Annotated in this window: 47 protein-coding genes (1 of these 47 only partly in view); 26 read left to right on the forward strand and 21 right to left on the reverse strand. The window is 69.4% G+C overall.

From position 1 onward, the window contains the following. Together ACTWQD_RS15240 and nboR are read left to right on the forward strand one after the other, a co-directional pair. On the forward strand, positions 1–1,802 hold a 1,802-nt coding region (locus ACTWQD_RS15240; protein WP_443196971.1), incomplete at its 5' end, for a transketolase-like TK C-terminal-containing protein. 80 nt (positions 1,803–1,882) lie between these two features. After that, positions 1,883–2,485, forward strand: a complete 603-nt coding sequence (nboR, locus tag ACTWQD_RS15245) for a nicotine blue oxidoreductase (RefSeq protein ID WP_443196972.1) — start codon at positions 1,883–1,885, stop codon at positions 2,483–2,485. A gap of 905 nt (positions 2,486–3,390) precedes the next feature. On the opposite strand, the gene ACTWQD_RS15250 is transcribed toward nboR, so the two are convergent. Continuing rightward, positions 3,391–4,041: a uracil-DNA glycosylase gene (locus ACTWQD_RS15250; protein ID WP_443196973.1), complete on the reverse strand. Its 651-nt coding sequence runs from the start codon at positions 4,039–4,041 to the stop codon at positions 3,391–3,393. Between the two features lie 101 nt (positions 4,042–4,142). On the opposite strand from ACTWQD_RS15250, the gene ACTWQD_RS15255 reads away from it, so the two are divergent. Continuing rightward, on the forward strand, positions 4,143–4,667 hold the full coding sequence (locus tag ACTWQD_RS15255) for a DUF488 domain-containing protein (protein ID WP_443196974.1): 525 nt from the start codon (positions 4,143–4,145) through the stop codon (positions 4,665–4,667). A gap of 7 nt (positions 4,668–4,674) precedes the next feature. Here the strand turns inward: ACTWQD_RS15255 and ACTWQD_RS15260 are convergent, their stop codons facing one another. The 6 genes from ACTWQD_RS15260 to ACTWQD_RS15285 all read right to left on the reverse strand — a co-directional run bounded on the left by ACTWQD_RS15260 (position 4,675) and on the right by ACTWQD_RS15285 (position 13,084). Next, positions 4,675–5,658: an aldo/keto reductase gene (locus ACTWQD_RS15260; RefSeq protein ID WP_443197132.1), complete on the reverse strand. Its 984-nt coding sequence runs from the start codon at positions 5,656–5,658 to the stop codon at positions 4,675–4,677. Between the two features lie 89 nt (positions 5,659–5,747). Further along, positions 5,748–8,585, reverse strand: coding sequence for a molybdopterin-dependent oxidoreductase (locus ACTWQD_RS15265; RefSeq protein ID WP_443196975.1), 2,838 nt, complete (start codon positions 8,583–8,585; stop codon positions 5,748–5,750). 2 nt (positions 8,586–8,587) lie between these two features. After that, on the reverse strand, positions 8,588–9,550 hold the full coding sequence (locus ACTWQD_RS15270) for an FAD binding domain-containing protein (RefSeq protein WP_443196976.1): 963 nt from the start codon (positions 9,548–9,550) through the stop codon (positions 8,588–8,590). Next, complete coding sequence (locus tag ACTWQD_RS15275; RefSeq protein ID WP_443196977.1) at positions 9,541–10,989, reverse strand: XdhC family protein; 1,449 nt, start codon at positions 10,987–10,989, stop codon at positions 9,541–9,543. Before ACTWQD_RS15275 ends, ACTWQD_RS15270 begins: the two co-directional genes overlap by 10 nt. A gap of 89 nt (positions 10,990–11,078) precedes the next feature. Then, on the reverse strand, positions 11,079–12,575 hold the full coding sequence (locus tag ACTWQD_RS15280) for an NCS2 family permease (RefSeq protein ID WP_443196978.1): 1,497 nt from the start codon (positions 12,573–12,575) through the stop codon (positions 11,079–11,081). Between the two features lie 14 nt (positions 12,576–12,589). Continuing rightward, a complete protein-coding gene (locus ACTWQD_RS15285; protein WP_443196979.1) occupies positions 12,590–13,084 on the reverse strand; it encodes a nucleoside deaminase in 495 nt (164 codons plus the stop codon). Between the two features lie 374 nt (positions 13,085–13,458). Here ACTWQD_RS15285 and ACTWQD_RS15290 point away from each other — a divergent pair, with 374 nt between their 5' ends. The 3 genes from ACTWQD_RS15290 (at position 13,459) to ACTWQD_RS15300 (ending at position 17,927) form a co-directional block, all read left to right on the forward strand. Further along, positions 13,459–14,823, forward strand: a complete 1,365-nt coding sequence (locus ACTWQD_RS15290) for an 8-oxoguanine deaminase (protein WP_443197133.1) — start codon at positions 13,459–13,461, stop codon at positions 14,821–14,823. A gap of 513 nt (positions 14,824–15,336) precedes the next feature. Then, the gene (gene pucL / locus ACTWQD_RS15295; RefSeq protein WP_443196980.1) at positions 15,337–16,245 is read left to right on the forward strand and encodes a factor-independent urate hydroxylase; all 909 of its coding nucleotides are present in this window, start codon (positions 15,337–15,339) and stop codon (positions 16,243–16,245) included. A gap of 176 nt (positions 16,246–16,421) precedes the next feature. After that, positions 16,422–17,927 carry a nucleobase:cation symporter-2 family protein gene (locus ACTWQD_RS15300; RefSeq protein ID WP_443196981.1) on the forward strand — a complete coding sequence of 502 codons (1,506 nt, stop codon included), beginning with the start codon at positions 16,422–16,424 and terminating at the stop codon, positions 17,925–17,927. 86 nt (positions 17,928–18,013) lie between these two features. Here ACTWQD_RS15300 and ACTWQD_RS15305 read toward each other — a convergent pair whose 3' ends face one another. Beyond that, a complete protein-coding gene (locus tag ACTWQD_RS15305) occupies positions 18,014–18,769 on the reverse strand; it encodes an IclR family transcriptional regulator (RefSeq protein WP_443196982.1) in 756 nt (251 codons plus the stop codon). 219 nt (positions 18,770–18,988) lie between these two features. On the opposite strand from ACTWQD_RS15305, the gene ACTWQD_RS15310 reads away from it, so the two are divergent. The 12 genes from ACTWQD_RS15310 to bcp all read left to right on the forward strand — a co-directional run bounded on the left by ACTWQD_RS15310 (position 18,989) and on the right by bcp (position 32,115). Continuing rightward, a complete protein-coding gene (locus tag ACTWQD_RS15310) occupies positions 18,989–20,395 on the forward strand; it encodes an NAD-dependent malic enzyme (protein ID WP_443196983.1) in 1,407 nt (468 codons plus the stop codon). A gap of 36 nt (positions 20,396–20,431) precedes the next feature. After that, positions 20,432–22,030, forward strand: coding sequence for a malate synthase A (gene aceB, locus ACTWQD_RS15315; RefSeq protein WP_443196984.1), 1,599 nt, complete (start codon positions 20,432–20,434; stop codon positions 22,028–22,030). 3 nt (positions 22,031–22,033) lie between these two features. Beyond that, positions 22,034–23,317, forward strand: coding sequence for a DUF6986 family protein (locus ACTWQD_RS15320; protein ID WP_443196985.1), 1,284 nt, complete (start codon positions 22,034–22,036; stop codon positions 23,315–23,317). Positions 23,318–23,326: 9 nt separating this feature from the next. Further along, positions 23,327–24,139, forward strand: a complete 813-nt coding sequence (locus tag ACTWQD_RS15325) for a bifunctional allantoicase/(S)-ureidoglycine aminohydrolase (RefSeq protein ID WP_309815580.1) — start codon at positions 23,327–23,329, stop codon at positions 24,137–24,139. Between the two features lie 111 nt (positions 24,140–24,250). Beyond that, on the forward strand, positions 24,251–24,412 hold the full coding sequence (locus ACTWQD_RS15330; RefSeq protein ID WP_186329146.1) for a hypothetical protein: 162 nt from the start codon (positions 24,251–24,253) through the stop codon (positions 24,410–24,412). Between the two features lie 193 nt (positions 24,413–24,605). Continuing rightward, positions 24,606–25,409 carry a hydroxypyruvate isomerase family protein gene (locus ACTWQD_RS15335; protein WP_443196986.1) on the forward strand — a complete coding sequence of 268 codons (804 nt, stop codon included), beginning with the start codon at positions 24,606–24,608 and terminating at the stop codon, positions 25,407–25,409. A gap of 33 nt (positions 25,410–25,442) precedes the next feature. Next, positions 25,443–26,321, forward strand: a complete 879-nt coding sequence (locus ACTWQD_RS15340; protein ID WP_443196987.1) for a 2-hydroxy-3-oxopropionate reductase — start codon at positions 25,443–25,445, stop codon at positions 26,319–26,321. A 167-nt stretch (positions 26,322–26,488) separates the two neighbouring features. Next, entirely contained in the window at positions 26,489–28,279 is a 1,791-nt protein-coding gene (gcl, locus tag ACTWQD_RS15345) for a glyoxylate carboligase (protein WP_443196988.1), read from the forward strand. Position 28,280: 1 nt separating this feature from the next. Beyond that, positions 28,281–29,516, forward strand: coding sequence for a glycerate kinase (locus ACTWQD_RS15350; RefSeq protein ID WP_443196989.1), 1,236 nt, complete (start codon positions 28,281–28,283; stop codon positions 29,514–29,516). After that, positions 29,509–30,852 (forward strand): allantoinase AllB, encoded by a 1,344-nt coding sequence (gene allB / locus ACTWQD_RS15355; protein ID WP_443196990.1) that lies wholly within the window; start codon positions 29,509–29,511, stop codon positions 30,850–30,852. The genes ACTWQD_RS15350 and allB overlap by 8 nt, the downstream gene beginning before the upstream one ends. Positions 30,853–30,860: 8 nt before the next feature. Next, positions 30,861–31,565, forward strand: a complete 705-nt coding sequence (locus ACTWQD_RS15360) for a winged helix-turn-helix domain-containing protein (protein ID WP_443196991.1) — start codon at positions 30,861–30,863, stop codon at positions 31,563–31,565. A gap of 70 nt (positions 31,566–31,635) precedes the next feature. Continuing rightward, positions 31,636–32,115, forward strand: coding sequence for a thioredoxin-dependent thiol peroxidase (gene bcp, locus ACTWQD_RS15365; protein WP_443196992.1), 480 nt, complete (start codon positions 31,636–31,638; stop codon positions 32,113–32,115). A gap of 49 nt (positions 32,116–32,164) precedes the next feature. On the opposite strand, the gene ACTWQD_RS15370 is transcribed toward bcp, so the two are convergent. Beyond that, complete coding sequence (locus ACTWQD_RS15370) at positions 32,165–33,025, reverse strand: class I SAM-dependent methyltransferase (RefSeq protein ID WP_443196993.1); 861 nt, start codon at positions 33,023–33,025, stop codon at positions 32,165–32,167. A gap of 95 nt (positions 33,026–33,120) precedes the next feature. On the opposite strand from ACTWQD_RS15370, the gene ACTWQD_RS15375 reads away from it, so the two are divergent. From ACTWQD_RS15375 to purM, 3 genes are all read left to right on the forward strand, one after another. After that, positions 33,121–33,465, forward strand: coding sequence for a hypothetical protein (locus tag ACTWQD_RS15375; protein WP_443196994.1), 345 nt, complete (start codon positions 33,121–33,123; stop codon positions 33,463–33,465). 77 nt (positions 33,466–33,542) lie between these two features. Continuing rightward, entirely contained in the window at positions 33,543–35,255 is a 1,713-nt protein-coding gene (purF, locus tag ACTWQD_RS15380; protein ID WP_443196995.1) for an amidophosphoribosyltransferase, read from the forward strand. Continuing rightward, positions 35,252–36,424, forward strand: coding sequence for a phosphoribosylformylglycinamidine cyclo-ligase (gene purM / locus ACTWQD_RS15385; protein WP_443196996.1), 1,173 nt, complete (start codon positions 35,252–35,254; stop codon positions 36,422–36,424). The genes purF and purM overlap by 4 nt, the downstream gene beginning before the upstream one ends. Before the next feature lie 147 nt (positions 36,425–36,571). On the opposite strand, the gene ACTWQD_RS15390 is transcribed toward purM, so the two are convergent. Next, positions 36,572–37,354 (reverse strand): VOC family protein, encoded by a 783-nt coding sequence (locus ACTWQD_RS15390; protein WP_443196997.1) that lies wholly within the window; start codon positions 37,352–37,354, stop codon positions 36,572–36,574. Positions 37,355–37,521: 167 nt separating this feature from the next. Then, positions 37,522–37,752 (reverse strand): DUF3073 domain-containing protein, encoded by a 231-nt coding sequence (locus tag ACTWQD_RS15395; RefSeq protein WP_066439621.1) that lies wholly within the window; start codon positions 37,750–37,752, stop codon positions 37,522–37,524. 288 nt (positions 37,753–38,040) lie between these two features. On the opposite strand from ACTWQD_RS15395, the gene ACTWQD_RS15400 reads away from it, so the two are divergent. Then, positions 38,041–38,973: a septum formation family protein gene (locus ACTWQD_RS15400; protein ID WP_443196998.1), complete on the forward strand. Its 933-nt coding sequence runs from the start codon at positions 38,041–38,043 to the stop codon at positions 38,971–38,973. Between the two features lie 139 nt (positions 38,974–39,112). On the opposite strand, the gene clpB is transcribed toward ACTWQD_RS15400, so the two are convergent. The 4 genes from clpB to betT all read right to left on the reverse strand — a co-directional run bounded on the left by clpB (position 39,113) and on the right by betT (position 47,246). Further along, entirely contained in the window at positions 39,113–41,776 is a 2,664-nt protein-coding gene (clpB, locus tag ACTWQD_RS15405) for an ATP-dependent chaperone ClpB (RefSeq protein WP_443196999.1), read from the reverse strand. Between the two features lie 244 nt (positions 41,777–42,020). Then, positions 42,021–43,598: a GMC family oxidoreductase gene (locus ACTWQD_RS15410; protein WP_443197000.1), complete on the reverse strand. Its 1,578-nt coding sequence runs from the start codon at positions 43,596–43,598 to the stop codon at positions 42,021–42,023. Positions 43,599–43,602: 4 nt separating this feature from the next. Then, on the reverse strand, positions 43,603–45,099 hold the full coding sequence (locus tag ACTWQD_RS15415; protein WP_443197001.1) for an aldehyde dehydrogenase family protein: 1,497 nt from the start codon (positions 45,097–45,099) through the stop codon (positions 43,603–43,605). Then, positions 45,096–47,246 carry a choline BCCT transporter BetT gene (gene betT / locus ACTWQD_RS15420; protein WP_443197002.1) on the reverse strand — a complete coding sequence of 717 codons (2,151 nt, stop codon included), beginning with the start codon at positions 47,244–47,246 and terminating at the stop codon, positions 45,096–45,098. The genes ACTWQD_RS15415 and betT overlap by 4 nt, the downstream gene beginning before the upstream one ends. A gap of 391 nt (positions 47,247–47,637) precedes the next feature. On the opposite strand from betT, the gene ACTWQD_RS15425 reads away from it, so the two are divergent. Next, positions 47,638–48,168, forward strand: coding sequence for a carboxymuconolactone decarboxylase family protein (locus ACTWQD_RS15425; protein ID WP_443197003.1), 531 nt, complete (start codon positions 47,638–47,640; stop codon positions 48,166–48,168). Between the two features lie 27 nt (positions 48,169–48,195). On the opposite strand, the gene ACTWQD_RS15430 is transcribed toward ACTWQD_RS15425, so the two are convergent. The 5 genes from ACTWQD_RS15430 to ACTWQD_RS15450 all read right to left on the reverse strand — a co-directional run bounded on the left by ACTWQD_RS15430 (position 48,196) and on the right by ACTWQD_RS15450 (position 52,426). Further along, entirely contained in the window at positions 48,196–49,281 is a 1,086-nt protein-coding gene (locus ACTWQD_RS15430; RefSeq protein ID WP_443197004.1) for an SDR family oxidoreductase, read from the reverse strand. Positions 49,282–49,344: 63 nt separating this feature from the next. Further along, on the reverse strand, positions 49,345–50,394 hold the full coding sequence (locus tag ACTWQD_RS15435; RefSeq protein ID WP_443197005.1) for a sulfate/molybdate ABC transporter ATP-binding protein: 1,050 nt from the start codon (positions 50,392–50,394) through the stop codon (positions 49,345–49,347). Next, positions 50,391–51,221 carry an ABC transporter permease gene (locus tag ACTWQD_RS15440; protein ID WP_443197006.1) on the reverse strand — a complete coding sequence of 277 codons (831 nt, stop codon included), beginning with the start codon at positions 51,219–51,221 and terminating at the stop codon, positions 50,391–50,393. Before ACTWQD_RS15440 ends, ACTWQD_RS15435 begins: the two co-directional genes overlap by 4 nt. A 21-nt stretch (positions 51,222–51,242) precedes the next feature. Beyond that, the gene (modA, locus tag ACTWQD_RS15445; RefSeq protein ID WP_443197007.1) at positions 51,243–52,019 is read right to left on the reverse strand and encodes a molybdate ABC transporter substrate-binding protein; all 777 of its coding nucleotides are present in this window, start codon (positions 52,017–52,019) and stop codon (positions 51,243–51,245) included. Further along, positions 52,016–52,426, reverse strand: a complete 411-nt coding sequence (locus ACTWQD_RS15450; protein ID WP_443197008.1) for a TOBE domain-containing protein — start codon at positions 52,424–52,426, stop codon at positions 52,016–52,018. Before ACTWQD_RS15450 ends, modA begins: the two co-directional genes overlap by 4 nt. Before the next feature lie 172 nt (positions 52,427–52,598). Here ACTWQD_RS15450 and ACTWQD_RS15455 point away from each other — a divergent pair, with 172 nt between their 5' ends. The 3 genes from ACTWQD_RS15455 to ACTWQD_RS15465 all read left to right on the forward strand — a co-directional run bounded on the left by ACTWQD_RS15455 (position 52,599) and on the right by ACTWQD_RS15465 (position 56,108). Beyond that, positions 52,599–53,930 (forward strand): FAD-binding oxidoreductase, encoded by a 1,332-nt coding sequence (locus ACTWQD_RS15455; RefSeq protein WP_443197009.1) that lies wholly within the window; start codon positions 52,599–52,601, stop codon positions 53,928–53,930. An 89-nt stretch (positions 53,931–54,019) separates the two neighbouring features. Beyond that, positions 54,020–55,213, forward strand: a complete 1,194-nt coding sequence (locus ACTWQD_RS15460; protein ID WP_443197010.1) for an AI-2E family transporter — start codon at positions 54,020–54,022, stop codon at positions 55,211–55,213. Between the two features lie 25 nt (positions 55,214–55,238). After that, positions 55,239–56,108, forward strand: coding sequence for a DUF4031 domain-containing protein (locus ACTWQD_RS15465; protein WP_443197011.1), 870 nt, complete (start codon positions 55,239–55,241; stop codon positions 56,106–56,108). A 114-nt stretch (positions 56,109–56,222) separates the two neighbouring features. Here the strand turns inward: ACTWQD_RS15465 and ACTWQD_RS15470 are convergent, their stop codons facing one another. After that, positions 56,223–56,664, reverse strand: the 3' portion of a protein-coding gene (locus tag ACTWQD_RS15470; RefSeq protein ID WP_443197012.1) for an SRPBCC family protein. Its footprint extends 62 nt past the window's final position; the window shows 442 of its 504 coding nt (coding positions 63–504); the start codon falls outside the window, past its right edge; its stop codon occupies positions 56,223–56,225.

Below are 56,664 nucleotides of genomic sequence, written 5' to 3' on the forward strand. Positions count from 1 at the left end.
ACCTGCTCGCCAAGGACCAGGACGGGTCCCTCGTGAAGATCATGAACGAGACCGTCGACGGGGACTACCAGACCTACAAGGCCGAGTCCGGCGCGTTCGTCCGCGAGCACTTCTTCGGGCAGACCCCGCAGACCAAGGAACTGGTCCAGGACCTCACCGATGACCAGATCTGGAACCTCAAGCGCGGCGGCCACGACTACAACAAGGTCTACGCCGCGTACAAGGCCGCAACCGAGTTCAAGGGCAAACCCACCGTCATCCTGGCCCACACGGTCAAGGGCTACGGCCTGGGCACCCACTTCGAGGGCCGCAACGCGACCCACCAGATGAAGAAACTCACCCTCGCGGACCTCAAAGCCTTCCGCGACCACCTCCGCATCCCCATCACCGATGACCAGCTCGAAGCGGACCTCTACCGTCCCCCGTACTACCACCCCGGCCCCGACGCCCCCGAAATCCAGTACCTCATGGAACGCCGCAAAGCCCTCGGCGGCTTCGTCCCCGAACGCCGGGCGGCCCACGCCCCCGTGGAGCTGCCTGACCCGAAAACCTTTGAGGTGGCCCGCCGCGGCTCCGGAAAGCAGAAGGCCGCCACGACCATGGCGTTTGTACGCCTGCTGAAAGACCTGCTCCGGGACAAGAAGTTCGGACACCGCATTGTCCCGATCGTGCCGGATGAATCGCGCACGTTCGGCATGGACGCGTTCTTCCCGACGGCGAAGATCTACAACCCGGACGGCCAGGGCTATCTTTCGGTGGACCGGGACCTGGTGCTCGCCTACAAGGAATCCGCCCAGGGCCAACTGATCCACCCGGGCATCAACGAGGCCGGCGCCGTGGCAGCCTTCACCGCGGCGGGCACGTCCTACGCCACCCACGGCGAACCGCTGATCCCGATCTACGTCTTCTACTCGATGTTCGGCTTCCAGCGCACCGGCGACTCCTTCTGGGCCGCCGCGGACCAGATGACCCGCGGGTTCATCATCGGCGCCACCGCCGGCCGCACCACCCTCACCGGTGAAGGCCTGCAGCACGCCGACGGCCACTCCCCCATCCTGGCCGCCACCAACCCCGCCGTCGTCACCTACGACCCCGCCTACGGCTACGAAATGGGCCACATCATCCGGGACGGACTGGAGCGGATGTACGGTCCGGGCCCGCAAGACCGCAACCTGATGTATTACCTCACGGTCTACAACGAGCCCATCCTCCAGCCCGCCGAACCCGAGAACCTCGACGTCAACGGTGTGCTGAAGGGCATCTACCGGGTGTCGGCGTCGGAGCTGGAGGGTCCCAAGAGCCAGATCCTGGCCTCCGGGGTCTCCGTCCCCTGGGCCCTCGAAGCCCAGCGGATCCTGGCCGAGGACTGGGGCGTTTGCGCCGACGTCTGGTCCGTGACGTCCTGGAATGAGCTCCGCCGGGACGGGCTGGCCGCCGAGGAGGAAGCCTTCCTCAACCCCGGCCAGCCCGCCCGCGTCCCGTTTGTCGCCCAGCAGCTGGCTGGCGCCACCGGCCCGATCGTGGCCGTCACGGACTACATGAAGGCCGTCCCGGACCAGATCCGCCAGTTCCTGCCGAACGAGTTCGCCTCGCTCGGCGCGGACGGGTTCGGGTTCTCCGACACCCGCGCCGCAGCCCGCCGCTTCTTCAAAAACGACACCCACTCGATTGTGGTGAAGACGCTGCAGCTGCTCGCGGCGAGGGGCGAGGTGGAGGAGGGCGCGCCGTCGTACGCAATGGACCGCTACAAGCTCCTGGACGTCACGGCCGGCACCACCGGAGGCGCGGGCGGCGACGCCTGAGCCCGTCGGGTGCGCAGTTCGCGGCAGTGTTCAGGCCCGGGACTGCCGTGAACTGCCAACTCGGTGCATAGGCTGGGGCCATGACGGACTCACAACCGACGACGGCGGTGCTGCTCGCCGCGGGCGCCGGGACGCGGCTGGGGCTCGGGCCCAAGGCGCTGCTCCCGTTCCGCGGTCGCGCGCTCGTTGAGGTCCTGGCGGACGTGCTGCTCGACGGCGGCTGCCGGGAGGTGGTGGCGGTGCTCGGCGCGGGCGCGGCGGCCGTCCGCGCCGCTGCGGACCTTAGCCGGTGCCGGGTGGTCGAGAACCCGGACTGGGCCGGCGGCATGGGCGGCTCGTTCCGGGCGGGGCTGGCCGCGGCCGCCCCGGGGCACCATGTGCTCATGGCCCTGGTGGACCAGCCCGGCCTGCGCCCCGAGACGGTCTCGCGGCTGCTCGCATCGCACCGGCCCGGCCGGGTGACAGCCGCCGCCTACCGCGGCCCGGACGGGACGCTGAAGCGCGGCCACCCCCTGGTGCTGGACGCCAGCCTCCGCGCGGAGGCCGCTGAAACGGCAGCGGGCGACGCCGGCGCCCGGCACTTCCTGCAGGCCCACCCGGACCTCATCGACCTGGTGGACTGCAGCGACCTCTCCGACGGCGAAGACGTGGACACCAAGGACCAGCTGCACCTGCTGGACTGACGCCAGCCCTCAACCAAACTTGCTGGGTGTGCACCTTTCCCGGCCCGGATGGATCAGCTCACAGTTACTCCCGAGCCTGCGGCTCCACGGGGTCAGAGCCCCCTTCCGGAGTGCCCATGTCCGGGTCAATCGAGTTGGCTATGCCCGCAAGGTAAGAGTCCCTGGCAGAGACGTCGTCGGTCTGTCCCTCGATGTGTTCGCCACCGTGAACATGCCGCGCGTCTGGCACCGGCTTCCCTGCTTTTTCTCCGTCACCCATATTGACCTTCCTCCTTGAAAAAATTTGAATCACTGATCGGTGGAACCCGCTCCGGCACTTCAGCCATGAGCCTAGCGTGATATCGGGGGGCCCCGCCCTCACCCCCGCAGGCCTCGGCGCAAATCCGGCGATGCTCATGCATTCGGCGTGCTGTTCGCATTCGTCCCCGCACGCAACTGGGGTAGTGGCTACCTGATCGGAGGGTGCATGACGACCTGCCGCGACGTCCGCCGGCGCCGCAGTTTAAGTCTCCTCGGGGTTCCGGTCCCATGCCTCCGCCCGATAACATGCGAACCCGTACGGGGGGCTCTCAAGCCTGCGCGGCGTTCAGAGCGAGCGAGATGGGCAAGCATGCCGCAGATAAACGTCATCCAAAGCACCGCAGTGAGAAGGACGACACCAATCAGGGTCAAAGAATCCATCTGAGACCTCCCGCGGTGGGCCGGCTGGAACGCCGCCGGCCCGTTCGTTTCCGTCACTCATTCAAGGAGACCTCCTTGAATGATCGCAGGTTTAGCCTTCCTCGGGAAGCATCTCGAGCCCGGAATGGGTGCTGATGTACCGGCTCGGACTGAGCCGGAAACGCATCGCTGAGCTCGTACGCGCCGAGCAGGCCGCCGCCTGCTCCCCGAAAACCGTGCCGGTACTATCGGGCAGCGGGGTGTCCAGTCAGCAGCTCGGCCAGGCCCTGCTTAAAGCCGGACCGGCCGCCGTGCGCGGGGTGCCGGATTTTCGGCGCGTCCAGGCCGCTGCGCTGCAGGCTGCGGTGCGCCACGTTCCCCACGGCCACCACCGTCTCGATGGGGAACATGCCCGCGAGCGCCTGCCAGAACGGGGTTCCCAGGGCGGCTTCGGCGGCGTTGGGTGTGCGGTTGGACAGCGGCCGCCCGGGCTGGTGGGTGTGCCACGGGCAGGCACTCCAGAGCAGCGGCAGGACGTCCAGTTCGGCGAGGACCTGCCACATCACCGTGGCGGTGGGCTCGGCCGCCACCCCGGCCGCCTCCGCCGGCAGCACGTAGCCCTTGCCGGGCCCGAACAAACCCAGCTGGTTCGCCGGGCCCCCGAACATGGTGCGGTTGGTGAAGGGCACCCCGGTGATCCGCATGCCCCGGAAGCCCGGAGCCTCCCCCACCAGCAGGACCGTCGGGGCGCGCTCCTGCATCTCGCCGAGGTAAATCGCCAGGTTCCGCCGGCGCAGCGCGTTGTCCGGGACGGAGTGGTCGAAGAAGTTGTTGCACGCCGGCCCCGTGTCCACGGCAGCCAGCCGGTCCACAAACGCGTCGATGGATGACGTCACTGCGTTTCCTTCCCCTTCACCGCCCGCCGGTGCACCAGACTACCCGGGCTACCCGGGCCCCCGGTGGCCCGGCGGTCCTCCGCCCGGCCTAGCATGGGGGCATGACGGACATGACCATCTTCACGGTGGGCCACTCCACTCATCCCATCGACGAGTTCATCGGCATCCTGGAGGCCCACGGCCTCAAGAGGCTGATTGACGTGCGCACGGTGCCGAAGTCACGGCACAACCCGCAGTTCAACACGGACGCCCTGGCCGCGAGCGTGCGCACCCGCGGCATCACCTACCGGCGGATGGCGGCCCTCGGCGGGCTGCGGCATGCCCGGAAGGACAGCCCCAACGGCGCCTGGCGGAACGCGTCCTTCCGGGGATACGCGGACTACATGCAGACTGAAGACTTCAGCGCCGCCGTCGAGCAGCTGATGGACCGCGGGCGGGCAGGCAACGCGGCCATCATGTGCGCCGAAGCCGTCCCCTGGCGCTGCCACCGCTCGCTGATCGGCGACGCGCTGCTGGTCCGGAACGTGGAGGTCCTGGACATCATGACTGCAACGTCCGCCAAGCCCCACACCCTGACCTCGTTCGCCCGCGTCGAGGGCACGCGGGTCTGGTATCCGCCGGACTGACCGCCGGCTACCAGCGCGGGTGGATGGACGCGCGGAAGTATTTGTCGTAGATTTCCCGGACCCCGACGTCGAACGTCGCGTCAATCCCGCGCACCCCGGCTGCCTCGGCGTTGGCGCGGGCCTGGTCCACGCTCCGCGCCCCCGGGATCACCGTGCTGACGCCGTCCTGCGCCGCGATCCAGGCGATGGCCGCCTGGGCGGTGCTGACGCCGTCGGGCACCAGCTCCTCGAACTCCGCCACCGCTGCCAGGCCCTGTTTGAAGTCCACCCCGGAGAAGGTTTCCCCGACGTCGAACGCCGAGCCGGTGCGGTTGTAGTTCCGGTGGTCGTCCGCCGCGAAGGACGTCTCCGCGGTGTACTTTCCGGAGAGCAGGCCCGAGGCGAGCGGCACCCGGGCGATGATGCCGACGCCGGCGGCCTGGGCCGCGGGCAGCACCTCGTCCAGCGGCTTGAGCCGGAAGGCGTTGAGGATGATCTGCACGGTGGCGGTGCCGGGGTGCCGCATGGCTTCGAGGGCCTCGTCGGTCCGCTCCACGCTGACGCCGTAGTTCCGGATGGCTCCCTCCGCCACGAGGGTGTCCAGCGCGTCGTAGACTTCGGCGTTGCTGTAGACGGCGGTGGGCGGGCAGTGCAGCTGGACCAGGTCCAGCCGCTCCACGCCCAGGTTGCGCCGTGACCGGTCCGTCCATTCGCGGAAGTTGGCCAGGGTGTAGTTCTCCGGCCGCTGCTCCGCCCGCCGGCCCATCTTGGTGGCCACGGTGAGGTCCAGGCCCGGGTTGTCGGCCAGGAACGCGCCGATGGTCTGCTCGCTGCGGCCGTCGCCGTACACGTCTGCAGTGTCGAAGAAGGTGACACCGGCGTCCACGGAGGCGGCCAGGACGGCCCGCGCCTGCGCCGGGTCCACCTTCCCCCAGTCCGCGCCAAGCTGCCAGGTCCCCAGTCCGACGACGGAGACGCTCCGTCCGGTCTTGCCCAAGATTCGCTGTTCCATCATCCGACTATAGGCCGGTACTCCAACGCGGGGTCAGATGCGGTCCATAGAGCCCCCTCACTTGGGCCGGATCTGACCCCGCGTTGGTCTCAGCGGACCGCGGCCAGACCGGCTTCCTTCAGGCCCAGATAGATCTTGTCGCGGGCGATGGGCAGGTCCGCGAACCGGATTCCCGTGGCGTTGCGGATGGCGTTGGCCAGCGCCGGCGCCACCGGGTTGAACGGGCTCTCGCTCATGGATTTCGCGCCCAGCGGGCCCAGTTTGTCGTTGGTGTCGGCGAAGTACACCTCGCTGCGGGGCACGTCCGCGAAGGACGGGATGTGGTACTGCCGGAGGATGTCCGTGGTGACCCGGCCGGCGTCGTCCACCCTGACCTCCTCATACAGGGCCGCGCCGAGCGCCTGCGCGATGCCGCCCTCGATCTGCCCGCGGCACTGCCGCGGGTTGACCACCACGCCGGCGTCGGCGGCCTGGACGCTTTGGAGGATCCGCAGTTCTCCGGTTCCGGTGTTCACCGCCACCCGGAAGCCGTGGACGTTGAACGCCACGGACCGCGGCGTCCCGCCCCAGTGCCCCTCGGCGGAAAGGTCGACGCCGGCCGCCTCGGCGGCGCTGTGAAGTTCCGCCAGCGGCACCCGGGTTCCCTCGCAGATGACCGCGTCATCCTCCAGCACGCACCCGGAGGCCTGGACCTGCCGGAGCCCGGCGGCGAACGCGCGGATCCGCACCGCCAGGTCCTCGGCCGCTGCCAGCGTGGCCTTCCCGGCCACCACCGTCCCGGCCGAGCCGAACGCCCCGGAATCGTGGTCCACCAGGTCCGTGTCCGACTGCCGCACCGTGATCCGGCGCGCGGTGGTGGACAGGGCGGTCGCGGCCAGCTGGGCGTGCACCGTGGTGGTGCCGTTGCCGAACTCCGCGGTGCCCACATCCGCCCGGTAGGTCCCGTCCGGCAGGAGCCGGAGCCTTGAATGCGCGAAGTGGCCGCGCGGCGGGACGGTGTCGATCATGGACAGCGCCGAGCCTTCCCCGGTGACCCAGTCCGGGCCGAGGTCCGCCAGCCCAGCGTTCCGGTAGCGTTCCGCGCCGCGTTTCAGCGCGTCCTGGACCAGCCGGGTGCACTGGTCCAGTCCGTAGCTGCCGTAGAGGACGTCCTCCTCCGGGTCGGGGTGGGTGGAGAGCATGTCGTCGCCCTCGCGGACCATGTTCCGGCGGCGGAACTCCATCGGGTCCATGCCGATCCCGGCGGCGAGCTCGTCCACGGCGGACTCGATCGCGAAAATCATCTGGCTGAGCCCGTACCCGCGGAACGCGCCGGACGGCACCGTGTTGGTGTACACGGCGTGCGCGTCCACTTTTTTGTTGGCGCAGTTGTAGACGGCCAGGGACTCGCCGCAGCCGTGGAACATGACACCCACGGAATGGTTGCCGTAGGCGCCGGCGTTGGTCAGCACCTCCAGCTGCAGCGCCGTCAGCTTCCCGTCGCTGCTGGCGGCGGCCTTGAGGTGGATGGTGAACGGGTGCCGGGTGGTGGAGGCGGTGAGCTGCTCGGTGCGGGTGAATTCGAGCTGCACGGGCCGCCGCAGTTTCAGCGCGGCCAGGGCAACGATGTCCTCGGTGAGGACTTCCTGCTTGCCGCCGAAGCCGCCGCCCACCCGCCCGGCGACCACCCGGATGCTGTCCTCGGGCAGGTCGAAGAGCCGGCCCAGGGTGCGCCGGACCAGGAAGGGCACCTGGCTGGACGTACGCACCTGGAGCCGGCCGTCGTCGTCCATCGAGGCGATCGCGGCGTGCGTCTCCAGTGCCGTGTGCTGCACCCGCTGGGTGCGGTAGGTCTGCTCGTGGACGAAGTCGGCTGCCGCGAAGGCCGCTGCGACGTCGCCCAGCTCGGAGTGCAGCTCGGCCACGACGTTCTGCTCCGGCCGGCCGATGCGGGCCGTGGCGGCGTCCTTGTCGCCGTGCAGGGCCGGGGCGCCGGGCAGCATGGCCTCCTGCGGGGTGAAGACGGCGTCCAGCACCTGGTACTCCACCTTCAGCGCCCGCACCCCGGCTTCCGCTGCGGCCTCGGAGCCGGCGACGACGGCGGCCACCCGCTGCCCGATGAACCGGACCACGTCATCCAGCACCCGGGTGTCATCCGGATCGTCGGTGTAGAGCTCGTGCTGTGCCGTGGAGAACAGCTGAGCGGGGGCGTCCCGGTGCGTAAACACCGCCTCGACACCGGGAATCCGCAGGGCGTCCGTGGCGTCGATGGACAGGACCCGGGCGTGGGCGTGCGGGGAGCGCAGGAGCTTCATGTGCAGCAGCCCCGGAAACTCCGACGCCGGGACGTCCAGCGTGTAGCGCGCCGTCCCGGTGACCACCGCCCGGCTGGCGGGCGCCGGGACGTCGTCGCCCAGCTGGCCGGGGCGCGGGCCGGGCTGGCCCTCCCCCGCGATCCCGGAACCCTGCCCGGCGGGGTCCGGGTGCCCGTGCGCGGCCTCGCCGCAGACCGCGTCCGCGATGGCCCGGTAGCCGGTGCAGCGGCACAGGTTCCCCTTGAGGTTCCGCGGCAGGTTGGCCTTCTGCTCGTCGTCGAAGGTGGCGGCCGTCATCACCATGCCGGCGGTGCAGAACCCGCACTGGAAGCCCTGCCGCTCCATGAACTGCTGCTGCATCGGGTGCAGGTCCGCGCCGGGTGCTGTCCCGGCCAGTCCTTCCACCGTGGTCACGGACCGGCCCTCGGCGCGGACCGCGGGGTAGATGCAGCTGTGGACCGGGGTGCCGTCCACGTGGACCGTGCACGCGCCGCAGTCGCCGCCGTCGCACCCCTTTTTCACGCCCAGGTTCCCCTGCTCGCGCAGGAACGTCCGCAGGCACTGCCCGGGCCGGGGGTCAGCCTGCGCCGGGACGCCGTTGATCTCGACTGGGAGGTTGATCTCGGTGGCCATGCTCAGGCCCCTTCCTGCTGTGGTGAAGCCTGCTGTGGTGACGCCTGCGGCACGTCCGCCGGGGGCCAGAAATCGCCCGAGACGCGGGCCGGCGCGGTGCCTGCCGGGGCGGCCAGTTCGGCGCGGATCTCCTCCGCGAGCCGGTACGTCATGTCCTTGCGCCAGGCGGGCAGGCCGTGGATGTCGTCGTGGTAGAGCCCGTCCGGGAGGGCTGCGTCGAGCGCCGCGGCCAGTTGGGCCGCCGTCGGCATCCCGGCGCCGGCGGTGCCTCCGGTGCCGGGGAGGCGGACCTGCACGGGCCGCTTCGTGGCGGCGGTGACGGTGAGGACCAGACCGCCGTCGGCGTCAAGTCGTCCGATCAGGAGCGCCCCGGAGCGGCCCAGGTTGCTCAGCGACAGGCGGCGGAACGCCACCCGGGAGGCCAGGGCCGACGCCGGCAGGTGGACGCTGCGGAGCAGCTCGCCGGGTGCCAGGGCGTTCCGGGCGTCCCCGGTGACGAACTCCGCCACCGGGACGGTGCGGCTGGCGCCGCCCGGTCCCAGCAGTGTGGCCACGCCGTCGAGGGCCGCGCAGAGGGAAATCATGGGTCCGGCCGGCAGGGACGTGCAGAGGTTGCCGCCCACGGTGGACATGTTCCAGATCTTGAAGGATGCCACGAACGAATCGCAGCACGGCCGGACCAGCTGCAGCGCGGGCCAGTCCGCAGTGTCCACGGAACCGCCGGCCGGCAGGGCGTACAGTTCGGCGATGGTGCAGGTGGCCGCGAGGTCGATCCCGGATTCGGACACGGTGATGGCCGGCCAGCCGGTGGCGCTGAGGTCCAGCAGCCGCCGCAGCGGTTCCCGGCCGAACGCGAAGCTGCCGTAGGAAAAGAGCACGGTGCCGCCGGCCAGCCAGGCGTCCCCGGGCTGCCAGTCGGCCGGGTCCGCGGTGCGGACCACCGCCTCGATGGTGGTCATGTCCATGGCATCTCCTGGTGTTGCGGGGTCAGGGCCGGCGGGGCGGGGTGCCCCGCAGCGGCGTGGTGAAGGCTGCGGTGGTGCGGGGCGGCGGCCGGAACAGCGACTCGGGACGGTGCCGCGGCACTACTCTCATGGGGGCGGTCCGCGTGGGGGCGTCCCGCGCGCTGGTGGATGGGCCCGCTCCCGTGTTTCAGGGGCCGGCCGGTTCCGGTACGGTTGCGGCTGGCCACCAGCTCTGCGGTGATGGAGACCGCCACCTCTTCCGGGGTGACGGCACCCAGATCCAGGCCGATGGGTGAATGCAGCCGGCCGGTGTCGGCCGGTGCCACTCCGGCGGCGTGCAGGGACTCCAGCCGCTGGGCGTGGCTGCGGCGCGATCCCATCGCCCCGACGTAGGCCAGGTCCAGCCCCAGCGCCGCCTGCAGGAGCGGGATGTCGAACTTGGGGTCATGGGTGAGCACACACACAACGGTGCGGGCATCGAGCCGTCCGGCCGCGGCCTCGGCGGCCAGGTACTGGTGCGGCCAGGCGGTGACCACCTGGTCCGCGGCGGCGAACCGCTCCTGGCTGGTGAAGGCCGGCCGCGCGTCGCACAGGGTCACGTGGTAACCCAGCAGCCGGGCGGCCGGCACCAGGGCCGCGCCGAAATCGTTGGCGCCAAACACCAGCATCCGGGGCGCGGGAAGCCGGCTCTCCACCAGCAGCGTGATGGGCTCCGGGCCGGGGCGTGGTGGCACAGCTGTGCTGGAAAGGCAGCCCTCCACCGGGGCAATCCGGACCAGCCCGTTCCGGCCGCCGCGGAGCAGCGGTTCCAGCTGGACCGCGGCCGCCTGGACGAGTGCCCCGGCCAGCGGCCCCGGCAGCGGTCCGGCGAGTGGCCCGGCCAGCGGCCCGGCCGGCAGGCCGGCAGCGCCGCCGGAACCGGGTGCGAAACCCCCGGCTCCGGCGGCCGCACCCAGCAGTGCCGCCAGGTCCGCCGACTCCTCCGCCCGCCAGCTCCCCGGATCCCGGACCAGCACAGCGCCCGCGCCGCCGGAGTCCACCCTGCGGATCAGCGCCAGGGCCGTGCCGGAGCCGGAACCCGCCGGAACCTGCAGGCTTTCAAGCCCGGGGCCGCCGGCGGCGGCGCCCAGCGGTTCGATGTGGACTTCCAGCTCCCCGCCGCAGGTGAGCCCGACGGCGAATGCGTCCGCGTCGCTGTAGCCGAAGAACTCGCGGCGGGTGCCGCCGTCGGCCATTACCTCCAGGGCCGCCGCGACGACGGCGCCTTCGACGCAGCCGCCGGAGAGGCTGCCCAGGACCTCGCCGGTTTCGGAGACCACCATGGACGTGCCCAGCGGCCGCGGGACGGACCCTGCGGCGCCGACCACCGTGGCGACGGCGCAGCGCGTGCCGTCAACGACGGGCCGCCAGTGTTTGAGCGACGGCATCAGATCCAGCATTGCTGCACCCCCTTTTCCTGCGCGGCGATGGTGTCCATATTCTTGTTCCTCTCCGGCCCCCGGGGAAGCACCGGGGGCCGTGGGTTTTCCTAGGCGCCCAGCAGCGCGTTGATGGGTCCGCGGGCGAAGTACACCAGGAAGCCGGCAGTGACCACCCACATCAGCGGGTGCACCTTGCGGGCCTTGCCGGAGCAGGCGCTGATGACCGCCCAGGAGATGAACCCGACGCCGATGCCGTTGGCGATGGAGTAGCTCAGCGGCATGGTGACGATGGTGAGGAAGGCCGGCAGCGCCACGGAGAACTTGCTGAACTTGATCTCGCGGATCTGGGCCATCATCATGGCGCCCACCACCACCAGGGCGGCGGCGGCAACTTCCAGCGGCACCACGGACGTGAGCGGGGTCAGGAACATGGAGCCCAGGAACAGCACGCCGGTGACCACGGAGGCCAGCCCGGTGCGGGCGCCTTCGCCGATGCCGGCCGCGGAGTCGATGTACACCGTGTTGGACGATCCCGAGGTGGCGCCGCCGGCCACCGCCCCCAGGCCTTCGACCACGAACGCGGACTTCAGCCGCGGGAACGTGCCGTCCTTGTGGGCCACGCCGGCGCTTTTCGCCAGGCCGGTCATGGTGCCCATGGCATCGAAGAAGTTGGTGAACACCAGGGTGAAGACCAGCATGGTTGCTGCCAGCCCGCCGATCCGGCCGAAGGCGCCGAACATGTCGAACTGGCCCACCAGGGACAGGTCCGGGGCGGACACCAGCTGGCCCGAGAGGACCGGGGTGTTGAGGTGCCAGCCGCCGGGGTTGTCCGCGCTGCCGGGGCCGATCTTCAGGAACGCCTCGACCACCCCGGCCAGCACCGTGGTGGCCACGATGCCGATCAGCAGCCCGCCCTGGACCTTGCGGGCCACCAGCACGCCCATGACCAGCAGGCCGACGATGAACACCATGGTGGGCACCGAGGTGATGGACCCGTTGTCGCCCAGCTGGACCGGGGGCCCTGCCGTGGTGGCCCGGACGAAGCCGGAGTCCACAAAGCCGATGAACGCGATGAACAGGCCGATGCCCACGGTGATGGCGGCTTTCAGTTCCTTCGGCACCGCACGGAAGATCGCGGTCCGGGCCCCGGTGACGCCGAAGAGGACGATCAGGATGCCGTTGATCACCACCAGCCCCATGGCCTCGGCCCACGTGACCTCCTGGATGACGGCCACCGCCAGGAAGGAGTTGATGCCCAGCCCTGCGGCGAGCCCGAAGGGGAGGTTGGCCACCAGGCCGAAGAGGATGGTCATGACGCCGGCGGTGAGACCGGTGACGGCGCCCACCTGCGCGGCGGACAGCCAGCCGCCGGCGACGTCGGTGGGGGCGTTGTCCGCGCTGAAGCCGCCAAGGATCAGGGGGTTCAGGATGACGATGTAGGCCATGGTGAAGAACGTGACCAGGCCGCCGCGGACCTCGCGGGCCACGGTGGAGCCGCGCTTGGTGATTTCGAAGAAGCGGTCCAGGAAGGAGCTGGGCGGCTGCGGCGGCTCGGGCGTTGCCGGGTGCTGCGGGGCGCCGGAAGTGGTGTCCAGGATTGTCATGTCAGCCGCCGGACCTAGTAGTCAATCCTGGATTCGAGCGTGTTCCAGGTGTTGAACGGCTCGAGGATGGGCGGGGCCTGGGGGTCCTCGAGAACCAGTTTGGCCACCGGCATCAGCGCGTCGCGCTGGCCGTTTTCGAAGTACTCGTAGAACACGGCGTCGTCGAAGCCCACGGAAGCGGCGTCGTGCCGGTCCGCGGCGAACACCACACGCTCCACGCGTGCCCACAGCGCCGAGGCCAGGCACATGGGGCACGGCTCGCAGCTGGTGTAGAGGGTGGCGCCGGAAAGGTCGAAGGTGCCGAGTTCGCTGCACGCGCGGCGGATGGCCGTGACTTCCGCGTGGGCGGTGGGATCGTTGGTGGCGGTGACGCGGTTGACGCCGTCAAACGTCTGCCCGTCTGCGGTGACAACGACGGCGCCGAATGGGCCGCCGCTGTTGAGGACGTTGGCCGTGGCCAACTCGATGGACCTGGCCAAAAGTTCCTGGGCCGTGACAGTGGTACTCATGATGCGACTCCCTTTTGCCGTGGAAGCCGGTACGCCGGGGTGGAAAGACAGGGCCAGTTGCGACGGTTACCAGGCTTCAGCATGTGCTTTTGAAGGTTAAGTTGCGCCTGGTAGATAGCTTCCCCGAAGTCCGGGGGCCCGCCTTTGGCAAGATCGAGAGTAGCACCGCACTGTGGCCCGCGCCACACTTTTTGGAAAGTTAATTTCAAGATGTGAAATTCATGTTTCCGGCGCCTCACCCCCGGCCCGCCCATTGACGCGGGAGCCGCGGCCTGCCTAGTCTGGCCCGACCGGCCACGGCGCCGGCACCCTGGATCAGCAGACAGGGCATCACTGAGCTGGCATTCCATCCCGCACCCAGACAGGACACCATGATGCCCGCACCCACGCCCGAATCCCGGCTTTGGATCAAAAACCCCCTCGGCGCCTTTACCGCCAACAGCCTCGACGCCTCCGGCGGAGTGGTGGTGAGCGGCGGCGTCATCGTCGAAGTGCTGGCTGCCGGGCAGCTGCCCGCGGCGCCCTGCCAGGAGACCTTCGACGCCGGCCGACACGTGATGCTGCCGGGGCTCATCAACACGCACCACCACTTCTACCAGACCCTCACCCGGGCCTGGGGGCCGGTCGCCAACGCGCCGCTCTTCCCGTGGCTGCAGAACCTCTACCCGGTCTGGGCGCGGCTCACGCCCCGGGACCTGGAGCTGGCCGCCACCGTGGCGCTCGCGGAACTCCTCCTTTCCGGCTGCACCACCGCCGCGGACCACCACTACCTCTTCCCGGACGGCATGGAGGACGCCATCGACATCGAGGTTCAGGCGGTGCGGGCGCTGGGCATGCGGGCCACCCTCACCCGGGGCTCCATGAGCCTGGGCCAGGACGACGGCGGCCTGCCGCCGCAGTCCACGGTGCAGCCGCCGGAGGTGATCCTGGCGGACAGCGAGCGACTCATCAGCGCCTACCACCAGCGCGGCGACGGCGCCACGGTCCAGATCGCGCTGGCCCCGTGCTCACCGTTTTCCGTCACGCGGGAGATCATGGCGGAAACCGCCGATCTGGCCGAGCGGCATGACGTCCGGCTGCACACGCACCTCGCCGAGACCCTGGACGAGGAGGACTTCTGCCGGGAGATGTTCGGCCTGCGGACCGTGGACTACCTCGAAAGCGTGGGGTGGCTGGGCAGCCGGACCTGGCTGGGCCACGGCATCCACTTCACCGACGCCGAGATCGCCGCGCTGGGGGCCGCCGGCACCGCCGTCGCGCACTGCCCCACCTCCAACATGCGGCTGGCCTCAGGAACGGCGCGGGTGCTGGAACTGGAGGACGCGGGAGTTCCCGTGGGGCTGGGAGTGGACGGCTCGGCGTCGAACGATGCCTCCAACATGATCCTGGAGGCGCGGCAGGCGCTGTACCTGCAGCGGCTGCGCTACGGCGCGCAGGTTCCGGTGGAGCGCGCCCTGGGCTGGGCCACCCGGGGTTCCGCCGCTGTGCTCGGCCGGCCGGACTTGGGCCAGCTGGCCCCCGGCATGCAGGCCGACCTGGCCTTCTTCACCCTTGATGACCTGCGCTTTTCCGGCAGCCACGACCCCATTGCGGCCCTGCTGCTGTGCGCGGCGGACCGGGCGGACCGGGTCATGGTCGGCGGGCAATGGCGCGTGGTGGACGGCCAGATCCCCGGGCTGGACATTGCCGGGCTTATTGCCGAGCACTCGGCCGCGGCGCGGAGGCTGGTGGCCGGTTAGACCGGGCAGCCACCAGCCGTCCCATCCAGCGCGAGACCGGACCGGGCCGGCGCCCGCGGTCGGCCGGGAAGAAGAAGTCCGGGTCCGTGCCGCCGCGCGGGTGGTAGGGCTCGGCCGGAACCTGCGCGGGCTCCCCGCCCGGGATACCTGGGGTTTGCTGCTGCATGGCGCTCCTCAACTTTCCATAATTTGAAATATATTTTCTGCTGTATGGAAACGCTAGGGCCGCGGCGCCGGGCGGTCAAGAGCCTGCACCGCGGCCGCGCGGGGCCGCCGGTCACAATCGGAAATTTAGGATTGTGATGTACACCACCGCCGGACTGGGCTAGCCTTGAAGCTAACTCGTGGCGCAGGTCACGTAACCTGGGAGCAGCAGGCAGGGTTGTAATGAGCTGGCGTCAACTGACGTCGGCTCTTTTTTGTGGGCCGGCGGGAAAAGAAACGAACGCGAAACGCGTACGAAATTTCTATGTGGGAATTTGATTCCACATACCGGAAGTTGGGAACCCCACCATGAACAACAAGATCGTCCTTGGACAGAACCAGTACGGTAAGGCCGAAGTCCGCGTCGTCAAGATCACCCGCGACACGGCACGCCACGAGATCGAAGACCTGAACGTCACGTCGCAGCTCCGCGGCGACTTCGCCGCGGCCCACCTCGACGGCGACAACAGCCACGTCGTGGCAACAGACACGCAGAAGAACACCATCTACGCGTTCGCCCGGGAGGGCATCGGCTCCCCGGAGGCCTTCCTGCTCCGGCTCGGCGAGCACTTCACCTCCAGCTTTGACTGGGTCACGGGCGGCCGGTGGGAGGCGGAGTCCTACAGCTGGGACCGCATCCAGGCGCACGGCGCGGCTCACGACCACTCCTTCGTCCGCAACGGCCAGGAGGTCCGGACCGCCGTGCTGGTCCGCGACGGCGCCGACCGGCACCTCATCTCCGGACTGAAGGACCTGACCGTCCTCAAATCCACCCAGTCAGGCTTCGTCGGCTATCCGCGGGACAAGTACACCACCCTGCCGGAAACCACGGACCGGATCCTGGCCACCGACGTTTCCGCCCGCTGGCGCTACAGCACCGGCACGGATTTCGGCTCCCTCGACTTCAACAAGAGCTACGACGACGTGAAGGCGCTCCTCCTGGAGGGCTTCACCGAAAAGTACTCCCACGCGCTGCAGCAGACCCTGTTCGACATGGGCACCAAGGTCCTTGAGGCGCACAGCGACATCGAGGAAATCAAGTTCTCGATGCCCAACAAGCACCACTTCCTGGTGGACCTCTCGCCGTTCGGCCTCGACAACCCCAACGAGGTCTTCTTTGCCGCCGACCGCCCGTACGGCCTGATCGAGGCCACGGTCCAGCGCGAGAACGCAGCACCGGCCGAGATCGCCTGGTCCGGCATCGCCGGCTTCTGCTAGAAAACCCTTTCCGGCTCTGCCGTTTGGAGCCGCCAATCTGGAAACCGCCGCCCGTTCCGGGGCCCCGCACCAGCCCCGGCCCCGGAACAGACGGCGGCTCCCCCAAAAAACCACATCTGTTAGCCAGACACCGTTAGCCAGACAAAGACGTCTGCCATGAACCAAGAAAGTCTGCCATGAACATGAAAAAGAAGCAGTCGGCGGCCAAGTCCCGCTCCGGCAGCACCACCACCGGCCGGCCCGAGGACGAGCGGCTCCCGATTGGGAGCACTTTCGCCTACGGCCTTCAGCACGTCCTGACGATGTACGGCGGCATCATCGCACCCCCGCTGATCATCGGCGCGGCCGCCGGAATGCCGTCGGAGGAAATCGGGCTCCTGATCGCGGCCTGCCTCTTTGTGGGCGGCCTCGCCACCATTCTCCAGACCATCGGCATCCCGTTCTTCGGCTCCCGGCTGCCGCTGGTCCAGGGCGTCTCCTTCGCCGGCGTCTCCACCATGGTGGCGATTGTGGACGAGGGCGGCGGCATCCAGTCCGTCTTCGGCTCGGTGATCGCAGCCTCCCTGATCGGCCTGCTGATCACGCCCCTGTTCTCCAAGATCATCCGCTTCTTCCCGCCGGTGGTCACCGGCACGGTCATCACCGTGATCGGGCTGACCCTGATGCCGGTGGCCGCCAACTGGGCCATGGGCGGCAACAAGGCGGCACCGAACTACGGTTCGGTGGCCAACATCGGCCTCGCGGCCGTCACCATGGCGATTGTGCTGCTCCTGAGCAAGGTGGGCAGCGCCACCGTCTCCCGGCTGTCCATCCTCCTGGCCATGGTGCTGGGCACTGTCATCGCCTTCTTCGCCGGCATGACCGACTTCTCCAAGGTGGCGCAGGGCGACATCGTGGCGTTCCCCACCCCGTTCGCCTTCGGGCCGCCCACGTTCCACGTGGCGGCGATCATCTCGATGCTGATCGTGATCCTGGTGACCCTGACGGAGACGTCCGCGGACATCATCGCCGTCGGCGAGATCGTCGGGACCAAGGTGGACTCCAAGCGCATCGGCGACGGCCTGCGGGCCGACATGCTCTCCAGCGCCATCTCCCCGCTGTTCAACTCCTTCACCCAGAGCGCTTTCGCCCAGAACGTGGGGCTGGTGGCCATCACGGGCGTCAAGAGCCGCTTTGTGGTCAGCGCCGGCGGCGCCATCCTGGTGATCCTGGGCCTCCTCCCGGTCCTCGGCCGGGTGGTCGCCGCGGTGCCCACCCCGGTGCTGGGCGGCGCGGGCGTGGTCCTGTTCGGCACGGTCGCCGCCAGCGGCATCCGAACCCTGGCGAAGGTGGAGTACAAGAACAACATGAACCTGGTCATCGTGGCCGCGTCGATCGGCTTCGGCATGATCCCGATTGCCGCCCCAACGTTCTACGACCAATTCCCGTCCTGGTTCGCCACCATCTTCCACTCCGGCATCAGCTCCGCTGCGGTGATGGCCATCCTGCTGAACCTGCTGTTCAACCACCTCAAGGCGGGCAACTCGGAGAACCAGTCGGTGTTTGTGGCCGGCACCGAACGGATTGTCCAGGAACAGGACCTCAAGTGCCTGGCCGAGGGCGACCGCTTCGAAAACGGCAAGCTGATCGACTGCGACGGCAAGGAAGTTCCCGTGGAGTCGGCGTCGAAATCCGACCACTGACAGCTCCCTGCCTTACAGCAGCGGCCCCTTCCCCGGACGGGGAAGGGGCCGCTGTTGTGGCTTACGGGCCCGGAAACGGCCGGGCGTCAGCCCTTGTTGAGGTCCTGGGAAATGGCCAGCGCCGCCTCGCGCAACAGCGGCACCGCCCGCTCCGCGAAGCCCTCGTCCACGCGGGACACCGGGCCGGAGACGGAGATGGCCGCCGGGGTGGGCGCATTGGGAATGGCGATCGCGAAGCAGCGCACGCCGAGTTCCTGCTCCTCCTCGTCGATGGAATAGCCGCGGTCCCGGATCAGCTTGAGGTCCGCAAACAGGGCCTCGACGTCGCCGATGCTCTTCGGCGTGGGCGTGGGCATGCCCTTCCGGGTGACGATGCCGCGCACCGTCTCGTCGTCGAGCTCGGCCAGGATGGCCTTGCCCATCCCGGTGGCGTGCATGTAGCCGCGGCGGCCCACCTCGGTGATCATCCGCATCGAGTGCAGGGACGGGACCTGCGCCACGTACATCACCATGTCCGAGTCCAGCACTGCCATGTTGGCGGTTTCCCCGAGGCGTTCCACGAGGGACTGCAGCTGCGGCCGGGCCAGCGCCCCCAGCTGCTTGTTCGCCGCCTCGCCCAGCCGGATCAGGCGCGGGCCCAGCGCATAGCGGCGGTTGGGCAGCTGCCGGATGTAGCCCAGGGTGACCAGGGTGCGGAGCAGCCGGTGGATGGTGGGCAGCGGCAGGTCCGTGGAGGACGACAGTTCGCTGAGGGTGACGTCGCCGCCGGCATCCGTGATCAGTTCCAGCAGTTCGAAAACGCGTTCAACGGACTGCACGCCTCCGGTGGCTTTTTCCGCCATGGCTTGGGTCTCCTGAGAGTTCGTTTGCGACAACTTTTATCCACATGGTGAAAAAAGTGCTTAGAAGACCCAAGATACAGCACCGCCCGGCCGCCGTCGATGCACGGGTCACATCGGCCGCAAGAGCTTGTATTTCCACAAAGTAGATAATAATATCCATAATACGAAATAAGTTAGAGAGCGAACGCCCGCCAGCGGGCCGACCAGGAGGAACATTCAATGGCGAATCCCAGCCCCGGAAATTCGATCACCCTGCGCGTGGAGGCACCGTCCAGCTTCACCGCCACGTCCGAGCTGGCCGCCGCCGTCGGCGCTGCCGGAGCGGCCATCACGGCCCTGGACGTCACCGAGTCCCACCACGAGACCCTGGTGGTCGACGTCACCTGCAACACCACGGACGATGACCACGCCGCACGCGTCAAGGACGCCCTGAACGCGCTCGACGGCGTCACGGTCCGCAACGTCTCCGACCGCACCTTCCTGATGCACCTCGGCGGCAAGCTCGAGGTGGTCCCGAAGGTGGCCCTCCGCAACCGCGACGATCTCTCCCGCGCCTACACACCCGGTGTGGCACGCGTCTGCCTGGCCATCGCCGAGGACCCCGCCGCCGCGCGCAACCTGACCGTCAAGCGCAACACGATCGCCGTCGTGACCGACGGCTCCGCCGTGCTGGGCCTGGGCAACATCGGCCCGGCCGCCGCACTGCCGGTGATGGAAGGCAAAGCGGCGCTCTTCAAGCAGTTCGCCAACGTCGATGCGTGGCCGGTCTGCCTGGACACCCAGGACACCGAGGAGATCATCCGGATCGTCAAAGCCCTCGCCCCGGTCTACGGCGGCGTCAACCTCGAGGACATCGCCGCGCCGCGCTGCTTCGAGATCGAAAACCGGCTCCGTGAGGAACTCGACATCCCGGTGTTCCACGACGACCAGCACGGGACCGCCATCGTCACCCTGGCCGCCCTGGTCAACGCCCTGCGCGTGGTGGGCAAGAAGCTCTCCGAGGTGCGGATTGTGGTTTCCGGCGTCGGCGCGGCCGGTTCCGCCATCATCCAGCTGCTCAAGGCCCAGGGCGCCCGGAACATCATCGCCGCCGGCCGCTCGGGTGCCATCCACTTCGGCGAACAGTACGACGACGAGCACCGCACCTGGATCGCCGAAAACACCAACGAACAGGGCTTCTCCGGCACCCTGCACGAAGCGCTCAAGGGAGCCGACGTGTTCATCGGTGTCAGCGCGCCGCACGTGATCGGCGAGGAGCAGGTGGCATCGATGGCCAAGGACGCTATTGTGTTCGCCATGGCCAACCCCACGCCGGAAATCGACCCGGTGGTCGCGTCCCGGCACGCCGCCGTCGTGGCAACCGGCCGGAGCGACTTCCCCAACCAGATCAACAACGTGCTGGCCTTCCCCGGATTCTTCCGCGGACTGCTGGACGCGGGCGCCGCGGACATCACCCCCGAAATGCTGGTGGCCGCCGCCGAGGCGATCGCCAACCGCGTGGCCGACGACGAGCTCAACGCCAGCTACATCATCCCCAGCGTCTTCGACCCGCACGTCGCCGCCGACGTCGCCGCCGCCGTGGCGGCGGCCGCCCAGGCGCCGGCCCCCGCGCTCGCCCACGCCTGATTCACCGCCTGCTGTACAGACCAGGAAAGGACCACCATGGCTCTCACCATTTCAGCCCACCGCCCCGTCGACCGCGCGGAGGAGATCCTCACCCCGGAGGCGCTGGCCTTCATTGAGGAACTGCACCAGCGGTTCGCCGCCACCCGCGGCGAGCTGCTCAAGGCCCGCGCGGTCAAGCGCGAGGAGGTGGCCCGCACCGGCCGGCTCGATTTCCTGCCGGAAACCCGCGATGTCCGCGAGGGCGACTGGACCGTGGCCCCGGCCCCCGCGGCCCTGCAGGACCGCCGCGTCGAAATGACGGGCCCGGCCGCACCGGCCAAAATGGCCATCAACGCCCTGAACTCCGGCGCGAAGGTGTGGCTCGCGGACCTCGAGGACGCCAGCACCCCCACCTGGTCCAACGTGATCGAATCGATCCTCAACCTCCGTGACGCCGCCGCCGGAACCCTGGCCTACACCGCCCCGGACGGCAAGGAATACAAGCTGCGGACCGACGCCCCGCTGGCCGTTGTGGTGGCGCGGCCGCGCGGCTGGCACATGAGCGAGCGGCACCTGCTGATCGGCGGCGAGCACACCGTGGGCGCCCTGGTGGACTTCGGCCTGCACTTCTTCCACACCGCGAAGCAGTTGGTGGAAAACGGCCAGGGGCCGTACTACTACCTGCCCAAGATGGAGAGCCACCTCGAGGCCCGGCTCTGGAACGACGTCTTCGTCTTTGCCCAGGACTACCTCGGCCTCCCGCAGGGGACCATCCGCGCCACGGTGCTGATCGAGACCATCCCGGCGGCCTTCGAAATGGACGAGATCCTCTACGAGCTCCGCGACCACGCCTCCGGCCTGAACGCCGGCCGCTGGGACTACCTGTTCAGCATCATCAAGTACTTCCGCGACGCCGGCGCCCGCTTTGTACTGCCGGACCGCGCCACCGTGGCCATGACGGCACCGTTCATGCGCGCCTACACCGAGCTGCTGGTCAAGACCTGCCACCACCGCGGCGCCTTCGCCATGGGCGGCATGGCCGCCGTCATCCCCAACCGCCGCGAACCCGAAGTCACCGCCCAGGCATTCGAGAAGGTGCGGGCGGACAAGACCCGCGAGGCGAACGACGGCTTCGACGGCTCCTGGGTGGCCCACCCGGACCTGGTGCCGGTCTGCCGCGAGGTGTTCGACGGCGTCCTCGGCGAACGCCCGAACCAGCTGGACCGGCAGCGCCCGGAGGTCTCCGTCACCGCGGAGCAGCTCCTGGACGTGGCCTCCGCCGACGGAACGGTCACCGAGGCGGGCCTGCGGCAGAACCTGTACGTGGCCACCGCCTACACCGCGGTGTGGATCTCCGGCAACGGCGCCGTCGCCATCCACAACCTCATGGAGGACGCGGCGACGGCGGAAATCTCCCGCTCGCAGGTCTGGCAGCAGATCCGCAACGAAGTGGTCCTCGCGGACACCGGCCGGACCGTGACCCGGGAACTGGTGGCCACCATCCTCGCGGAGGAAACCGAGAAGCTCCGCGGCGAGGTGGGAGAGGACGCGTTCGCGAAGCACTACCTGCCCGCCAGCAAGCTCATCGCGGACATCTGCCTCGCCGAGGAGTACACGGACTTCCTCACCACGCCGGCCTACGAACTGGTGGGCTGAGCCGTGGCTGTACCTCCCTCCGGGACGCCCGCCCTCTCCGGCGCGGACCTGGCGCAGATTGATGCCCGGCTGGCGGCCACGGACCTCCTGCTGGAGCGGAACTACCCGGGCGACGACGGCACGCGCCAGCCGGTGCACACCGTCTACGTCCCGGCCGACCGCTTCACGCCCGGCTTCGCCGCCGGCTGGGGCGCCCAGGCCCTGGCCGCGGCGGATGCCCACGGCGGGCTGGAACGGCTGGGCATGCTCCTTGGCCAGGACACGGACCTGGCCGCCGCCGTCGCACCCCGCGTGGCCGCAAAGCTCGGCAGCGAGCCCATCGAGGACCTGCGGCTGGACTTCGAGGACGGCTACGGCGACCGGGGCGACGAGGCGGAGGACGCGGACGCTACCGCCGCCGCGGCCGCCGTCGCCGCGGCAGTGGCCAACGGCAGCGCCCCGCCGTTCATCGGCATCCGGTTCAAGTGCTTCGAGGCGCCCACCCGCGCCCGCGGCCTGCGCACCCTGGACCTGTTCGTCTCCGGACTCGCCGCGGCCGGCGAGCTTCCGGACGGGCTGGTGCTCACCCTGCCCAAGGTCAGCACCGTGGCCCAGGTGCAGGCGATGGACTACGCCGTGTCCCGGCTGGAGGAAATCCACTCCCTGCCCGCCGGGCGCCTGCGGTTCGAGGTGCAGGTGGAAACCCCGCAGCTGATCCTGGGCCCGGATGGCACCTCCCCGGTGGCGCAGCTGCCGCACGCCGTCCCCGGCCGGATCAGCGCTCTGCACTACGGCACTTACGACTACTCGGCGTCGCTGCAGATCTCGGCGGAGTACCAGTCCATGGAACACCCGGTGGCGGACTACGCGAAAGAGGTCATGCAGCTAGCCGTCGCGGGCACCGGCATCCGGCTCTCCGACGGGTCCACCAACGTCATGCCCGTCGGCGACGGCGTGCAGGACGCCTGGCGGCTCCACGGCCGGCTGGTCCGCCGCTCGCTGGAGCGCGGCTACTACCAGGGCTGGGACCTGCACCCCGCCCAGCTGCCAAGCCGCTTCGCCGCCACCTACGCGTTCTACCGGCAGGGCCTGCCCGCCGCCGCCGCCCGGCTCCGCAACTACGTGGAGCGCACCGAGGGCGCCGTGATGGACGAACCCGCCACGGCCCGGGCGCTCGCCGCCTTTGTGCTTCGCGGCGTCCAGTGCGGCGCCGTCGGCGCGGATGAAGTACTGGCGCTGGCCGGCGTCGGACTCCCCCAACTTGCTGCGCTGGCCCACCCCCGGCTGGCCCACTCCACTTCGAAGTAAGGACCAATGATGGGCAAGTACTACTACCCTCAGGGCGGACTGCCGCCGCAGACTCACCTCACCACGGAACGGGCCATCGTCACGGAGGCCTACACGGTCATCCCCAAGGGCGTCATGACCGACATCGTGACCAGCACCCTGCCGGGTTTCTCCAACACCCGCTCCTGGATCCTGGCCCGCCCGATCTCCGGGTTTGCCACCACGTTCTCGCAGCTGATCGTTGAGATCGGTCCCGGCGGCGGCGCCCCCAAGGCCGAGTTCGAGGCAGGTGTTGAAGGCGTTGTCTTCGTCACCAAGGGCAAGGTCAACCTGACCCTCGACGGCGAACTGCACCAGCTCGAGGAAGGCGGCTACGCGTACCTGGCCGCCGGTGCCACATGGGGTCTGGAGAACGTCTCGGATGACATTGTCTCCTTCCAATGGATCCGCAAGGCCTACGAGCGGCTTGAGGGTTACGAGGCAAAGTCCTTCGTTACCAGTGATGCCGAGGTGGAGCCCACCGCGATGCCGGATACCAACGGCGCCTGGAAAACCACCCGCTTCACGGATTCCAGCGATCTGGCCCATGACATGCAGGTGAACATTGTGACGTTCCAGCCGGGCGGGGTCATCCCGTTTCCGGAGACCCACGTCATGGAGCACGGCCTGTACGTCCTGGAGGGCAAGGCCATGTACCTGCTCAACAACGACTGGGTTGAGGTGGAGGCCGGCGACTTCATGTGGCTGCGCGCTTTCTGCCCGCAGGCCTGCTATGCCGGTGGTCCCGGCCAGTTCCGTTACCTGTTGTACAAGGACATGAACCGCCAGATCCGCCTCACCTAAGAGCCGGCCGCACCAGGGGTCCGTTCCGCACTGCGGGGCGGACCCCTTTCTGCACGCCCCCTTGTGCGCTGGCCCCCTTGTGCCTGCGGCGGCGCTTGCTAGCCTGAGGCTGTGAAATACGAACGCCTGTGGATCGGCATGCTCGTGGGCGCGGCCCTGGGCCTGGTGATCGGCGTGGTCAGCGCCGACAAGCCGTTCACCGGCCTGCTGGTTGGCCTTGGCGTCGGCGCGCTCGTGGGCCTGGCCGCCCGGAAGGACCCTTCCAAGGGCTAGGAATATCCCCCTGTCATAGACACACCCCGCCCGTCACCCCCTTGACTCACCTGCCCTACCTTCCCTAGACTTTTCATAAAGCAGAATTAAGATTCCACAAAGCGGAAATAGCTTGAACGCCTTGAACAGACTGAAGCCCCACAGGGCAACGCCGCCCGGGCTCCAGTTCCGCCTTCACCGGAAAGACACCGCCATGACCTACACCGTGAACTGCTCCATCCTCCTCACCGAACTGCCCCTCCTCGAGCGTCCCGCCGCGGCGAAGGCCGCCGGCTTCGACGCCGTCGAGTTCTGGTGGCCGTTCGCCGAGTCCGTCCCCGGCGACGCCGAGGTCACCCGCTTCGAGCAGGCCATCACCGACGCCGGCGTCCAGCTCACCGGCCTCAACTTCAACGCCGGCGACATGCCGGGCGGGGACCGGGGCCTGGTGTCCTGGAAGGGCCGCTGCTCCGAGTTCAAGGACAACATCGACGTCGTCGCCGGCATCGGCGGGCGCCTGGGCTGCAAGGCCTTCAACGCCCTCTACGGCAACCGGCAGGACGGGCACACCCCGGAGGCCCAGGACGAACTGGCCGTGGCGAACCTCGCGGCCGCCGCCGCAGGCGTCGCCGGCATCGGCGGAACCGTGCTGCTGGAACCCGTCAGCGGCGCCCCGCGCTACCCGCTCCTCACCGCGGACGATGCCCTGCAGGTCATCGCCCGGGTGCAGGAGGAAGCCGGCGCGGCGAACATCAAGCTCCTCGCCGACTTCTACCACCTCGCCGTCAACGGCGACGACGTGGCCGCCGTGATCGAGAACCACGCCAAAGACTTCGGCCACATCCAGATTGCCGACAACCCCGGCCGCGGGGCTCCCGGAACCGGTGAGCTTGCCCTCGGCGAATGGATCGCCCGCAGCCGCGAACTGGGCTACGAGGGCTACATCGGCCTCGAATACAAGGAACCGGTGGAAACCGCCTTCGCCTGGGCCATCCGCGAAAAAGCACACACGCGCTAGAACATCCTTCAGCCTTCAGGAAAGAGAACCCTCATGAGCAACGTTGCAGTCATCGGACTCGGAATCATGGGCCTGCCCATGGCCATCAACCTCGTCAACGCCGGCCACACCGTCACCGGCTTCAACCGCAGCCAGGACAAGATCGACAAGCTCGTCTCCGAAGGCGGCAAGGGTGCCGCGAGCATCGCCGAGGCCGTCAAGGACGCCGACGTCGTCATCACCATGGTGCCGGACTCTCCCGACGTCGAAGGCGTGGTGAGCGGCCCCGACGGCGTCTTCGCCAACGCCAAGCAGGGGGCCCTGTGGATCGACGCGTCCAGCATCCGGCCCGACGTCGCCAAGCGCCTCGCCGGCGACGCCACCGCCGCCGGCATCCGCCCCCTGGACGCCCCGGTCTCCGGCGGCGAACAGGGCGCCATCGATGCCGCCCTGTCCATCATGGTCGGCGGCGACGCGGCGGACTTCGAGGCCGCCCAGGATGTCCTCACCGCCGTGGGCAAAACCATCGTGCACGTCGGCCCGTCCGGCTCCGGCCAAACCGTCAAGGCCGCCAACCAGCTGATTGTCGCCGTCAACATCGAGGTCCTGGCCGAGGCCATCGCCTTCCTCGAGGCCTACGAGGTGGACACGGACGCGGCCCTCAAGGTCCTCGGCGGCGGCCTGGCCGGCTCCAAGGTCCTGGACCAGAAGGGACAGAAGATGCTGGACCGCAACTTCGACCCCGGCTTCCGCCTGGCCCTGCACCACAAGGACCTGGGCATCGTCACCTCCGCCGCCCGCGAAGCGAACGTCGCCGTCCCCCTCGGCGCCCTCGCCGCCCAGCTTGTCGCCGCCACCGTCAACCAGGGCGACGGCGCACTGGACCACTCCGGACTCTTCAAGCAGGTCCTGCAGCTCTCCGGCCGGAAGTAACCCCCTCTCCTCACCGGCCCCCATCCGGCCCCGCCTCCCTCCGGGGGCACATTGACACGAAACGCCGGCCAGCCGCCGTCGTTCCCGCCCAAAAGCACGCCAAAGTGCCCCCGGACCGCCGGGCCTTCCTTCAGCACACCCAAAATCAGACTTTCAAGGAGCACCCCATGACAAAGATGCGCACCGTAGACGCTGCCATCGCCATCCTGGAAAAGGAGGGCGCCACCGAGGCGTTCGGCCTGCCAGGTGCGGCCATCAACCCCTTCTACTCCGCCATGCGGAACCACGGCGGCATCCGCCACACCCTGGCCCGCCACGTCGAAGGCGCCAGCCACATGGCGGACGGCTACAGCCGGGCCCAGGACGGGAACATCGGCATCTGCATCGGCACCTCCGGGCCCGCCGGCACGGACATGATCACCGGCCTCTACGCCGCCTGGGCCGATTCCATCCCCATGCTCTGCATCACCGGCCAGGCCCCCGTGGCCAAACTGCACAAGGAAGACTTCCAGGCCGTGGACATCGAATCCATCGCCAAGCCCGTCACCAAAATGGCCATGACCATCCTGGAGCCGGGCCAGGTCCCCGGCGCGTTCCAGAAGGCGTTCCAGCTGATGCGCTCCGGCCGCCCGGGCCCGGTGCTGCTGGACCTGCCCATCGACGTGCAGCTGGCCGAGATCGAGTTCGACATCGACACCTACGAGCCCCTGCCCGTCGAGAAGCCCGCGGCCAGCCGTCGCCAGCTGGAGAAGGCACTGGACATGCTCACCGCAGCCAAGCACCCGCTGATCGTGGCCGGCGGCGGCGTCATCAACGCCGGCGCATCCGCGCAGCTGGTGGAACTGGCCGAGGTGCTGGGCGTTCCGGTCATCCCCACCCTGATGGGGTGGGGCGCGATCGCCGACGACCACCCGCTCATGGCCGGCATGGTGGGCCTGCAGACCAGCCACCGCTACGGCAACGAGACCATGCTGGCGTCCGACTTCGTCATCGGGATCGGCAACCGCTGGGCCAACCGCCACACCGGGGGCCTGGACACGTACACCGCCGGCCGGACGTTCGTGCACATCGACATCGAGCCCACCCAGATCGGCCGGGTTTTTTCCCCGGATCTGGGCATCGCCTCCGACGCCGGTGCCGCCCTCACCGGGCTGGTGGACCTGGCCCGGGAGCGCCAGGCCGCCGGGACCCTGCCGGACTACTCCGGCTGGGCTGCTGAATGCGCGCAGCGCAAGGCCACGATGCACCGCAAGACGCACTTCGACAACATCCCCATCAAGCCCCAGCGTGTCTACGAGGAGATGAACAAGGCGTTCGGCAAGGACACCACGTACGTCTCCACGATCGGTCTGTCCCAGATCGCCGGCGCCCAGATGCTGCACGTCTTCGGGCCGCGGCAGTGGATCAACGCCGGCCAGGCCGGCCCGCTGGGCTGGACCGCCCCGGCCGCCCTCGGCGTCGTGCGCGGCAAGCCCGACCAGACCGTCGTCGCGCTGTCCGGTGACTACGACTTCCAGTTCATGATCGAGGAGCTGGCCGTCGGCGCGCAGTTCAACCTGCCGTACATCCACGTGGTGGTCAACAACTCGTACCTGGGCCTGATCCGCCAGTCCCAGCGCGGCTTCAACATGGAACAGAACGTGTCCCTGGCCTTCGAGAACATCAACTCCACGGACCTCTCCGCGAACGCCAGCGGCTACGGCGTGGACCACGTCAAGGTTGCCGAGGGCCTGGGCTGCAAGGCCCTCCGGGTGGAGGACCCCAAGGACCTGGCGTCCGCGTTCGGCAAGGCCAAGGCGCTGGCCGGCGAGTTCCAGGTTCCCGTAGTGGTCGAGGTGATCCTGGAGAAGGTCACCAACATCTCCATGGGTGTGGAGATCAACGCCGTCAACGAGTTCGAGGCGCTGGCCGAGACCCGCGAGGACGCCCCTACCGCCATCCTGGCCCTGCAGGCCTGAGATGCGGGTGGTCATCGCTCCGGACAAGTTCAAGGGCTCGCTGTCCGCCCCGGAGGTGGCCCTGCGCCTCGAAGCAGGACTCCAGGCCGCCACCGGCTCCAACCTGGAGGTGCTCCGGATTCCCGTGGCCGACGGCGGCGAGGGAACCCTCGACGCCGCCGTCGGCTCCGGCTTCGCCCGGCGCAGCGCCCTGGTCAGCGGGCCCACCGGGCAGCGGATCCGGGCCGAATTCGCGGTCCGCGGCCGGGAGGCTGTCATCGAAATGGCGGCCGCGTCCGGGCTGGCGGCACTTCCCGGCGGCACGGGCGGTTCCAGCGGCGCTGGCGGCACGGGCGGCCGGCCGGATTCCGCCAGCGCCAAGAGTGCCACCAGCCTCGGCACCGGCGAGCTGATCCGGGCCGCACTGGACGCCGGCTGCCGGCAGATCATCCTTGGCGTCGGCGGCAGTGCCAACACCGACGGCGGCGCCGGCGTCCTGCAGGGCCTCGGTGCCCGGCTGCTGGACGCCGCCGGCCGCGAACTCCCGCCGGGCGGCGCCGCCCTTGGGGACCTGGACCGGATCGACTTCTCGGGCTTTGATGCCCGGTTGGACGAGGCCCGCTTTATCCTGGCCAGCGACGTGGACAACCCGCTGCTCGGAGCTGGCGGCGCCCCCGCGGTCTTCGGCCCGCAGAAGGGCGCCACCCCGGACGACGTGGCTCTCCTCGACGCCGCCCTGTCCCGTTTTGTGGACGTCCTCGCCGCCGAGATCGGCCCCCGGGCGCTGAAGGCGGCCGGGGCGCCGGGCGCCGGCGCGGCGGGCGGTGTGGGCTACGCGGCCATCGCCGTCCTGGCCGCGACCCGCAGGCCGGGCATCGACGTCGTGCTGGAATTCACCGGCCTCGCCGACCGGCTGGCCGGCGCGGACCTGGTGATCACCGGGGAGGGCAGCCTCGACGAACAAAGCCTGCTCGGCAAAACGCCGGTGGGCGTGGCCCGGGCGGCAGCGCGCGCCGGGGTGCCGGCGGTGGCCGTCTGCGGCCGCACCACACTTACTCCGGAGCAACAGAACAATTCCGGTTTCCGGCAGGTCTACCCGCTGACCGCGCTGGAGGCCAAGGTAGAACTATGTATAGCCCAGGCAGGGCCGCTGCTCGAACAGCTGGGGAAGCTGATCGGCGCGGACCTGGCCGGCCTCACCCTGGCCGGCACCCACGCGGCAACCACTGCTGGCACAAAGGAGCCCCTGAATGTCTGACGAAAGCTTTGACCTGGTCATCCGGGGCCGGCGCATCCTCACCACCGCCGGCATCGCGGCCCGTGAGGTGGGCGTGCGCGGCGGCAAAATAGTCGCCCTCGAGCCGCTGGGCAACGGGCTTGCCGGCAGCGAGGTGATCGAGCTCGCAGACGACGAGACCCTCATCCCCGGCCTGGTGGACACCCACGTCCACGTCAACGAGCCCGGCCGCACCGAATGGGAGGGCTTCGCGTCCGCCACCCGGGCCGCCGCGGCCGGCGGCGTGACCACCATCATCGACATGCCGCTGAATTCCATCCCGCCCACCACCACCGTGGAAGGACTCAAGCTCAAGCGCGAGGTGGCCGAGGACCAGGCATTCGTGGACGTCGGGTTCTGGGGCGGCGCCGTGCCGGGCAACAAAGCGGAACTGCGCGCCCTGCACGACGAGGGAGTGTTCGGGTTCAAATGCTTCCTGCTGCACTCCGGCGTGGACGAGTTCCCGCACCTGGACGCGGACGAGATGGAGGAGGACATGGCCGAGCTCAAGTCCTTCGACTCGCTCATGATCGTCCATGCCGAGGACTCCCACGCGATCGACCGCGCACCCCACCCCGGCGGCGACCACTACGCCACCTTCCTGGCGTCGCGGCCCCGCGGCGCCGAGAACAAGGCCATTGCGGAGGTCATCGAGCGGGCCCGCTGGACCGGCGCCCGCGCCCACATCCTGCACCTGTCCTCCTCCGACGCCCTGCCCATGATCGCGACGGCCAAGCGCGACGGCGTCCGCCTCACCGTGGAGACCTGCCCGCACTACCTCACGCTGATGGCCGAGGAAATCCCCGACGGCGCCACCGCCTACAAGTGCTGCCCGCCCATCCGTGAGGCCTCCAACCGCGAGCTGCTGTGGAAGGGGCTGGAGGACGGAACCATCGACTGCATCGTCTCCGACCACTCCCCGTCCACCCTTGACCTCAAGGACCTGGATAACGGCGACTTCGCCGTGGCGTGGGGAGGGGTCTCCTCACTGCAGCTGGGCCTGTCCCTCATCTGGACCGAGGCCCGGCACCGCGGCATCCCGCTGGAGCAGGTGGTGTCCTGGATGGCCGAGAAGCCCGCCGCCCTGGCCCGGCTCACCACCAAGGGCCAGCTGGCCGTCGGATACGACGCCGACTTCGCGGTCTTCGCGCCCGACGAGGCCTTTGTGGTGGACGTGTCCAAGCTCAAGCACAAGAACCCCATCACCCCGTACGACGGCAAGGCGCTCTCCGGCGTGGTCCGGAAGACATACCTGCGCGGACATGAGATCGACGGCCGGACCCCGGGCGGAAAGCTGATCCGCCGCGGCGGCGTCTAGGGCACGCCATGGCTGTCCAGGTACATTCCCCGCGCGGCATATGCGCACCGGGGCCCGAGGCCCGCACCCACGCGGCACCCGCGCTCAAGGCCCACGGCCTGGCGGTCTGGGTTGAACCGGGCCACGGGCCGGACATTGACCAAGCCGTGATGGCGCGCGCCGCGGAACTGCTGCTGGCACGCGCCCTGAAGATTGCCCCGGAGGCGGAAGTCCACGCCTGGCCCGCCGCCGGGGCTGCAACCTCCGCTGCCCCGCCCCTCCCCCAGGGAGGACCGGACACCACACCCGGCAGCGGAACCCGGGCGCCGTCGTCGTCCGCTCCGGCGGACTCCCCGGAGGACTCCCCGGAAGCTGGCGGCGCCACCCGGCTCCCGCCGGTGGCCGGTCCCGGCACCCTGGTGTGCGTGGACCTGGCCGCCGGTGAGGTGCAGTTGGACGGCCGGCCGGTGGCGCTGACCGGCGTCGAATTCAGGCTGCTGCGCTATCTCGTGGAGAACTGCTCGCGCACCGTCAGCCGGGAGGAGCTGCGGCTGTTCCTCGAATCGTTCGACTCCTCCGCGGCCGCCTCCCGGTCCATCGATGTGTACGTGGGGCGGGTGCGGCGCAAACTGCGGCGCGGCCGGCACGCGATCGCCACGGTCCGGGGCGGCGGCTACCAGTTCGTGCCCGGGCCCCGGACCAAAGTGCGCGGTCCGGCGGAATACAGCATCTGAACCCGTGGTTGTGCCTCAGCAGACCGCCAGCGCCACAAACCCCACCCCACCAGACCCCCGGAGGATACCCATGAGCACCAACCTGACCGTCAAGCTGCAGCCCGGCACCCCCGCACCGGAGTTCACGCTCCCGGACGCCGCCGGCCAGAAGGTCTCCCTGGCCGATTACCGCGGCAAGAACGTCATTGTGTACTTCTACCCGAAAGCCGCCACCCCCGGCTGCACCACCGAGGCCTGCGACTTCCGCGACAGCCTGGCCTCGCTGCAGGGGTCCGGCTACGAGGTGCTGGGCATCTCGCCCGACGCCCCCGAGTCACTGGCCGAATTCACGGGCGACTTCGCGCTCACGTTCCCGCTGCTGTCCGACGAGGACCACGCCGTGGCGCTGGCCTACGGCGCCTGGGGCGAAAAGCTGGTCAACGGCGAAGTCACCGAAGGCATCGTCCGCTCCACCGTGGTCCTGGACCCCGAGGGCAACGTCCGGCTGGCCCAGTACCAGGTGACGGCGCAGGGACACGTCGCGGCGCTGAAGGAAGCCCTCGGCATCTGACGCGCCGGTACAGATTCCCGGGTCTGTTCCGGATTCCTGCGGAAACCGGCTACGGCTTGGTCCCCGCCACGATGGTGGCCGTGGACCGCAGCCGGATGGCGCCGTCGTATTCGTAGCGGCCCAGCATCTGGAAGACGTCCGAACGGATCAGTTCGCGGGCCTCCGGGTCCGCGCGCGCCAGGCCCGTTGCGACGGTGGTGGCAATGTCGGTCATGAACTCCCAGTAGAGTTCCGGCGACGCCTGGACCAGGTCTGTGCTGACCTTCCGCTCCCGCACATCCACCAGACCGGCGTCGCGGAAGATCCGGGTCATGAACCCCTGGGCGGCGCAGCGGAACAGCCCGGGCGTGCCCGACGGCGGCACCTGCAGTTCGGTGTGGCGGGCGATGGTGCCGAGGACCAGGCTGGCCCACGGGTTCTCGGCGGCCCGGCCCCAGACGGCGGCGCTGACCCGGGCGCCCGGCCTGGCCACCCGTGCCATCTCGCCCACTGCGGCGGACATCCGGGGAAAGAACATAACACCGAACCTGCACAGCACAGCGTCGAAGGATGCGTCGCCGAACGGCAGCGCGGCGGCGTCCCCGAGGGCGGGATGAACGTTGAACAGGCCGCGGTCCGCCGCTTTTTCCGCGGCAACCCGCAGCATCCCCGCGGACAGGTCCAACAGAACCACGCTTCCGCGCGGGACAAGCGCGGCAACGGTGAGACCCGGTTCTCCGGTTCCGGCCGCGACGTCCAGGACCACGGAGTCCGGGCGGAGCCGGGCCTCCTCGATGACAGCGTCGCCGAAGGGGGCGTGCCAGCCAAGAATCTCAGCGTCCCATTTCCGCCAGCCGGCGGAGAACTCGTCCCAGGTGCTGCGCTGGAGGTTTCTGACTTGTTCGGCGATCTGCTCGGCTGAGGCTGACATGGCGCTCCTTGGCTGGTCCGAGCCCTCCCCCACCCCTAGTGTGCTCCCGCCGCATCGGCCCTAGCAATGGGTGGAAGGGCAGTAGGCTTAACGGCATGTCTACCCCCGAAACCCCCGGCACCCCAGACGAGCAGCAGGTCCCCGAACGGCGCGAGATCACCGTGCGCCGGGCGCCGAAGTACGTGCCGTTCCTGGTGCTGGGCGGGCTGGTCGGGTTCGGTGTGGCCGCCTACCTCGCCTACGGTCTTCCGGGTGACGAAAGCTTCGACGCCGGCACGGTGTTCGGGTTCTTCATGATCCTCTGCGGCGCCGGCGGCGTGATCCTGGGCGGCGTCGTCGCGCTGATCCTGGACCGGATGAGCGTGCGCCGGGCCAAGCGCGCCGTCGTCGAGTCCGTCCCGGATTCCGAGCCCGACACCGGGGACCGGCCGGGAGCCTGAACGGCCGGAGCCCGGCCCCCGAGGTCATAAACCGGGCGCCGGGAAAGTCCTAGCGCACAACGTGAGATAATCGACCAGTGGCACGCGGCGATGGAAAACTTTCTCATGACCTTCTCTCTGGCGAAAAAGGCCCCCAGGATGCATGTGGCGTCTTCGGGGTCTGGGCTCCCGGCGAAGAGGTGGCAAAACTCACCTATTACGGGCTGTACGCGCTGCAGCACCGCGGTCAGGAGTCGGCTGGCATAGCCACCAGCGACGGCAAGCGGATCAACGTCTACAAGGACATGGGGCTTGTCTCCCAGGTCTTCGACGAGACCACGCTGAACACCCTGACCGGGCACCTGGCCGTGGGCCACTGCCGGTACTCCACCACCGGCGCCAGCCACTGGGCCAACGCGCAGCCCACCCTGGGCGCCACCGCGACCGGCACCGTGGCGCTGGCGCACAACGGCAACCTGACCAACACCGCCGAGCTCAAGGCCATGATCGTGGACCGTAACGACGGCCAGCTCACCGGCGAAATGAAGCAGGGCAACACCTCGGACACCGCGCTGGTGACCGCCCTGCTGGAGGGCGAAGAGGGCAAGTCGCTCGAAGAGACCGCGATGGACCTGCTGCCCAAGATCAAGGGCGGCTTCTGCTTCGTCTTTATGGATGAGGGCACCCTCTACGCCGCCCGCGACACCTACGGGATCCGCCCGCTCTGCCTGGGCCGGCTGGAACGCGGCTGGGTGGTGGCTTCCGAGCAGTCAGCCCTCGCCACCGTCGGCGCCAGCTTCATCCGTGAAATCGAACCCGGCGAGTTCATCGCGATCGACGAGGACGGTGTCCGGTCGCAGCGCTTCGCCGACGCGACGCCGGCCGGCTGCGTCTTCGAATACGTCTACCTCGCCCGCCCGGACGCGTCCATCGCAGGCCGCTCCGTGTACGAATCCCGCGTGGAAATGGGCCGCCAGCTGGCCCGCGAGAACACCCAGGAAGCGGACCTCGTCATCCCGGTCCCCGAGTCCGGCACCCCCGCCGCCGTCGGCTACGCCGAGGAATCCGGCATCCCCTTCGCGCACGGCTTCGTCAAGAACGCCTACGTGGGACGGACGTTCATCCAGCCGTCCCAGACCCTGCGCCAGCTGGGCATCCGGCTCAAGCTCAACGCCCTGGAATCCGTGATCCGCGGCAAGCGCGTGGTGGTGGTGGATGACTCGATCGTCCGCGGCAACACCCAGCGCGCGATCGTCCGGATGCTCCGCGAAGCCGGCGCCGCGTCAGTGCACGTGAAGATCTCCTCCCCGCCCGTGCAGTGGCCGTGCTTCTATGGCATCGACTTCGCGTCCCGGGCCGAACTGATCGCCAACGGCGCCACTATCGAGGAGATCTCCCAGGCGATCGGCGCCGACTCGCTGGCTTACATCTCCGAAGACGGCATGATCGACGCCACCCGCCAGCCGCGCGAACGCCTCTGCACCGCCTGCTTCACGGGCAAATACCCGATCGAGCTGCCGGGCGCCGACAAGCTGGGCAAGAACCTGCTCGAACGCCCCGACCCTGTCGGACAGCCAGGCGGTAAGCCGGCCGGCCTCCCCGCCATGGCAGCCACCCCCGGCACCCCGGGCGCCACGTCCGGAGTCACGGCCGACGCCGACGCCGCCATCTCCGCCGACGCCGACCCCGCGGAGAAGGCCGGTGCCACTGGCTGCGACCCGGGCCCGGACGCCGAATTCGAAGAACTGCTCACCGACGCCGACCGCGTCCCCGCCGACCAGCTTGATGCCGACAAGAAAGAGCCAGTATGACTTCCGCCTCCCCGGCCGCTGACATGAACGCCGCCCAGAACGCCGTGGGCATCACCTACGCCTCCGCCGGCGTCGACGTCGAAGCGGGCGACCGCGCCGTCGAGCTCATGAAGGACGCCGTCAAGGCGACCCACAACTCCTCGGTGATCGGCGGCGTCGGCGGCTTCGCCGGCCTGTACGACGTCTCGAAGCTGCTCACCTACAAGCAGCCGCTGCTGGCCACCTCCACCGACGGCGTCGGCACGAAGGTCGCCATCGCGCAGGCCATGGACATCCACGACACCATCGGCTTCGACCTCGTCGGCATGGTGGTCGACGACATCGTGGTGGTGGGCGCCGAGCCGCTGTACATGACCGACTACATCGCCTGCGGCAAGGTTGTCCCGGAGCGCATCGCGGACATCGTCCGCGGCATCGCGGCCGCCTGCTCCGTCGCGGGAACCGCCCTGGTGGGCGGCGAAACCGCCGAGCACCCGGGCCTGCTGGGCGAGCACGAGTACGACGTCGCGGGCGCCGCCACCGGCGTTGTCGAGGCCGCCAACCTGCTGGGCCCGGACCGCGTCCGCGCCGGCGACGTGGTGATCGGCATGGCCTCCTCCGGGCTGCACTCCAACGGCTACTCCCTGGTGCGCCGCGTCATCAACCACGCCGGCTGGGCCCTGGACCGCCACGTGTCCGAATTCAGCCGCACCCTCGGCGAGGAACTTCTGGAACCGACCCGCGTCTACGCCGCCGACTGCCTGGACCTGGCCCGCACCTTCCCGGTGGACGGATCCGCGGCCGGCCAGGCCGTGCACGGCTTCAGCCACGTCACCGGCGGCGGGCTCGCCGCCAACCTGGCCCGCGTCCTCCCGCAGGGCCTGGTGGCCACCGTGGACCGCGCCACCTGGCAGCTCCCCGCCATCTTCCGCCTGGTCGCCGAGCTGGGCAACGTCCCGCTGGCCGATCTGGAGCGCACGCTGAACCTGGGTGTGGGCATGGTGGCGATCGTCTCGCCCGAGGCCGCCGACGCCGCGGTGAACCGACTGAACGAGCGCGGCCTTCCGGCCTGGGTGATGGGCACCGTCGAAAACGACTCGGACGCGATCATCAAGACCGGCCCGGATTACGTCCAGGGCGCCAAGGGCGTCGACGGCGGCGCCGTCCGGATGGTCAACGCCTACGCCTGAGGCCGCCGCACCCCCCATCGAGTGCTCCTCCCCACCGGCTCCCTCGCCTCGCAAGCTCGGCCAGGGAACCCTGCCGGCGTGGGCCCAAACTGCCGTTTAGCACCCCCAAAACGGCAGTTGTGGAGCACTCGATCTTTTTAAGGGGGTCTAGACCTCCAAAACGCTGAACACCCCGCCCTGGGGGTCCGCGAGGGTGGCGATGGTGCCGGCTTCCTCAGCGTCGTCCGCCTCGATCAGGACGGTGCCTCCGGCTCCCACGGCCGCTGCGACCGCTTCAGCGACGCTGGGCACCCCAAAGTACACCTGCCACCCCGGTTTCAGCGTGTCTTCGGCGTCGGCCGGGACCGCGGCAATCCCGGCCACCTCCACCCCGTCCACCATCAGCGTGGAGTACTTCCCGCCGTCGTCCTGCGGGTATTCGGTGACATCGTGCCCGAACACGTGCTGGAAGAATCCGACGGCGGCCTGCGGCTCGGGCGTCAGCAGTTCGGCCCAGGTGAGGGCTCCGGCCTCCCCGCCGCGGGCGGTGCCGAAGTGGCTGCCGGCCTGCCAGGCACCGGTGGTGCCGCCGCCGGGCGGGGCGAAGAAGACCATCACCCCGGTGTCGGCCACGGCTTCGGGGCCGAACTCGAGCGCCCCGCCAGCGTGGACCAGATTCTCGGCGAGCTCCCCGGCGTCGGGGGCGGCGAAGTACACGTTCCACTGCGGCTGCGCCCCGCCCGCCAGCTGGTGCGGGTTCTGCGGCGCGATCACCGTGACCAGGTCATCGCCCAGGAACGCCTGGGCGTAGCTGCGCCCGTCCGGCGTGGGACGGTCCTCGAACCGCCAGCCGAAGACGGCCGCGTAGAAGTCCTTGGCCGCCGCGACGTCGCTGGTCTGGAGGTCCGTCCAGCAGACCTCGCCTTCGGTGAACCCCGTGCGCAGTGTCATGGCAGATCCTTCCGGGAAGTTGGGGTGGTTCCAGGTAGTGGCGCGGAGCCGGGACGCGGGCAGCAGAAAACCCGCCGGTCACGCCCGTTCCGGGGAGTGGCCGACGGGCCTGAAATCATGTGGTCGGCAATCCGCTGACGGAAGTGCATGCCGGAAAGAAGTGTCGACTAACCTATGCGACGGGTGTGAACCTCGTCGTCGTCCTCTTCCACATCGTCCGCGTACTTGTCCACGTAGGCCGAATAGTCCGGCTCAACCGGCTCATTCGAGAAACGGCTCGGCGCACGCTCTGAGCTCTTGAGCTCACGCTGAAGCGCAGAGTAGTCAGTGTTCGGGGAATAGTACTTAATATCCCGAGCCTGCTTGGTAGCTTTTGCCTTTTGACGGCCGCGCCCCATGGCGTGACCCCCTTTTGTACTCGGACCGGAGGTGGTCACCATTGGCGTTAGTGAGGCCCCGGAATGTTTGGTCAATTTGTCGTACACCTAGATTACATGCTTTCTGCTGCAACTGCTCCCCGGGGCGGCCACCGTGGACAGTGGCGCCGCACACCGGCACCCCACGGCGCCCTTCGGCATGCAGCCCGCCCGGCAACTTAGATAGAGTTCCGTAGTGGACTTCCGGATACGGGTCCTGCCGCCGCGCGTCCAGCCGCGGCCAAGACGCACGAAAGTGGTGAGTTCCCAGTGACCGAAGAGAACGAAAGGCACGGCGACGCCGGCAAGCCCGCGGTTCCTCCTGCCGGCGGACCCGCCGAACGGTCCGCCCCACCTGCCGCCCCGGTTGCAACTCCACCTGCCATTCCGCCGCGGCCGTCGACACCGCCCACATCCGCGACGCCGATCGTGCCGGCCGCCGCACCCCGCACAAGCCCGGCAGCCGCCCGGCCCGATGCCCCAGCCGCGGCGCCGGCAGCGGCCGAACCAGCCACCGAACCTGCTGCTCCCCATACGCCCCCTGTAGCGGCCGAGCCGGCCGCCGAACCGGCCGCCCGGCCAACCGCCGAACCGGCCGCCAGTCCCGCCGCGGGAACCCCCGGAGCCCTCGCCGGGGCCGGCAGGGCAGCCTCGGACAAGGTGGCGCAGCTGGGCGGCTGGGTGCGCAGCCAGAGCCTGGCGAAGCTGGGCGCCGCGGCGGCCGCCGTCGTCGTGATGGGCGTCCTCATCTGGTGGCTGACCTCCCTGGGCGGCAGCAGCACCCGGCCCGTCGCGGATGCGTCCCCCGCCGCGGCCACGACGCCGTCGGCGCCCGCACCCCGGGCGGCGCTGCCGCTGGAGGGCGTGGGCGCGCTGGACTTCCAGCCGGGCGACTGCTTCAAGGACTTCGACCCGGAGGCGCCGCAGTCCACCATCGTGGACTGCGCCTCGGGGCACTCGGCGCAGCTGATCGCCGTGCACCACTACCAGGCATCGGACAGCTACCCCGGGCTCAACGCGCTGAAGGACAAAGGCCGCGAGACCTGCCGCAGCGCGCAGCTGACCGCCGCCGCCACCAACTACGAGCTGAAACAGCGCAACGCCTACCCCAGCTCCTCCAGCTGGGACAACGGCGACCGCCGGGTGGACTGCTACGTCACCGCCGATTCCGGAAACGTCATTATGGAATCGCTGATCCCCTAGGAACACCAGGGCGTCTGATCCGCCAGGGACCGGGCTCCCCGGGACCGGGCCAGGTGGGCCCCACAAAAGGAGCTGCCAGCCGGACCATGTCCGGCTGGCAGCTCCTTTTCTATCCTGCCGGAGGCTCCCCGGCTGCGGCCTACGCCTTGCGGCGGACGGACAGCCCGCCGCCGGTGGCGCCGTCGGGCCGTTCCCCGGCGTGCACACCGCCCATGGTGAGCTCCGTGAGGTCGGGCGCGGTGTCCACCAGCACGGTGTCGCCGTCGGCGATTTCGCCGGCCAGGATGGCCTTGGCCAGCCGGTCGCCGATTTCCCGCTGCACCAGGCGGCGCAGCGGCCGGGCGCCGTACGCCGGGTCGAAACCGGTCACGGCGAGCCAGGCGCGGGCACCCTCGGTGACTTCGAGGTTGAGCCTGCGGCCCTTGAGGCGCTCCCCGAGTTCCTTGACCTGCAGCTCCACAATCCGGGACAGCTCCTCGACACTCAGCGGATCGAACAGCACCACCTCGTCCAGCCGGTTCAGGAACTCCGGCTTGAAGGAGGCATGGACCGTGGCCATCACGGCCTTCTTCTTGGCCTCGGCGTCCAGGCCGGGGTCCACCAGGAACTGGCTGCCCAGGTTCGAGGTGAGCACCAGGATCACGTTGCGGAAGTCCACGGTGCGGCCCTGGCCGTCGGTGAGGCGGCCGTCGTCGAGCACCTGCAGGAGGATGTCGAAGACCTCCGGGTGGGCCTTCTCCACCTCGTCGAGCAGCAGGACGGAGTACGGGCGGCGGCGGACGGCCTCGGTGAGCTGGCCGCCCTCCTCGTAGCCGACGTAGCCGGGAGGGGCGCCCACCAGCCGGGCCACGGAGTGCTTCTCCGAGTACTCGGACATGTCGATCCGCACCATGGCGCGCTCGTCGTCGAAGAGGAAGTCGGCGAGGGACTTGGCCAGCTCGGTCTTGCCGACGCCGGTGGGGCCAAGGAACAGGAAGGAGCCGGTGGGCCGGTTGGGGTCGCTGACGCCGGCGCGGGCGCGGCGGACGGCGTCGGAGACGGCGGTGACGGCCTTCGACTGGCCGATCAGCCGTTCGCCCAGGACGTGTTCCATGTCCAGCAGCTTCTGGCTCTCGCCCTGCAGCATCCGGCCGGCGGGGATGCCGGTCCAGGCCGAGATCACCTCGGCGATGTCGTCGGCGGTGACCTCCTCGGCGACCATCAGGTCCTGCTTGGCGCCGCCACCGGCCACCCGGGCGGACTCCGCCTCGGCGGCCAGGGTGAGCTCCCGCTCCAGGGCGGGAAGTTCACCGTAGAGGATCCGCGAGGCGGCTTCGAGGTCGCCCTCGCGCTGGAACTTCTCGGCGGCGGAGCGCAGTTCATCGATCCGGGCCTTGAGGTCGCCCACCCGGTTCAGGCCGGCCTTCTCAGCCTCCCAGCGGGCGTTGAGGGCAGCCAGTTCCTCTTTTTTGTCCGCCATGTCCGCGCGGATCGCCGCGAGCCGCTCCACCGACGCGGGGTCGGTCTCGTTGGCGAGGGCCAGCTCCTCCATGGTGAGCCGGTCCACGGAACGGCGCAGCTGGTCGATCTCCTCCGGGGCGGAATCGATCTCCATGCGCAGCCGCGAGGCGGCCTCGTCCACGAGGTCGATCGCCTTGTCCGGCAGCTGCCGGCCGGAGATGTAGCGGTTGGAGAGTGTGGCGGCGGCGACCAGGGCGGAGTCGGCGATGGCCACCTTGTGGTGGGCCTCGTAGCGTTCCTTGAGTCCGCGCAGGATGCCGATGGTGTCCTCCACGCTCGGTTCCCCGACGAAGACCTGCTGGAAGCGGCGCTCCAGGGCTGGGTCCTTCTCGATGTTTTCGCGGTACTCATCCAGCGTGGTGGCCCCGATCAGCCGGAGCTCGCCGCGGGCCAGCATGGGCTTGAGCATGTTGCCGGCGTCCATGGAGCTGTCCCCGGACGCGCCGGCGCCCACCACGGTGTGGATCTCGTCGATGAACGTGACGATCTGGCCCTCTGAGCTCTTGATCTCCTCCAGGACGGCCTTGAGCCGCTCCTCGAATTCGCCGCGGTACTTGGCACCGGCCACCATGGAGGCGAGGTCCAGCGCGATCAGGGTCTTGCCGCGCAGGCTCTCCGGCACGTCCCCGGCGACGATCCGCTGCGCCAGGCCCTCGACGACGGCGGTCTTGCCGACGCCGGGCTCGCCGATGATGACGGGGTTGTTCTTGGTGCGGCGGCTCAGCACCTGGACGATGCGGCGGATCTCGGCGTCGCGACCGATTACGGGGTCCAGCTTCCCGGAGCGGGCAATGGCGGTGAGGTCGGTGCCGTACTTCTCCAGTGCCTGGAACGAGTTTTCGGGGTCCGCGTTGTCCACCTTGCGGTCACCGCGGACGCCCGGCAGGGCGGCCACCAGGGCCTCGTGGGAGGCGCCGGCGTCGCGCATCAGCTTGCCGACGGCGTCGCTGCCGGATGCCAGACCCAGCAGCAGGTGCTCGGTGGAGACAAAGCTGTCACCGAGCCGCTCGGCCTCGGTCTGGGCGGTCTTGATGGCCTGCAGGGCGGTGCGGGAGAGCTGGGGCTGCTGCACCGAGCTGCCGGAGGTGGCCGGAAGGGCCTTGATGGCGGTGCTGGCCTGGACGCTGACGGAATCGGGGTCCGCCCCGGTGGCACGCAGAAGTGCGACGGCGACACCTTCACGCTGGTCCATCAGCGCCTTGAGCAGGTGGGCGGGTTCCAGCTGGGGGTTCCCCGCCGTCGAGGCGTTCATGGCGGCTGCCGCGAGAGCCTCCTGGCTCTTGGTGGTGAATTTGGCGTCCAAAGAGAGCTCCTTCCGGGAACATGCTGATCTTAAAGTTGAGTGTACTCCACTCAACTTTGCATGCGAGCGCTTTGGATCCATGTTTGCCGACGGCGAAATGGCTGTCTAGGGGCGGAGTCCCCCGGGCGCCTGCCGCGCCACCGCGGGACATGCCCTCCGCGCAGCGCCAGCACCGGACATAAACCCACTATGTCCGGTGCTCGGCGCGAAGGCTGGGCATGTTCCCGCGGGTGCGGCCCGGAAGCTACGCCGCGCGGGCCTGCCGGACCAGCTCAGCGCACCGCTCGCCGATCATCATGGTGGTGATGTTCGGGTTGACGGTGGTCAGCTCCGGCATGACCGAGGCGTCGGCCACCCGCAGCCCGGTGACTCCCTTGACCCGCAGTTCGGGGTCCAGCGGCGACATCCGGTCCTCGGCGGACCCCATCCGCACCGTCCCGGCCGGGTGGTAGACCGTGTTGTGGGTGGTCCGGATGTACTCGGCGATCTGCTCGTCAGTCTGGATGGCCTCGCCCGGGTACAGCTCGGTCCCCACCCAGTCGGCCAGGGCGGGCTGGGCTGCGATCTCGCGGGCCTTCCGGATGCCGGCGATCATCACCCGCATGTCGTGCGGGTCGGTGAAGTAGCGCGGATCCACCTTGGGCTTGTCCCGGAAGTCCTTGCTCCGCAGTTTCACGGTTCCGCGCGAGCGGGCATGCGTGACGTTCGGGGTGAGGCAGAAGCCGTTTTCCGTCGTCGGGAATCCCTGGCGGAGGGTGTGCATGTCGAACGGCACGGAGCCGTAGTGAAACATGAGGTCCGGCCGGTCCAGGCCCTCTTCGGTCGGGGTGAAGATCCCGGCCTCCCACCACTGCGTCGAGGTCTCCGTCATGGGCTGCTTGGCTTCCCACTGGATGACGCCCTCCGGATGGTCCTGGAGATGCTCGCCGACGCCGGGGGAATCCGCCCGCACCTCGATGCCGAACTCCGCCAGCTGCTCCGCGGGGCCGATCCCGGAGAGCATCAGCAGCTTGGGGGAGTCGATGGCGCCGGCGGACACAATCACCTCGGCGCGGGCGCCCAGCAGGTGGGTTTTGGCGAAGGCGTTGTCCACGACGGCGACGCCGGTGCAGCGGTTGCCGCCGTCGAACGTGAGTTCCTTGGCGCGCAGCCCAGTGAGCAGCGTGAAGTTCGCCCGGTCCATGATCGGGTGGATGTAGGACACCGAGGAGGATGACCGCGTGCCGTCCGCCCGCCGGTTGATCTGGAAGAAGCCGGCACCGTTGATCACTGTGTCACCGGTGTTGAACCGGACAGTGGGAATTCCGGACTGCTCGCAGGCCTCCAGCAGGGCACGGCCGGTGGGGTCCGACGCCGGGACGTTCATCAGGTGCACGGGGCCGCTGTCGCCGTGGTGCGGTGCGTTCGGGCCGGCATCCTCGTTGGTTTCCAGCTGCTTGAACAGCCGGTAGGCCATCTCGGCGTTCCATCCGGTGGCGCCGAATTTGGTCTCCCATTCGTCGATGTCCTCGCGGGGTGCCCAGAAGGCGATGCAGGAGTTGTGGCTGGAGCAGCCTCCCATCACTTTGGCGCGGGCGTGGCGCATGAACGAGTTCCCGTGTTCCTGCTCCTCGATGGGGTAGTCCCAGTCGTAGCCGGATTCCAGGAGCTCCATCCAGCGGTCCAGCTGCAGGATCTCGTCCAGGCCGCGGTCATCCGGCCCGGCCTCCACGAGGGCCACCTCGACGGCGGGGTCCTCGCTGATGCGGGAGGCAACGGCCGCGCCGGCGGAGCCGCCGCCGACCACGATGTAGTCGAATTCGGTCTTGGTCAGCTTGGTCATGGAGCTACTTCCCCTCTGCAGCGGCGGAGCGGTCGGCAAACCATCCCGTCACCTGCGGATCGATGTTGTGGTAGACGTGCTTGGCTTCCTGGTACTCCGCCAGGCCGGTGGGGCCGAGTTCGCGCCCGACGCCGGACTGGCCGAATCCGCCCCACTCCGCCTGGGGCAGGTACGGGTGGAAGTCGTTGATCCAGATGGTGCCGTGGCGGAGGCCGCGGGCGACGCGCTGGCTCTTGCCGGCGTCCTGGGACCACACCGCTCCGGCCAAGCCGTAGTGGGTGTCGTTGCCGATCTTCACGGCTTCCTCTTCGGTGCTGAACGTCTCCACGGTGACGACGGGGCCGAAGGCCTCGTCCACCACCACGGACATGCCGCTCTTGACCTGGTCCAGGACGGTGGGCAGGTAGTAGAAGCCCTTTTCCAGCTCACCCTCGCCCCATGCCCCGCCGCAGCGCAGGCGGGCGCCCTCGGCCACACCCTTGTCCACATAGGCGGTGACCTTGTCGCGGTGCGCCGCGGAGATCAGCGGGCCGGTCTCGGCGTCGGGATCGAACGGGCCGCCCAGGCGGATCTGTTCGGCGCGGCGCACCAGCTCGTCGACGAACGTGTCCGCGATGGACTCCTCAACAATCAGCCGGGCCCCGGCCGAGCAGACCTGGCCGGAGTGCACAAACGCGGCGTTGAGCGCGTTGTCCAGGGCGGCCTCGAGGTCGGCGTCCGCGAAAATGATGTTGGGGTTCTTGCCGCCCAGCTCCAGAGCCACCTTCTTGACCGAGCCGGCGGCTGCGGCCGCGATGGTCTTTCCGGTTTCCAGGCCGCCGGTGAAGGACACCAGGTCGACGTCGGGGTGGCTGGAAAGCACGGACCCCACGGTCCTGCCGTCCCCCAGCACCAGGTTGGCGACGCCGTCGGGCAGGCCCAGTTCCTGGAGCACAGCCATCATGAGGATGGAGGTGTGCGGGGTAAGTTCGCTGGGCTTGAGGACAAAACTGCAGCCGGCCGCCAGTGCCGGGGCGATCTTCCAGGAGGCCTGCAGGAGCGGGTAGTTCCACGGGGCGATCAGGGAGCAGACGCCCACGGGCTCGTACTCGATGCGGCTCACCACCGTGGGGCTGCCGGCATCCACCACGCGGCCGGAGTCCTGGCCGGACAGCTTGCCGAAGTACTCGAAGCAGTTGGCGATGTCCTCGATGTCGATTTCGCTTTCCACCAGGCGTTTGCCGGTGTCCAGCGTCTCGGCCCGCGCGAATTCAGCCTTGCGCTCACGCAGCCGGGCGGCGACGTTGATCAGGAACGTGCCGCGTTCCAGCGGCGACTTGCCGGACCATTCGCCGGCGTCGAACGCTGCCTTGGCAGCCGCCACGGCGCGGGCAGAATCCTCGGCGGTGCCCTCAGAGACGGTGCCCACCAGGGAGCCGTCGGCGGGGCAGTGGATGTCCCGGGTGCCGCCGTCGGATGCTGCCGTCCAGCTGCCGCCGATGAAGAGCGTTTCGGTGCTCATTTTGTTGCCTCCTGCGTTTCGAAATCTGATTCCCAATTGTCTTTAGCCACCTGGTCCTCGACCAGCACCGTGTTTCCCGGCGCCGCACGGTTCAGGTGCAGGAACTCCAGGTGCTGCTCGTAGTGGTCCAGGACGTCGGTGATGACCTGTTCCTTGGTGTATCCCATGAGGTCGTAGCCGTGGCTGCCCTCCAGGGAGAACACCTCCATCCGGTAGTAGTGGTCCTCCGGGTCCGCCCGCCGGGTGGCGTAGGACGGCGTCTCGTACTGCACCGGGTAGATCTGGTACTTGAAGGCGCGCTCCTCCCCCATGGCCAGCTGCAGGTCGACGCTGTTGATTCCGCAGGACTCCACCGGGACAACCGACAGCACGGTTTCCGCCCCCTGGGTCCTGAGCTCCTCGCATACTTCCTGCAGGGCCGGCAGGGTCACGGTTTCCACGAACCGGGTGGTCTGCCGGCGGCCGGGGTAGCTCATGGCCCGGGTGAGGCGCTGCCTCCAGCTGCGGCCGCCGCGCTGTTCTCCGCCGGCGCGGCCGGAGATGATGCCGGGCAGGCTGGCGCGGTAGCTGTCGTTGAGCGAATTCTCCACCCGCAGGGCCCGGTACAGCCCCAGCATGATGAAGACCAGCAGCAGGGACAGCGGCAGGCCCATGACGATGGTGGCGTTCTGCAGCGTGGTCACACCGCCCACCATCAGCATGGCCAGGGTCAGCAGGCCGGTGGCCACCGCCCAGAAGACGCGCATCCATTCCGGGCCGTCAGCGTCCGCGTCCTTGAGGTGCGAGGTGAAGTTGGCCATTACCAGGGCGCCGGAGTCCGCGGACGTGACGTAGAAGAGCAGGCCCGTGAACGTGGCGACGGCGGCCGTGACCGGCACGGCCGGGAACTCCGCCAGGAGGCTGTAGAACCCCCGTTCGGGATTGCTCATGGCGGCCTCGCCGAAGGCCATGTTGCCGCCCATGATCAGGTCAAGGCTGGAGTTTCCGAAGATGGAGATCCACAGCAGGATGAACAGGAACGGCACGGTCATGGTGCCGAGGACGAACTGGCGGATGGTGCGGCCGCGGGAGATGCGGGCCAGGAAGAGGCCCACGAACGGTGCCCACGCGATCCACCACGCCCAGAAGAACAGCGTCCACGCGTTCAGCCAGTCGGTGGGCCGGTCGTACGCGAAGGTGTCCAGCGTCATCGCCGGGAAGCGGCTCATCACGTCGCCCACGTTCTGCACGATCCCGTCGAGCAGGAAGCTGGTCTTGCCGGCCACCAGCACGAAGAGCATGAGGGCGACGGCCAGGATGACGTTGAGCTCCGACAGCCGGCGGATGCCCTTTTCCACCCCGGACACCACCGAGATGGTGGCCATGACCACCGAGAGGGCGATCAGGCCGATCTGGATGCCGAGGTTTTCCGGGACACCGAACATGAAGTGCAGCCCGTAGTTCAGCTGCACGACGCCGATCCCCAGGGACGTGGCGATGCCGAAGATGGTGCCCAGGAGGGCAGCGATGTCGACCGTGTGGCCGATCGGCCCCTCGATCTTTTTGCCGAAGATCGGATACAGCGCCGAGCGGATGCTCAGCGGCAGGTTGTGCCGGTAGGCGAAGTATCCGAGCGCCAGCCCCATCAGGGCGTACAGCGCCCAGCCGGTGAGTCCGTAGTGGAACAGGGTCCAGACAAGGGCCTGGCGTGCGGCCTCCGGGTTGCCGCCCTCGCCCTGCGGCGGGGCGAGGTACTGGCTGACCGGTTCGGAGACGGAGAAGAACATCAGGTCGATGCCGATCCCGGCGGCGAACAGCATGGCGGCCCAGGTGAAGAGCCCGAACTGCGGCTTCGAGTGGTCCGGCCCCAGCTTGGTCCGCCCCACCCGGGACAGCGCCGCGACCAGGACGAAGACCAGCACGGCCGTGACGATCAGGAAGTAGTACCAGCCCATGTTGGTGGAAACCCACCCGACCAGCGCTCCGATGACGGCCTCGGCATTGTCCTTGGCAAGGATGGCCCAGAGCGCGATCCCCACGACGCCGGTGGCAGAACCGATGAAGACGCTTTTGTTGACCCGGGTCCGGCGCTCCACTGCCCCGTCCGGTTCGCCCGGGGCGGGGGTCGAATTTGTCCTGACAGTTGCGTTTTGGCTCATGGATCCCATTTCAGTTTGTGAGGCTGCGGTCGGGACACCGTACGGGCACAAAGCTGCGGGAGGCTGTTTCCAGCCGGGGCCAAGGCCTGCCGGCGGCGTCCTTGCGGGTCTGGCTATGCCATCGACGCTAGCAAGCCTGCTGATGGAATGCTCAGTTAAGTGAGTTCTGACACTCAGATGGGCCCGCGCCGCCCGGGAATCCGTTAACCCCGTCCGGCGGCCGGCTCCCCCAAGGAGCCGACCGCCGGATGTGGGGTGCCGGTCCGGTGTCTGCGGACCAACTCCGTGAGCGGCCGGGGGACCGCTCCTGCAGGGGATTTCGCTGTTCATGCATCTTGTCACATGTATGACAGATTTGTCACGCGGCGTTTTCGGCGTTTCCGTGGGTAGGCTGTGGACCATGGATGAGACGACGGCAGCGCAGCCCCACACCACCCGGTCCGTTTTCCTGGACAAGGCCCATCCGGCCGCCTGGCGGGCCCTCAACGGGCTGGGCCTGAAAGCCAAGGAGGCCGCGGATGAAGCCGGCCTGGACCAGACCCTGATCGAGCTGCTGAACGTCCGCATCTCGCAGATCAACGGCTGCGCCTACTGCCTGGACCTCCACGTAGGCGATGCCGTGAAGAACGGTGAGACCGCCCAGCGCCTCGCGGTCCTGCCCGCCTGGCGGGACACGGACCTCTTCACCGAGAAGGAGTCCGCCGCCCTGACCCTGGCCGAAGCGATCACCAACATCTCCGACGCCGCCGCCCGGGAACACGAAGGCCGCCTCGCCCGCAAGCACCTCAACGACGCGGAGTTCTCCGCCATCAGCTGGCTGGTGATCGCCATGAACGCCTTCAACCGGGTGTCGATCGTCAGCCAGCACCCGGTGCGCCGGAAAGCCGCCGAAACGCAGAAGGCAGCCGGCGACGGCAACGACAACGGCTAACCGCGCGGGGCGCCGGGATCGGCCGGGTTACGGGATCAGCCGGTCGGCCCGGAAGCGGTCGAAGAGTTCCGTGAAGGAGTCCAGCGTCCGGCGGTACCCGGTGAAACCGGCCAGCCTGCTCTTGGACATGTCGGCCAGCACCTCGATATTGCGGCCCAGATCGCCGTCGGTGTGCCACCACGAGGACACGCGGGACAGATCCGGCTCGGCAAGCCCGTGCCGGCGGGCCATCTCAGCCCACGTTCCTTCCATGCCCTTCATCTGCTCTTCCAGCGGCCGGGGCGCGCCCTCGAAGCCGGCCGGCTCGACGCCGAAGCAGGCCGCCAGCCGCGGCCACATCCAGCGCCAGCGGAAGACGTCCCCGTTGACGATGTTGTAGGCCTGGTTGCCCGCCCCCTCCGCGGTGGCCGCCCAAAGCATGTGCTCCGCCAGCAGCCCGCTGTCCGTCATGTCGGTGAGGGAGTTCCACTGCGTCTCCGAGCCGGGGAAGATGAACGGCCGGTCCAGTTCCTTGCAGAGTGAGGCCTGGACCGCGAGCGTGAGGCCCATGTTCATGGCGTTGCCCACCGCATGGCCGATCACCGTGTGGGCGCGGTGCACCGACCAGGTGAAGCCCTGCCGCTCCGCTGCGGCCCACAGTTCGTCCTCCTGCGCGTAGTAGAAGTTCGGCGCCGGCAGCCGCGGCTCCTCCTCGTGGAACGGGGTGTCCGGCATTTCCCCGGCGGCATAGGCCTCGAAGGGGCCCAGGTAGTGCTTCAGCCCGGTCATCAGCGCAACGTGTTCCACCGGGCTGCCGCGCAGCGCCTCGAGCAGGTTCCGCAGCATCGCCGCGTTGACCTCGATGTTCTCCCGCTCCGTCTCCTGCCGCGACCAGGCGGTGAAGAACACGTGGGTGGGGGTTTCCCCGGCCAGCGCGGCCGCGAGGCTCTCCGGCGAGCCAAGGTCCGCGCTGAGCGGCCGCACCCCGGGACGGGCGGCGCCGCCGCCACGGGACATGGCCAGCACATCCCATCCCGCGCCGGAGAGGAGGTCCACCAGGGCGGAACCGGCAATGCCGCTCGCTCCCACCACCAAGGCGGTCCGTCGCTGGACGTGGGCTGACTGTGAATGCACGGAAGATCCTCCTGGCTGGGGGGTGGGGTCCCTTCCACCCTATGGCCCCGGCCGCACCGGCCCCTACGCGGGGTAGATGGACACCGCTGCGGCCTTGACCACGAAGTAGACCTCCAGGCCGGGCGCCAGGCCCAGGTCCGCGGAGGCTGCCGGGGTGACGTCGGCGGACAGCTCGCCGGCGCGGACCCGGATCTGGTCACCGTGCGGCTCCAGGTCCGTGACCGTGACACGGAACGAGTTCCGCGGGCTGCCGTGCGCCTCGTCCAGGAAAACGGACACGGCCGACGGCGGGAACGCGGCCACCCCGGACTGCCCGGGCGCCAGGGGGTCGTCGTGCTGGCCGGCGAAGTCGAGCCCGTCGCCGGACCGGAGCCCGCCGGGCGTGACCGTCCCCGGCACCAGGTTCAGCCCGGCCAGCCCCGCGGCGAAACGGCTGCGCGGCCGCCGGAGGACCTCCCGGGTGGGTCCGTCCTCGGTGATCCGGCCTTCCTCCAGCACAATCACCCGGTCCGCCAGCATGTACGCGTCCAGGACGTCGTGGGTGACAATGACGGCCCGCCGCCCGGCCAGCACCCGCTTGAGCAGGCGCCGCAGCAGCGGCGCCGCGTGGATGTCCAGGGCGGACAACGGCTCGTCCAGCAGCAGCACGTCCGGGTCCACCGCCAGGGCCCGGGCGGCCGCCACGCGCTGCGCCTGCCCGCCGGAGAGTTCCCCGGGCCTGCGGCCGGCGAGCTCCGCGGCGTCGACCTCCGCCAGCCAGCGCCGGGCCCTGTCCCGGGCTTCCCGCCGGGGCACGCCTGCGCTCCGGGGCCCGAACGCAACGTTTTCCAGGACGCTCAGGTGCGGAAACAGCAGCGGGTCCTGGGCCAGCAGGGCCGTTCCGCGGCGGTGCGGAGCGGTCCACGTGTGCACGCCGGCGCCAAGCTCGAACAACACGCGGCCGTCCACCTCGGCGCGGCCGCTGTCCGGCCGGACCAGCCCGGCGATCACCGAGAGCAGGGTGGATTTGCCCGCCCCGTTGGGTCCCAGCACCGCAACCGTTTCGCCCGGCGCCAGGCTGAGCGAGACCTCGAAGCGGCGGGCGGCCAGGACGGCGTCGAGAGTGAACGTCATGCGGGCCCCGGTCCGCCGGCGCTGCGGGCCGGCCTGCCGCCGGTCCCGGCGGTCCCCGGCCCGCGGTAGGAGAGCCCGACGACGATGACCGCCACCACCACCAGCAGCAGGGACAGCGCGACGGCGGCGTCGGCGTCGGCCTCGCGCTGCAGGTAGATTTCCAGCGGCAGGGTGCGGGTGACCCCCTGCAGGCTGCCGGCGAAGGTGAGCGTGGCACCGAATTCGCCCAGGCACCGGGCGAAGGAGAGCACGGCTCCCGAGGCGAGGCCGGGCAGCACCAGCGGGAGCGTGACGCGGCGGAGCACGGTGGTGGGGCGCGCCCCGAGTGTCGCGGCCACGGCCTCGTACCGGCTGCCTGCCGAACGGAGGGCCCCTTCGAGGCTGACCACCAGGAACGGCAGGGCCACAAACGTCTGGGCGAGCACCACCGCCGTCGTCGAAAACGCGATCTGGATGCCGGCGATTTCCAGGCTCCGGCCGAGCAGGCCCTGGCGGCCGAACGCGTAGAGCAGCGCGAGGCCGCCCACCACCGGCGGCAGCACCAGCGGCAGCAGGACGAAAGCCCGCAGCAGCCGCTGGCCGGGGAAGTCGCCGCGGGCCAGCACCAGGGCCAGCGGCACACCGAACAGCACACACAGGGCGGTGCTCGCGGTGGCGGTGCGGAGGCTCAGCCCCAGCGCCGTGAGGGATGACTCGGACGTGACCAGCGGAATGAACTGCGGCCAGTTGACCCGGGCCACCATGGCCGCGAGCGGCAGCAGCACCAGCAGCGCCCCGACGGCGGCAACCGCCACCACCCAGCGCGGAATCCCGCTGTAGGCACTCACTCTCGGGCGTCCCACGCGGCCTTAGGGGGTTCCGAAGCCGGCGCCGCGGAGGATCTGCTGGCCGCCAGGGCCCGTGACGGCCGCAATGAACGCGGCCGCGGCGTCCTTGTTCCTGCTGGTCCGCACCGCGGCGATGGGGTAGGTGTTGACGGCCCGCGCGGATTCGGGGAAGGGGACCTCCCGCGCCTTGTCCCCGGCGGCCTTGGCATCGGTGACGTAGACCAGGCCGGCATCGGCCTCCCCGGAGACCACCTTGCCCAGGACGTCGGTGACGGACCCTTCCTCACTGACGGGCTGCAGCGTGGTGCCGGCTTCCTGTTCCAGGGTCTTCGTGGCAGCGCCGCACGGGACCTGCGCCGCGCAGATGACGGTCTTGACCCCCGGGTTGGCGAGATCCGCGAAGGAGCTGACCGATGCGGGGTTGGCCGGGGGCACCACGATGGTGAGGACGTTGGTGGCGAAGACCTGGGGGGACCCTTCCACCAGACCGGCGTCGCCCAGCTTGGCCATGTTCTTTGTATCCGCGGAGGCAAAGACGTCCGCGGGGGCGCCCTGGCTGACCTGGGTGGCCAGGTCGGAGGACCCGGCGAAGCTGAGCGTCACGGTGGTGCCCGGGTTGTCCGCCTCGAACTGTTCGGCGAGCTGCGTGAACGGGGCCTTCAGGGACGCCGCGGCGAAGACGGTGACCGTGGTGCCGCCGTCAGCAGTTCCCCCGCCGGTAGCCCCGCCGCAGCCAGCGAGCGCGAGCGGCAGGGCGGCCGCCAGCAGCAGGGCGGACGCTTTCCGCGCCGGGCTCATATGGTCCCCTTGCCTTTCGGCGTTTCGATAATCACCGTGGTGGCCTTGACGACGGCGGTCGCCACCGAGCCGAGTTCCAGGCCCAGCTCCCGCACGGCCTCGCTGCTCATCAGGGACACCACCCGGAACGGTCCGCATTGCAGCTCCACCTGGGCCATTACGGTGTCCGCGGTGATGCCGGTGACCAGGCCGACGAAGCGGTTGCGGGCCGAGCTGCCTGCCTTGGCCGGATCATCCGGGAGCTGGGCCTGGCCGCGGGCAAGCCGCGCGAGTTCCAGCCCATCCACGGCCAGCCGCCCGGCGTCGTCCCGGTACGGAGTAAGGCTTCCGTTCTCGGTCCAGCGCCGGATGGTGTCGTCACTGACGCCCAGGAACCGGGCCGCTTCGGAGACGCGAATATGTGGCATGCAGACACTCTAACCCGCATCTGCGGATCAACGGGTACGTTTGTATCCTCATTTCCGGAACTGCGGGCGTCCCGCCACAGGCCTCCCGCGGCCCCGGTGCCCTAGCCGCGGCGCCGTGCCGGTCTTAAAATTTTCCCGAGGGGTGGAGCCGCGGTCGCCAAGGAGCACCGCCGTGAAGTGGATCAAACCTGAGGACCCGGGCTACGACGAATCCCGGACATTGTTCAACGCCATGATCGACCGCCGCCCGGCGGTGATCGCCCCCTGCAGCGACGCGGCCGGCGTCGCCGAGGCCCTGAAGTACGCCCGGGAGCACAGCCTGGACGTCGCCGTCCGCGCCGGCGGGCACTCGGTGGCTGGCATGTCGCTGAACGACGGCGGCCTGGTGGTCGATGTGCGGCCGATGAAATCCGTCACCGTGGATCCGGAAGCCCGCACGGTCACCGCCGGGGCGGGTCTGACCTGCGGCGAGTTCGACCGGGCCACCCAGCAGCACGGCCTCGCGCTCACCGGCGGCCGGGTCTCCACCACGGGCCTGGCCGGCTTTACGCTGGGCGGCGGCTCCGGCTGGCTGGAGCGGGCCTTCGGGTTCGCCTGTGACCACCTGGTCTCCGTGGACCTGGTGACGGCGTCCGGCGAGCAGGTGACGGCGAGCGCCACGGAGAACCCCGAGCTGTTCTGGGCGCTGCACGGCGGCGGCGGGAACTTCGGCGTCGCCACATCCTTTACTTTTCGCCTGCACCCGCTGGGGCCGAAGGTCCACGCGGGGCTGATGCTGTGGCCGGGGGACGCGGCCCCCGAGATAAGCCGCGGCTACCGGGAGGTGGCGCTCGCGGCGCCCAACGAGGAAACGGGCGCCATCATCTACCTGACCGTCCCGCCCGAGCCCGGCATGCCGCCGGAGATGGTCGGCAAGATGGCGGTCGCCGTCGTCTACCTGTATGCCGGCGACGCCGCGGAAGGCGCCGAACACGCCGGCCCGTACCGTGCGCTGAAACCGGCCCTGGACCTGCTGGAGGACATCGACTACGCCGATTTCCAGTGCTCGCTGGACGATCCGCCGGGCAAGTACAACTACTGGAGCGCGGACTACCATGACGAACTGTCCGACGACGCCCTCGACGTGATCGTTGATTCCGCGCGGACCCTGCCCGGGCCGAGTTCGCAGCAGCTGATCGCGCACTGGGGCGGCGCGGTGGGCGGTCCGGCCGCGACGGCGACGCCGCTGCAGCACCGGAACGCCAGCTGGGTGACCCACCCCTTCGGCCTCGGCGAAACCCCGCAGGGCGGCCAGGAAGCGAAGGCCTGGGTGAAACGGTTCCGGCAGGACATCTCGCCGTACGCGAACGGCGGTGTGTGGCTGAACTTCATCGGTGACGAGGGCCAGGACCGGGTGCGGGCGGCCTTCGGGGAGGAGAACTATGCCCGGCTGGCCCGGGTGAAACGGGAGTTCGATCCGGAGAACACCTTCCGCGGCAACCAGAACATCCAGCCCGCCTCCTGACCCGCGGGCACGTCCCGCAGGCTTACGGCCCATGCTGTGAGACGGTTGGTCAGTAAGGTGACCAACGGAAAAGTGGGAGAAACATCAGCATGGGCAGTCCGGAAAAGACATCCCCCTGGGGCGACAGCCTGGGCCGAGCCAGCATCAGGACCGCGCAGGTGCTCCTTTTGCTGGTGCTGACCGTGGTGGTGGTCTATGGCCTGATCCAGGTCCGGCTGGTGGTGATTCCGGCGCTGCTGGCGCTGATCCTCGCCGCCGCGATCGCACCCTTTGTCCACTGGCTGCGCCGCAAGGGCTGGCCAAGCACGGCCGCCACCACCCTCTCATTCATTCTGCTCCTCCTCGCGTTCGGGGCCGTGATCACGGGGATCGTCCTCGCCGTCATGAGTCAGTCCGACGAACTGGCCAGCAAGGCGACGCAAGGCTTCGACCGGGTCTACGACTTCGTCCGCACCGGCCCCTTCCCCATCGATGACCAGCAGATCCAGCAGGCGCGCGAGGCCGCCATCGACTTCGCCACCAGCAGCACGGTCGGCGCGGGCGCCATCTCCGGGCTCAGCGCGGCCGGCAACTTCATCACCGGGGCCCTGCTGATGGCCGTGATCCTGTTCTTCTTCCTGAAGGACGGCGAGCGCATCTGGGCGTTTGTGCTGCGGGCCTTCAAAGGCGAGAAGCTGGTCAAGGCGCGCCTGGCCGGCGAGCGGAGCCTCAACGTGCTGGGCGGCTACGTGCGCGGCACCTCGATCGTGGCCTTCGTGGACGCGTTCTTCATCGGCCTTGCCCTCGTCATCATGGGAGTGCCGCTGGCCCTGCCGCTGGCCGCGCTGACCTTCATCGGAGCCTTCATCCCGCTGATCGGCGCCACCCTGGCCGGCATCCTCGCCGCGCTGGTCGCGCTGGTGGCCAACGGCCCGGCTGCAGCCCTGATCGTCATCATCGTGGTGATCGTGGTGAACCAGCTGGAGGGCAACTTCCTCCAGCCCGTCGTGATGGGCCAGGCTCTCAATGTGCACGCCCTCGTCATCCTGCTGGCCCTCACGGCAGGCACCATCCTCGCCGGGATCATCGGCGCGATCCTTGCCGTCCCGCTGGTCGCGGTGGCCTGGGCCGCGATCAAGGCGTGGAACTCGGCGGAGTCCGTCACCCCCGCGGCCATCGCCGAGGCCGAGCATGAGACCGAGCTGAACGAAAAGGGCGAAGGCGTGCGCTCCACGCCGCGCGGCGAGCGGACGCCGGCGGAAGAGCAGTCCGAAACCGCGGCCGCTGACGCCAGCCGAGACTGATCCGCCGCCGGTCTAGACTTCCCCCATGGCCCTCTACCTGGATCCTCCGCTCTGGCCGGCGCACGGAACGCACTTCTCGCACCTGATCTCGGACACCTCGCTGGCGGAACTGCACGGCTTCGCGGCCGCGGCCGGCATCCCCGAGCGGGCGTTCGACGGCGACCATTACGACGTCGCCGAAGCCCGGTACAGTGCGCTGGTTGCGGCCGGAGCCGTTCCGGTGGAGGGGCGGGTCCTGGTCCGCAAACTGCTCGCCAGCGGCCTGCGGATCCCGGCCCGGCGGCGCAGCAATTCCCTGAAGCTCCCGCTGCTGACCCGCTGGAACGCCGCACTGCCCGGACACGACGCGCTGTTCCTGGACCTGCTGGACCGCTGGGGCGAGGAACACCGGCACTATCACGGCCGCACCCACCTGCTCGCGGTCCTGGAGGCCCTGGACCTGTTGACGGAGCCTGCCGGGCCGCCCCGCACGGTGCTGCTCGCGGCCTGGTTCCACGACGCCGTCTACCGTGGGATCGCGGGCCAGGACGAGGAGGAATCGGCGCGGCTGGCCGAGGACCTGCTGGCCCGCGCCGGCCTTCCCGCGGCGGAGGTGGATGAGGTGGCCCGCCTGGTGCGGATGACGGCCGACCACCGGCCGGACCCCGGCGACGGGGCCGCCGCCCTGCTCAGCGACGCCGATCTCTCCGTGCTCGGCGGCACCCAGGACGCCTACGCCCGGTACCTGGCCGCCGTCCGGCAGGATTTCGCGCACATCGGCGACCGCGACTTCGCCGCCGGACGCGCCGCCGTCGTCCGCCAGCTGCTGCAGCTGGAGCCGCTCTTCCACACTCCGCGGGGCCGGGAGCTGTGGCTGGACGCGGCGCGGCGGAACCTGCGGGGCGAGCTGGAATAACCGGCCCCCACACCCCGCTCGGAACAGCAACGCGGGGTCACACACGGCCCATAAATACCGTCGGGATGGGCGCAGAGTGACCCCGCGTTACTTTGGGGTGGGTTGCCTGGTGGGTCAGGGGCTCCGGCGGAGGTGCTCGGCGAGGCGGTCGAAGGACTCGCGCCAGCCCGCGCCGTGGGCATCACGGTTGTCGATCGTGTCGAAGGGGCCCTGGATAAACGTCACCCGGGTGCCGCCGTCGATCTCGTCCAGCTGGAACGTCACCTCGGTTTCAAAGCCGCGGGTGCCGTCGGCCTTGTCCCAGGCGTGGGTGAAAACGAGGAGGTTGGGCGGCTCGATGTCCGTATGGACGCCGCTCCACCAGTGTTCCTCCCCCGTGCTGTCCTGGACCAGGCACGCCCGGTAAAGGCCGCCGATCTCAAAATCCGAGTCGACGCTCTGCCGGGGCGTGTGGAATCCCCGCGGCCCCCACCACGCCGGTGCCTGGTCCGGGTCGGTGAGGGCGGACCACACCCGGGTTATGGGGGCCTGGAATTCGCGGGTGATGACCAGCATG

Source organism: Pseudarthrobacter sp. 1C304, from assembly GCF_052245515.1.
Lineage (GTDB): Bacteria > Actinomycetota > Actinomycetes > Actinomycetales > Micrococcaceae > Arthrobacter.

What these genes read in the sequence shown, in the direction of transcription:
- ACTWQD_RS15300 (WP_443196981.1), top strand. Translation starts at nt 16,422, where the DNA reads ATGAACATGAAAAAGAAGCAGTCGGCGGCCAAGTCCCGCTCCGGCAGC.
- ACTWQD_RS15415 (WP_443197001.1), bottom strand. Translation starts at nt 45,099, where the DNA reads ATGAGCACCGAAACGCTCTTCATCGGCGGCAGCTGGACGGCAGCATCC.
- modA (WP_443197007.1), bottom strand. Translation starts at nt 52,019, where the DNA reads ATGAGCCCGGCGCGGAAAGCGTCCGCCCTGCTGCTGGCGGCCGCCCTG.
- ACTWQD_RS15265 (WP_443196975.1), bottom strand. Translation starts at nt 8,585, where the DNA reads ATGGCCACCGAGATCAACCTCCCAGTCGAGATCAACGGCGTCCCGGCG.
- allB (WP_443196990.1), top strand. Translation starts at nt 29,509, where the DNA reads ATGTCTGACGAAAGCTTTGACCTGGTCATCCGGGGCCGGCGCATCCTC.
- gcl (WP_443196988.1), top strand. Translation starts at nt 26,489, where the DNA reads ATGACAAAGATGCGCACCGTAGACGCTGCCATCGCCATCCTGGAAAAG.
- ACTWQD_RS15280 (WP_443196978.1), bottom strand. Translation starts at nt 12,575, where the DNA reads ATGACAATCCTGGACACCACTTCCGGCGCCCCGCAGCACCCGGCAACG.
- ACTWQD_RS15340 (WP_443196987.1), top strand. Translation starts at nt 25,443, where the DNA reads ATGAGCAACGTTGCAGTCATCGGACTCGGAATCATGGGCCTGCCCATG.
- betT (WP_443197002.1), bottom strand. Translation starts at nt 47,246, where the DNA reads ATGGGATCCATGAGCCAAAACGCAACTGTCAGGACAAATTCGACCCCC.
- ACTWQD_RS15325 (WP_309815580.1), top strand. Translation starts at nt 23,327, where the DNA reads ATGGGCAAGTACTACTACCCTCAGGGCGGACTGCCGCCGCAGACTCAC.
- ACTWQD_RS15425 (WP_443197003.1), top strand. Translation starts at nt 47,638, where the DNA reads ATGGATGAGACGACGGCAGCGCAGCCCCACACCACCCGGTCCGTTTTC.
- ACTWQD_RS15395 (WP_066439621.1), bottom strand. Translation starts at nt 37,752, where the DNA reads ATGGGGCGCGGCCGTCAAAAGGCAAAAGCTACCAAGCAGGCTCGGGAT.
- ACTWQD_RS15270 (WP_443196976.1), bottom strand. Translation starts at nt 9,550, where the DNA reads ATGGACATGACCACCATCGAGGCGGTGGTCCGCACCGCGGACCCGGCC.
- ACTWQD_RS15410 (WP_443197000.1), bottom strand. Translation starts at nt 43,598, where the DNA reads ATGACCAAGCTGACCAAGACCGAATTCGACTACATCGTGGTCGGCGGC.
- ACTWQD_RS15285 (WP_443196979.1), bottom strand. Translation starts at nt 13,084, where the DNA reads ATGAGTACCACTGTCACGGCCCAGGAACTTTTGGCCAGGTCCATCGAG.
- bcp (WP_443196992.1), top strand. Translation starts at nt 31,636, where the DNA reads ATGAGCACCAACCTGACCGTCAAGCTGCAGCCCGGCACCCCCGCACCG.
- nboR (WP_443196972.1), top strand. Translation starts at nt 1,883, where the DNA reads ATGACGGACTCACAACCGACGACGGCGGTGCTGCTCGCCGCGGGCGCC.
- ACTWQD_RS15305 (WP_443196982.1), bottom strand. Translation starts at nt 18,769, where the DNA reads ATGGCGGAAAAAGCCACCGGAGGCGTGCAGTCCGTTGAACGCGTTTTC.
- pucL (WP_443196980.1), top strand. Translation starts at nt 15,337, where the DNA reads ATGAACAACAAGATCGTCCTTGGACAGAACCAGTACGGTAAGGCCGAA.
- ACTWQD_RS15370 (WP_443196993.1), bottom strand. Translation starts at nt 33,025, where the DNA reads ATGTCAGCCTCAGCCGAGCAGATCGCCGAACAAGTCAGAAACCTCCAG.
- ACTWQD_RS15350 (WP_443196989.1), top strand. Translation starts at nt 28,281, where the DNA reads ATGCGGGTGGTCATCGCTCCGGACAAGTTCAAGGGCTCGCTGTCCGCC.
- ACTWQD_RS15450 (WP_443197008.1), bottom strand. Translation starts at nt 52,426, where the DNA reads ATGCCACATATTCGCGTCTCCGAAGCGGCCCGGTTCCTGGGCGTCAGT.
- ACTWQD_RS15465 (WP_443197011.1), top strand. Translation starts at nt 55,239, where the DNA reads ATGGCCCTCTACCTGGATCCTCCGCTCTGGCCGGCGCACGGAACGCAC.
- ACTWQD_RS15460 (WP_443197010.1), top strand. Translation starts at nt 54,020, where the DNA reads ATGGGCAGTCCGGAAAAGACATCCCCCTGGGGCGACAGCCTGGGCCGA.
- ACTWQD_RS15335 (WP_443196986.1), top strand. Translation starts at nt 24,606, where the DNA reads ATGACCTACACCGTGAACTGCTCCATCCTCCTCACCGAACTGCCCCTC.
- ACTWQD_RS15435 (WP_443197005.1), bottom strand. Translation starts at nt 50,394, where the DNA reads ATGACGTTCACTCTCGACGCCGTCCTGGCCGCCCGCCGCTTCGAGGTC.
- ACTWQD_RS15275 (WP_443196977.1), bottom strand. Translation starts at nt 10,989, where the DNA reads ATGCTGGATCTGATGCCGTCGCTCAAACACTGGCGGCCCGTCGTTGAC.
- ACTWQD_RS15390 (WP_443196997.1), bottom strand. Translation starts at nt 37,354, where the DNA reads ATGACACTGCGCACGGGGTTCACCGAAGGCGAGGTCTGCTGGACGGAC.
- ACTWQD_RS15255 (WP_443196974.1), top strand. Translation starts at nt 4,143, where the DNA reads ATGACGGACATGACCATCTTCACGGTGGGCCACTCCACTCATCCCATC.
- ACTWQD_RS15375 (WP_443196994.1), top strand. Translation starts at nt 33,121, where the DNA reads ATGTCTACCCCCGAAACCCCCGGCACCCCAGACGAGCAGCAGGTCCCC.
- ACTWQD_RS15260 (WP_443197132.1), bottom strand. Translation starts at nt 5,658, where the DNA reads ATGGAACAGCGAATCTTGGGCAAGACCGGACGGAGCGTCTCCGTCGTC.
- ACTWQD_RS15360 (WP_443196991.1), top strand. Translation starts at nt 30,861, where the DNA reads ATGGCTGTCCAGGTACATTCCCCGCGCGGCATATGCGCACCGGGGCCC.
- ACTWQD_RS15290 (WP_443197133.1), top strand. Translation starts at nt 13,459, where the DNA reads ATGCCCGCACCCACGCCCGAATCCCGGCTTTGGATCAAAAACCCCCTC.
- aceB (WP_443196984.1), top strand. Translation starts at nt 20,432, where the DNA reads ATGGCTCTCACCATTTCAGCCCACCGCCCCGTCGACCGCGCGGAGGAG.
- ACTWQD_RS15310 (WP_443196983.1), top strand. Translation starts at nt 18,989, where the DNA reads ATGGCGAATCCCAGCCCCGGAAATTCGATCACCCTGCGCGTGGAGGCA.
- purM (WP_443196996.1), top strand. Translation starts at nt 35,252, where the DNA reads ATGACTTCCGCCTCCCCGGCCGCTGACATGAACGCCGCCCAGAACGCC.